Source organism: Streptomyces sp. NPDC104371 (assembly GCF_055583785.1).
On record NZ_JBVJNF010000009.1, the window covers coordinates 225,289 to 282,959 of the forward strand.

The following is a 57,671-nucleotide window of genomic DNA, read 5'->3' on the forward strand; positions in this document are numbered from 1 at the left end:
CTGTCGATCGCCCTGCGCGAGATCAACGCGGGTCTGCTCACGTCCGAGGCCATCGAGGGCCCGGCGCAGTAACAACGCGCGCGGCGTCAGCACGCGGCGAGCGACATGTCAGATCCGCGGCTTGCAACAGGCCTTCCGCAGGCCCGGCAGAGGGGCACTTCCAGCATCGGCTGGGGGAGCGACTGCCGGGCCTGCGGTGTGTCATAGACGCGTACGCCCGAGACAGGCGCGTACGCCCTGGCAAGCCGCGGTGTCACGGATTCACGAGTACGGGGAGGCCCGGTGGGCAAGCCGAAGGTCGTTCTGGGGGTCAGCGGTGGCATCGCCGCGTACAAGGCGTGCGAGCTGCTGCGCCGACTGACGGAGTCGGGCCACGACGTACAGGTCGTCCCCACCGCCTCCGCCCTGCACTTCGTCGGCGCCGCCACCTGGTCCGCGCTGTCCGGCAAGCCGGTCTCGACCGAGGTCTGGGACGACGTCCACGAGGTGCCGCACGTCCGGATCGGACAGCACGCCGACCTGGTGGTCGTGGCCCCCGCGACGGCCGACATGCTCGCCAAGGCGGCCCACGGCCTCGCCGACGACCTGCTGACGAACACGCTGCTCACGGCCCGCTGCCCGGTCGTCTTCGCCCCGGCCATGCACACCGAGATGTGGGAGCACCCGGCCACCCAGGAGAACGTGGCGACGCTGCGGCGCCGCGGCGCCGTGGTGATCGAGCCCGCGGTGGGCCGGCTGACCGGCGTCGACACGGGCAAGGGCCGGCTGCCCGACCCCACCGAGATCTTCGAGGTCTGCCGACGCGTGCTCGCGCGAGGCGTCCGTGAGCCGGACCTCGCGGGCCGCCATGTCGTCGTCAGCGCGGGCGGCACCCGCGAGCCCCTCGACCCCGTCCGCTTCCTCGGCAACCGCTCCTCCGGCAAGCAGGGCTACGCCCTCGCGCGCACGGCGGCGGCCCGCGGCGCCCGGGTCACCCTGATCGCCGCGAACACCGGCCTGCCCGACCCGGCGGGCGTGGACGTCATACCGGTGGGCACCGCGGTCCAACTGCGCGAGGCGGCCCTGAAGGCCGCCGCCGACGCGGACGTCGTCGTGATGGCGGCGGCGGTCGCGGACTTCCGGCCCGCCGTGTACGCGCCGGGGAAGATCAAGAAGAAGGACGGGCAGGAGCCGGAGCCGATCGCCCTGGTCAGGAATCCGGACATTCTCGCGGAGCTGTCCGCCGACCGCGCCCGGCCGGGCCAGGTGGTCGTCGGCTTCGCCGCGGAGACCGACGACGTGCTGGTCAACGGCCGCGCGAAGCTGGCCCGCAAGGGCTGTGACCTGCTCGTGGTGAACGAGGTAGGGGAGGCCAAGACCTTCGGCACCGAGGAGAACGAGGCGGTCGTGCTGGGCGCCGACGGCAGTGAGACTCCTGTGCCGTACGGGCCCAAGGAGGCGCTGGCCGAGACGGTCTGGGACCTTGTGGTCCGCCGCCTGGCCTGAATGATTCATTTCACTTCGCGGCTCGGCTTCCCTGGCACATTCAGGCGTGGCGACCCTGGTAAACAGCGTGTGGCATTGGGCAGAATGCCCGTGCCGCAGGTCACAGGGTTCCCGAGAGGCGAGACAGGTGGGCCGGTGGCCGAGCGCGACCGATAAACTGTCCCTCGGACGAACGCCTGGGCGCAGCCCCTGTACGTCCGGTCAATGATCAGCCAGCAGCCGCTGCAACCACAGGGAGCGTTGTGTCCCGTCGCCTGTTCACCTCGGAGTCCGTGACCGAGGGCCACCCCGACAAGATCGCTGACCAGATCAGCGACGCCATTCTCGACGCGCTTCTGCGGGAGGACCCGACGTCCCGGGTCGCCGTGGAGACGCTGATCACGACCGGCCTGGTGCATGTGGCCGGTGAGGTCACGACCAAGGCCTACGCGGACATCGCGACGCTGGTCCGCAACACGATCCTCGGAATCGGCTACGACTCCTCGAAGAAGGGCTTCGACGGCGCCTCCTGTGGTGTCTCGGTGTCGATCGGCGCGCAGTCCCCGGACATCGCGCAGGGTGTGGACACGGCGTACGAGACCCGTGTCGAGGGCGACGAGGACGAGCTGGACCGGCAGGGCGCGGGCGACCAGGGCCTGATGTTCGGCTACGCGTCGGACGAGACCCCGACGCTGATGCCGCTGCCGATCTTCCTGGCGCACCGCCTGTCCAAGCGCCTGTCCGACGTCCGCAAGAACGGCACGATCCCCTACCTGCGCCCGGACGGCAAGACCCAGGTCACCATCGAGTACGACGGCGACAAGGCGGTCCGCCTGGACACGGTGGTCATCTCCTCGCAGCACGCGAGCGACATCGACCTGGAGTCCCTGCTCGCCCCCGACATCCGCGAGTTCGTCGTGGAGCCCGAGCTGAAGGCGCTCCTGGACGAGGGCATCAAGCTGGAGACGGACGGCTACCGGCTGCTCGTCAACCCCACCGGCCGCTTCGAGATCGGCGGCCCGATGGGCGACGCCGGTCTGACCGGCCGCAAGATCATCATCGACACCTACGGCGGTATGGCCCGCCACGGCGGCGGCGCCTTCTCCGGCAAGGACCCGTCCAAGGTCGACCGCTCGGCGGCGTACGCGATGCGCTGGGTCGCCAAGAACGTGGTCGCCGCGGGCCTGGCCTCCCGCTGCGAGGTCCAGGTCGCGTACGCGATCGGCAAGGCCGAGCCGGTGGGCCTGTTCGTCGAGACCTTCGGCACGGCCAAGGTCGACACCGACAAGATCGAGGCCGCGATCAGCGAGGTCTTCGACCTGCGCCCGGCCGCGATCATCCGCGACCTCGACCTGCTCCGCCCGATCTACGCCCAGACGGCGGCCTACGGCCACTTCGGCCGCGAGCTGCCCGACTTCACCTGGGAGCGCACCGACCGAGTGGAGGCGCTGCGCAAGGCCGCCGGTCTGTAGGACCGCACTGTCCGTCGGCGAAGCCCGGCGCCCCCGCTCGACGCGGGGCGCCGGGCTTCGGCGTGAGCGCTGTCGGCGGGCGGGCGGCGGTGTCAGTGGCGTTTGGTAAGAATGCAAGCGTGAGCAGCGGGAACGGGCAGCAGTCGGCGGGCGGGGGAGAGGCCGCGCCGCCCGAGCAGCTTGCGCTGATACGCGACGCCGTACGGAAGGCCAGGACGCCCAAGGCCAAGCCGCGGACGTGGCGCGGGGCCGCGCTCGCCAAGGACCGGCCCGTCGCGCGGGTCGTGGTCGACAAGGGCGTGCTGCATCTGGACCGGTACTTCGACTACGCGGTACCGGAGGAACTCGACGCCGTGGCGCAGCCCGGGGTGCGGGTACGGGTGCGGTTCGGGGCCGGTGGGCGCACGGTGCGCGAGGGGCGGCGCGAGGGCGGCGGGCTCATCGACGGGTTCCTCGTCGAGCGCGTGGCCGAGTCCGACTACCGCGGACCGCTCGCCGCGCTCGCCCAGGTCGTGTCGCCCGAGCCGGTGCTCTCGCCCGAACTGCTGGACCTCGCCCGCGCGGTCGCCGACCGGTACGCGGGCAGCCTCGCCGATGTGCTCCAACTCGCCGTACCGCCACGGCATGCCCGCGCCGAGGCCGCGACGACGGGGCCGCCGCCCGCGCCGCCCGTGGCGCCCGCCCCCGGCTCCTGGGTGCGGTACGGGCGCGGGGCGGACTTCCTGCGGTCGCTGGCGCAGGGCGGCGCACCGCGCGCGGTATGGACCGCCCTGCCCGGACCCGAGTGGGCCGAGGAGATCGCGCGGGCCGTGCAGGCCACGCTCGCCTCCGGCCGGGGTGCGCTGGTCGTCCTGCCCGCGGGGCGGCCCGCCGCCCGGGTCGACGCCGCGCTGCGGGAGCTGATCGGGGAGGGGCACCATGCCCTGCTGACGGCCGACGCCGGTCAGGAGCGGCGCTACCGGGAGTGGCTCGCCGTGCGGCGCGGGGCCGTACGGGCCGTCGTCGGGACCCGGGCCGCCATGTTCGCGCCGGTCCGCGATCTGGGGCTCGTCGTCGTCTGGGACGACGGGGACGCGGGGCACAGCGCCGACAACGCCCCGTACCCCCATGTCCGCGAGGTGCTGGAACTGCGGGCCACGCGCGACAAGTGCGCCTTCCTGCTGGGGAGTCGGAGCTGCACCGTCGAGGCCGCCCAGCTCGTGGCGAGCGGCTGGGCCGCGCCGCTCGTCGCCGACCGCGAGCGGGTACGGGCCGCGGCGCCCCTCGTACGGACCGTGGGGGACGAGGACCTCGCGCGGGACGAGGCGGCGCGGGCGGCACGGCTGCCGTCGCTCGCCTGGCAGGTGGCGCGGGAGGGGCTGCGGCACGGTCCCGTGCTGGTGCAGGTGCCCCGGCGCGGCTATGTGCCCAAGCTGGCCTGTGCGCGCTGCCGGGCGCCCGCGCGGTGCCGCCACTGCGCCGGGCCGCTGGCCGCGCAGGACGCGGGGGAGCTGCGCTGCGGCTGGTGCGGGCGGGAGGAGGCCTCCTGGCACTGCCCGGAGTGCGGCGGGTTCCGGCTGCGGGCGCAGATCGTGGGAGCGCGGCGCACGGCCGAGGAACTGGGGCGCGCGTTCCCGGCCGTCCCCGTGCGGACGTCGGGGCGCGAGCAGGTGCTGGACACGGTGCCCGCGGCGCCCGCGCTCGTGGTGAGCACTCCGGGCGCCGAGCCCGTCGCCGAGGGCGGCTACGCGGCGGCGCTGCTTCTCGACGGCTGGGCCATGCTCGGGCGGCCCGACCTCAGGGCGGGCGAGGAGGCGCTGCGGCGGTGGATCGGCGCGAGCGCGCTCGTCCGGCCGCAGTCGGCGGGGGGCACGGTCGTGATCGTCGCCGAGGCGACGCTGCGGCCCGTGCAGGCGCTGGTCCGCTGGGATCCCGTCGGGCACGCGGTGCGGGAACTGTCCGAGCGGGCCGAGCTGGGGTTCCCACCGGTGTCGCGCATGGCCGCCGTGACCGGACCGTCCGAAGCACTGGCGAGCTTCCTCAGCGCTGCCGAACTGCCGCCGGACGCCGAGGTGTTGGGCCCGATCCCAGCACCGCCGAGCGAGGCCGGGCGCCCACGAAAGCCCGGTGGGCCACCCCCGGGCGAACCCTGGGAGCGAGCGCTCGTCCGAGTACCACCCGGCAGCGGCTCGGCACTGGCCGCAGCCCTGAAGACGACACTCGCGACCCGAACGGCACGCGGCGGCAGCGGGGGCGGGGAGACGGTACGGATCCGGATCGATCCGCCGGACATTGGGTGAGGCGGGGGCGGGCAGGCGACCGCCTCCCGGCCCGGCACCATCCGGTCAGCCGTTGCATGGGCCTAGGAAGGCCGTTGGCCTCGGCTCGTTGTGTAGGGCGGGGTGATGGTGTGGATCCGGGGCGATCCGCCGAAGTGGGCTCTGGGGCGGGCAGGCGGCCGCCTCCCGGTCCGGTGCCCGGGAGGCGGGGAGGGCGGTTGGTCAGCCGTTTCGCGGGCCGGGGAAGGCCGTTGGCCTTGGGTCGTCGTGCAGGGCTGGGGTGCTTGCTGTCGGCTGGGTCGGCATCGAGCGGGCCGTGGGGACTGCGGAGATGCCCGCGCCCACGTTGAGCGTGCGGGTACCCGACGGCTCCGGTGTGCGCTCGGCCTCGGCGGCGGCCTGGGTCGTGGCCCGGCGGGCGCCGTAACGGCGGTGCACGGCCTGCTTGGTGACGCCCAGCGCGGAGCCGACGGCGTCCCACGAGAAGCCGAGCGAGCGGTCGAAGTCCACGGCGGCCGTCACCAGGGTCTCGACGCTGTCCCGCAACTCCTGGGCGAGACGGACGGTCGGGGCGGGCGCGCGCCCGTAGACGACGAACCCCGTCGACGGGCCGGAGCGGCGCGGACGGTAGACGTTGCCCAACTGGGCGGTGAGCGTGCGCAGTGCGTCCACCTGCCGGCGGACCCGCTCGATGTCCCGCACCAGCAAGTGCAGGCTGGCCCGAGCCTGGGCGTCGTGGGTTGCGTGGTCGGCCATGAACAAGCCTCTCGAACCGGCGTTGCAAGGGACCGGGCCGTGGTCACGGCCCGTTTAGGTCAACTCTCTCTTGACAACGCGTTTCCGGGCTTGTGGTCACGGTGCGGGGGCGCAAGGGCATATGCCTACGCCCCTGAGCGGCGATGCGCGCCGCGCGGCACACGATCCGCTGGGCCGGGACGGCCCTCGCACCGCCGGGCTGCCCGCCCCCATAGACTGGTGCGCTGCCCGTACGCCTTCGCGCAGCCGCAGGCGTGAGGGCCCGTCACACTCCCGCCCGAGAGGCCGTCCTTCACCCATGAGGCTTGTGTTCGCAGGTACCCCCGAGGTCGCCGTTCCCGCACTGGACGCGCTGATCGCGTCCGAGCGGCACGAGGTGGTGGCCGTCGTCACCCGGCCCGACGCACCGGCCGGGCGCGGCCGCAGGCTCGTCGCCAGCCCCGTGGCCCAGCGCGCGGAGGAGGCCGGGATCGAGATCCTCAAGCCCGAGCGGCCCCGCGACGAGGACTTCCTCGCCCGGCTGCGCGAGATCGCGCCCGACTGCTGCCCCGTCGTCGCCTACGGTGCGCTCCTGCCGCGCGTCGCCCTCGACATCCCCGTGCACGGCTGGGTCAACCTGCACTTCTCCCTGCTCCCCGCCTGGCGCGGCGCCGCCCCCGTGCAGCACTCCCTGCTGGCGGGCGACGAGATCACCGGCGCCACCACCTTCCTCATCGAGGAGGGGCTCGACTCCGGGCCCGTCTACGGCACCGTGACCGAGGAGATCCGCCGCACCGACACCAGCGGCGATCTGCTCACCCGGCTCGCCTTCGCCGGTTCCGGACTGCTCGCCGCCACCGTGGACGGGATCGAGGACGGCACCCTCAAGGCCGTGCCGCAGCCCGCCGAGGGCATCACGCTCGCACCGAAGATCACCGTCGAGGACGCGCACGTCGACTGGTCCGTCCCCGCGCTCCGCGCCGACCGCGTGGTGCGCGCCTGCACGCCCGCGCCCGGCGCCTGGACCACCTTCCGCGGCGAGCGCCTCAAGCTGATCCAGGTCACCCCCGTGCCCGAGCGGACGGACCTCGCCCCGGGGCAGCTCGCCGTCGGCAAGAACAGCGTGCACGTGGGCACGGGTTCGTACGCCGTCGAGCTGCTGTGGGTGCAGGCCCAGGGCAAGAAGCCGATGCGGGCCGCGGACTGGGCGCGCGGGGCGCGGATCGCCGACACGGAGACGCTCGGCGGCTGACCCTCCGCCCGCGCGACCCCCGTCGACCCTCCCGGCCTTCCCGCCCCCCGGCGGACGTAGGCTGGGAGCCGTATCCCACCCCACATCCGGAGCACCTTTTCGTGAGCGACCAGTCCCGTCGTCCCCGCAAGCCGGGCAAGCCCTACCGCCGGCCCCAGAAGGACCCCGTCCGCATCCTCGCCTTCGACGCGCTCAGGGCCGTCGACGAGCGGGACGCGTACGCGAACCTCGTCCTGCCGCCGCTGCTGCGCAAGGCGCGCGAGAAGGACGGCTTCGACGGCCGGGACGCGGCGCTGGCCACCGAGCTGGTGTACGGGACGCTGCGTCGCCAGGGGACGTACGACGCGATCATCGCGGCCTGCGTGGACCGGCCGCTGCGCGAGGTCGACCCGCCCGTGCTCGACGTGCTGAGCCTCGGGGTGCATCAACTGCTCGGGACGCGCATCCCCAGCCACGCCGCCGTGTCCGCCACGGTCGAGCTGGCCCGGGTCGTGCTCGGCGACGGACGGGCCAAGTTCGTCAACGCCGTGCTGCGCAAGGTCACCCAGCACGACCTCGACGGCTGGCTGGAACAGGTCGCCCCGCCGTACGACGAGGACCCCGAGGACCACCTCGCCGTCGTGCACTCCCACCCCCGCTGGATCGTCTCCGCCCTGTGGGACTCCCTCGGCGGACCGCGCGCCGGGATCGAGGATCTGCTGGAGGCCGACAACGAGCGGCCCGAGGTCACGCTCGTCGCCCGTCCGGGGCGCTCCACCCCCGACGAGCTGCTGCGCGAGGAGGCCGCGGTGCCGGGCCGCTGGTCGCCGTACGCCGTCCGGCTCACCGAGGGCGGCGAGCCCGGTGCCGTCGAGGCGGTACGCGAAGGCCGCGCGGGCGTGCAGGACGAGGGCAGCCAGCTCGTCGCGCTCGCCTTCGCGAACGCCCCCCTCGACGGACCCGACCGCGCCTGGCTCGACGGCTGCGCGGGCCCCGGCGGCAAGGCCGCCCTGCTCGCCGCCCTGGCCGCCGAGCGCGGAGCCGTCCTGCTCGCCTCCGAGAAGCAGCCGCACCGCGCCGGACTCGTGGCCAAGGCGCTCGCCGGGAACCCCGGCCCGTACCAGGTCATCGCCGCCGACGGGACCCGGCCGCCGTGGCGCCCCGGCTCCTTCGACCGCGTCCTGATGGACGTGCCCTGCACCGGACTCGGCGCCCTGCGCCGCCGTCCCGAGGCCCGCTGGCGGCGCAGGCCGGAGGATCTCGACGGGTTCGCGCCGCTCCAGCGCGGCCTGCTGCGCACGGCTCTCGAGTCCGTACGCGTGGGAGGCGTCGTCGGCTACGCGACCTGCTCGCCCCATCTCGCCGAGACCCGCGCCGTCGTCGACGACGTGCTGCGGCAGTACGGGGACGCCGAGCTGATCGACGCCCGGCCGCTGCTGCCCGGCGTACCGGCCCTCGGCGACGGCCCCGACGTCCAGTTGTGGCCGCATCTGCACGGCACCGACGCGATGTACCTGGCGATCATCCGGCGCACGGGCTGACACCGCTCGACAGCCCCCGGGGACGCTCGTGACGGCCCCCGGGGACCGGCCCGGTCCAAAGCGGCCGGATCCCGCCGGGACCGGCGCGAGCGACGCGTCCTGGGCATGGCAGGCTTGGGTCATGGCCGTGCAGATCAACCCCAGCATCCTGTCCGCCGACTTCGCGCGCCTCGCCGAGGAGGCGAAGGCCGTCGACGGCGCCGACTGGCTCCACGTCGATGTCATGGACAACCACTTCGTCCCTAACCTGACGCTCGGCGTGCCGATCGTGGAGTCCCTGGCCCGCGCCACGGACACCCCGCTGGACTGCCATCTGATGATCGAGGACGCCGACCGGTGGGCGCCGCAGTACGTCGAGGCGGGCGCCGGTTCGGTCACCTTCCACGCGGAGGCCGCCGCCGCGCCGGTCCGGCTCGCCCGCGAGATCCGCGCCAAGGGCGCCCGCGCCTCCATGGCCCTCAAGCCCGCGACCCCGATCGAGCCGTACGAGGACCTGCTGCCCGAGCTGGACATGCTGCTCATCATGACGGTGGAGCCCGGCTTCGGCGGGCAGGCGTTCCTCGACATCATGCTCCCGAAGATCCGCCGTACCCGTGAGCTGATCAGCAAGCACGGCCTTGAACTCTGGCTCCAGGTAGACGGCGGAGTCTCGGCTTCCACCATCGAGCGGTGCGCCGAGGCGGGCGCGGATGTCTTCGTCGCCGGTTCCGCGGTGTACGGCGCGGCCGACCCCTCCGCGGCGGTCCACGCCCTGCGTGACCAGGCACAGCGGGCCACGGCCCAGGCCTCCTGGGCATGCGACCACTGAGCCAACAGAACCTGAACGCCGAACGTCCGGGCAGATCGGCCCCGCCGAATCTGCAAGGATGAACAGCGTATGCACAGTGTGAAGAGCAGTGAGGAGATGGCTGTGTCGGGTATGACGGCGGGCCGGTCAGCCATGCGGATGGGACCCGCTGAGCTGGTGCAGGCGGCGGCCATGGCCCGTCGCTTCTACCTCGAGGGCAAATCCAAGATCCAGATCGCGGAGGAGTTCGGCGTCAGCCGCTTCAAGGTGGCCCGGGTCCTGGAGACCGCCCTCGAACGGGATCTCGTACGGATCGAGATCCGGGTGCCGGCCGAACTGGACGCCGAGCGCTCCGACGCCCTGCGCGCCCGTTACGGCCTCAGGCACGCGGTGGTGGTCGAGTCCCCGGCCGAGGCCGAGGAGTCGCCCGACCCCGAGAACCTCGGTGAGGTCGCCGCCGATCTGCTCGGCGAACTGGTGACCGAGGGCGATGTGCTGGGACTGGCCTGGGGCCGCTCCACCATCAACATGGCAGCCGCCCTGAACCGGCTGCCCCCGTGCACGGTGGTGCAGCTCACGGGCGTGTACGACGCCGGGACCGCCGAGCGCGGGTCGGTGGAGGCCGTCCGCCGTGCCGCGCAGGTCTCGGGCGGGGACGCCCACCCCATCTACGCGCCGATGCTGCTGCCGGACGAGGCGACCGCGGCGGCGCTGCGCAACCAGACGGGGATCGCCCGCGCCTACGAGTACTTCGACAAGGTGACGGTCGCCTGCGTCTCCATCGGCTCCTGGGCGCCGGGCATCTCGACGGTGCACGACATGCTCAGCGAGGAGGAGCGCGCGCACTACGCCTCGCTCGGTGTCGCCGCCGAGATGTCCGCGCACCTCTTCGACGCCGAGGGGCGCCGGATCGGGCGGGACCTGGGGGAGCGGTGCATCACCGTCAAGGCGGACCAGCTCCGCCGTGTCCCCGAGGTCGTCGCGATCGCGGGCGGCCAGCGCAAGGCGGCGGCCATCGACGCGGTGCTGCGGTCCGGGCTCGTCACCAGCCTGGTCACGGACACGGCGGCGGCCGACTATCTGATGACGGCGGGGCAGCCGCCGAAGCCCGCCCTGAACCGCGCGGATCCCGACGGTTCCTGAGAACGGGGCGGCCGCGGTGGCATCGACACATGCCGCCGCGGCCGTCCCCGTTCTGCCGTAGGGCGTTCTGCCGTACGGCGTTCTGCTGCACGGCCGAAACCCGTCCCCCGCGACGCGACCGGGACACCGGGTCCACGATCCTTGAGCCATGCGTGCCGCCCGCCTGCTCCGCATGGCGCTCCTCGTCCAGTCGAGCCCCGGCCTGACCGCCGAGGCCCTCGCCCGTGCGCTGGACATCTCCCGGCGCACGGTGATCCGTGACGCCCAGGCGCTCCAGGAGGCGGGCGTGCCCATCCGGGCCGAGCGCGGCCGGGCGGGCGGCTACCACCTGGCGCCCGGCCACCGCACCCGGCTCACCACCCTGCATCCCACCGAGGCCGAGACGCTCTACCTCTCCGGACTGCCGACCGCCCTGCGGGACCTGGGGCTCTCGGACGCGGCGGACACGGCCCGGCTGAAGCTGTCGGCCACCCTGCTCCCCTCGCTGCGCGCGGCGGCCGAGTCGTCGGTGCGGCGCTTCCACCTCGACGCCCCGGCCTGGTTCCGCGAGCCGTCGGCCCCGGAGCTGCTGCCGGACCTGGCCCGCGCCGTATGGTCCGACCGCACCGTCGAGCTGTCCTACGCGCGACCGGGCCGGGACGGCGCGCCGCACCGCGTGGTGAGCCGGGTCCTGGAGCCGTACGGGCTCGTGCTGAAGGCGGGCGTGTGGTACCTCGTGGGCCGCGTCCCGAGGGAGCCGACGGGCCGTCTCCCGGGGGAGCCCACGGGCCGGGACGCCTGGCGCACCTACCGCGTCGACCGCGTCACGGCCCTTGCCCCCGCGCCCGGCGCCGAGGACCCCTTCGTCCGCGACCCGTCCTTCGACCTGGCCGCGCACTGGCGGGACCGGGCCGACGCGTTCGCGCGGGCGCTGCTGCGGACGACGGTCACCGTGCGCCTGACGGAGCGCGGCCTGCGCCGCCTGCCCGACGTGGTGGAGTCCGCCAGTGTCAGCGGCGCGACCCCGGCCGCCACGACCACGCCGGACGCCACCGGGCAGATCACGCTCGACCTGCCGGTGGAGTCGGAGGACATCGCCTTCGCCCAGTTGACCGGGCTGGGCGCGGACGTGGAGGTGCTGGCCCCGGCGGGCCTGCGCGCCCGCTTCCGCGCGCACGCGCGGGCCCTGGCCGCCCTGTACGGCGCGGAGCCGGAGCGTCAGCGGTAGTCGTCCACCGAGCAGTCCTTCCCGGCGTACCGGGCGTCCTCGATGTACGCGAGCGAGTCCGGCCTGCTGCCGTCCACGTCCCGTACGTCGTAGGCCCTGGCGAGATCCGCGCTGGAGGCCGACCTGCCGTTCCACCGCGCGGCCCGGTCCGGGTCGGCGGCGAGCGCGGCGACCCCGCGGGCGAGGTAGTACGGCGACTCGGCGATGGCGAAGTACGGCTCCTGGGCGATCGCGTCGCGCCAGTTCTCCTCCGTCACGCCGAAATGGGTGAGCATCTGCTCCGAGCGCAGGAAGCCCGGAGTGACGGCGACGGCCGTGCCCCCGTACTCCGCCAGCTCCTCGCCCAGCCCGAAGGCCATCCGGATCGGCGCGTTCTTCGCGAGGTCGTAGTAGAGGTTCTCGCGGTAGCGGCGGTTGAACGACGCCGTGCCGTCGGTGACTTCCACGTGCAGCGGCGCGTCCGAGCGGATGAGGAGCGGCAGGGCAAGCGCCGCGGTGATGACGTGCGAGCGCACCCCGAGGTCCAGGATGCGCAGGCCCGCCGCGAGCGGCGTCTGCCAGCTCTTCTTGCCGAAGACGGAGTCGACGAGCAACTGCTCGCCGCCCCAGAGGTCGTTGACGAGGATGTCGAGCCGCCCCCGCTCGCGGTCGATCCGCTCGACCAGGGCGGTCACCCGGTCCGGGTCCAGGTGGTCGGTCGGGACGGCGACGCCGGTGCCGCCCGCCGCCGTGACCAGCTCCGCCGTCTCCTCGATGGTCTCCGTGGCCCGGCCGACCTCGCTGGTGTGCGTACGGGTGGTGCGGCCGGTGACGTAGACGGTGGCGCCCGAGCGGCCGAGTTCGACGGCGAGGGCGCGCCCGGCGCCGCGGGTGGCCCCGGCGACGAGCGCGATCCGGCCGGTGAGCGGGGCCTCCTGGGCGGGGGAGGGGGCGCGGGTGTCGGTGAAGTCGTCCATGCCCCTCACGGTGCACGCCAAAGGTGACAGTTCACGTCACCGTTTCCGCGCGGCCTGTTCCCGCCCTCTTGGAGGATCCCCCGAAGACCCCGCTGACCTGCCTGGACGATCCGTCCGGGCATCGCCCGCCCCCCGCCATGGGAGAATGAAGTACGTGCTTTTCCCCCTGGCTGACCCGTCAGGGGGCCACCTCTGATCGACCGGGATGTGCAGCACGTGCGTTTCCTCAATGACATCCAGCCCGCGTACGACCTGACGTACGACGACGTCTTCATGGTGCCGAGCCGCTCCTCGGTGGGCTCCCGCCACGGTGTGGACCTCTCCTCCCCGGACGGCTCGGGGACGACGATCCCGCTGGTCGTCGCCAACATGACCGCGATCGCCGGCCGCCGTATGGCCGAGACGGTCGCCCGCCGCGGCGGACTCGTCGTGATCCCCCAGGACATCCCGATCGACGTGGTCGCCGAGGTCGTCTCCTGGGTCAAGGAACGTCATCTGGTCCTCGACACCCCGATCGTGCTCGCCCCGCACCAGACGGTCGCCGACGCGCTCGTGCTGCTGCCGAAGCGCGCGCACAACGCCGGTGTCGTCGTGGACGCCGAGCACCGGCCGATCGGTGTCGTCACCGAGGCCGACCTGTCCGGCGTGGACCGCTTCACCCAGCTCGAAGTGGTGATGTCGAAGGACCTGCTGCTGCTCGACGCCGCCATCGACCCGCGCGAGGCCTTCAACGTCCTCGACGGCGCCAACCGCCGCTACGCCCCGGCCGTGGACGAGGACGGCAGGCTCGCCGGCATCCTCACCCGCAAGGGCGCGCTGCGCGCCACGCTCTACACGCCCGCCACCGACGCCGACGGCAAGCTGCGGATCGCCGCGGCCGTCGGCATCAACGGCGACGTCGCGGGCAAGGCCAAGCAACTGCTCGAAGCGGGCGTCGACACGCTCGTCGTCGACACCGCGCACGGCCACCAGGAGTCGATGATCAGCGCCGTCCGCACCGTGCGCGCGCTCGACCCCCAGGTGCCGATCGTGGCCGGCAACGTGGTCGCCGCGCAGGGCGTGCGCGACCTGATCGAGGCGGGCGCGGACATCGTCAAGGTCGGCGTGGGCCCCGGCGCCATGTGCACCACGCGCATGATGACCGGCGTCGGCCGCCCGCAGTTCTCGGCGGTCCTGGAGTGCGCCGCCGAGGCGAAGAAGTACGGCAAGCACGTGTGGGCCGACGGCGGTGTCCGCCACCCGCGCGATGTCGCGATGGCGCTGGCGGCCGGCGCGTCCAACGTGATGGTCGGCTCGTGGTTCGCGGGCACGTACGAGTCCCCGGGCGACCTCCAGCAGGACGCGGAGGGCCGCTTCTACAAGGAGTCGTTCGGCATGGCGTCCGCGCGCGCGGTCCTCAACCGCACGTCGGAGGAGTCGTCGTACGACCGCGCCCGCAAGGCCCTGTTCGAGGAGGGCATCTCGACCTCCCGCATGTTCCTCGACATGGCCCGTCCGGGCGTCGAGGACCTGATCGACTCGATCATCGCGGGCGTCCGCTCGTCCTGCACCTACGCGGGCGCCGACTCGCTCGAGGAGTTCGCCGAGCGGGCCGTCGTGGGCATCCAGAGTGCCGCGGGCTACGCGGAGGGCAAGCCGCTGCACGCCAGTTGGAGCTGAGCCAGGCCCCCCGCTCGTACGACTGGCCCCCTCTCCGCACCGACGGGAGGGGGCCGTCGTACGAGGTGAGGCGGTGGCCGGAGGGGGAGGGCCGCGGGGCAGGTGTTCTACTTCTGTGGGCCACCGGCGTTCCCGGTCGGCCGCCGTCGCGTCCGCCGTCGTGGACCGTACGGCACCGCATGTCATACGCAGAGAAGTGAACCACCCGCCTTGCTGAACGATCTCGACGAACGCATCGTGCACGCCCTTGCCGAGGACGCCCGCCGCTCCTACGCGGACATCGGCCAACAGGTCGGCCTGTCCGCACCCGCCGTGAAGCGGCGCGTGGACCGGCTGCGCGCCACCGGCGCCATCACCGGCTTCACCGTCCGCCTCGACCCTGGAGCGCTCGGCTGGCAGACCGAGGGATACGTCGAGATCTACTGCCGCCGCAACACCTCGCCCGAGACCATCCAGCGGGGCCTGGAGCGCTACCAGGAGGTCGTGGCGGCCTCCACCGTCACCGGTGAGGCGGACGCGATCGTCCAGGTCTTCGCCTCCGACATGCGCCACTTCGAGCGCGTACTGGAACGGATCGCCGGGGAGCCGTTCGTGGAGCGCACCAAGTCCGTGCTGGTCCTCTCCCCGCTGCTGCGCCGGTTCTCGTAGCACCCGGCCGGGCGGCGCGCAACGAATCGCCGCCGGGCCGCGTACGGACGCAACGAACAGCGCGTCGGCGCGCAACGGGTCCTGCTTGTCCGGCCCGGCGCGCCGACCGTAGCGTCTTCTTCACCTCCCGAATCCCTTCCTTTGGTGGAGAACACGCATGCGCACCGCCCTGCTCCAGAGCTCCGGCACGCCCGGTTCCGTCGCCGAGAACCTCGCGGTGCTCGACGAGGCCGCGGGCCGTGCCGCCGCCCGCGGCGCCGGGCTGCTGATCGCGCCGGAGATGTTCCTCACCGGGTACGCGATCGGTGCCGAGGTCGGTCGGCTCGCTGAGGCGGCCGACGGCGAACAGGCCGACGCGGTCGCCGAGATCGCCGCGCGGCGGGGGCTCGCGATCGCCTACGGCTACCCGGAGCGGGACGGCGAACGCGTCTTCAATTCCGCCCAGTTGATCTCCACCGACGGCACCCGCCTCCTCGGCTACCGCAAGACCCATCTGTACGGCGGCTTCGAACGCGACCACTTCACCCCGGGTGAACAGCCGGTCGCCCAGGCCGAGTTGGGCGGTCTGCGGGTCGGGCTGATGATCTGCTACGACGTCGAGTTCCCGGAGAACGCCCGCGCCCACGCCCTGGCCGGGACCGACCTCCTCGTGGTCCCGACAGCCCTGATGCACCCGTACCAGTTCGTCGCCGAGTCCGTCGTCCCGGTGCGCGCCTTCGAGAACCAGATGTACGTCGCGTACGCCAACCGGGTCGGCCGTGAAGGGGAGTTCGAGTTCACCGGGCTGTCCGCCCTCGCCGGGCCCGACGGGGTCGTCCGGGCGCGCGCGGGCCGCGCCGAGGAACTCGTCGTCGCCGACGTCGACCCCGGCCGTCTCGCCGCCTCCCGCGCGGCGAACCCGTATCTGGCGGACCGCCGCCCCGGCCTCTACACGTCCCTCGTCTGACCCCGCGCCCGACCCTCGTTCGACCTCTCGGCTCGCCCCAAGAGCCGGTTCCCCGCAAGGAGTTCGCACCGCCATGACCTCCACGGTGCCCACCGCCGTCCCGCACACCGACGGGCAGCAGCCGCCGATCACCATGTTCGGGCCGGACTTCCCCTACGCGTACGACGACTACCTCGCCCACCCGGCGGGCCTCGGGCAGATACCCGCGACCGCGCACGGCAGCGAGGTCGCGGTCATCGGCGGCGGCCTGTCCGGCATCGTCGCCGCGTACGAGCTGATGAAGATGGGCCTGAAGCCCGTCGTGTACGAGGCCGACCAGATCGGCGGCCGACTGCGGACCGTCGGCTTCGAGGGCTGCGACCCCTCGCTGACCGCCGAGATGGGCGCCATGCGCTTCCCGCCGTCCTCCACGGCGCTCCAGCACTACATCGACCTGGTGGGCCTGGAGACCAGGCCGTTCCCCAACCCGCTGGCCGAGGCGACCCCGTCGACCGTCGTCGACCTCAAGGGCGAGACCCACTACGCCGAGACCCTGGACGATCTGCCGCAGGTCTACCGCGATGTGGCCGCCGCCTGGAACGCCTGCCTGGAGGAGGGCGCCGACTTCTCCGCGATGAACCGCGCCCTGCGCGAGCGGGACGTCCCGAGCATCCGCGCGATCTGGTCGAGGCTGGTCGAGAAGCTCGACAACCAGACGTTCTACGGCTTCCTCTGCGACTCCGAGGCCTTCCGGTCCTTCCGGCACCGCGAGATCTTCGGCCAGGTCGGCTTCGGCACCGGCGGCTGGGACACCGACTTCCCGAACTCCATCCTGGAGATCCTGCGCGTCGTCTACACCGAGGCCGACGACCACCACCGCGGCATCGTGGGCGGCTCCCAGCAACTGCCCCTGCGGCTGTGGGAGCGGGAGCCGGAGAAGCTCGTGCACTGGGCGTACGGCACCTCGCTGAAGTCCCTGCACGCGCACGGTGAACCGCGCCCCGCGGTGACCCGGCTGCACCGCACCGCGGGCAACCGGATCACCGTCACCGACGCGAGCGGCGACATCCGTACGTACGGGGCGGCCGTCTTCACCGCCCAGTCCTGGATGCTGCTCTCCAAGATCGCCTGCGATGACGCGCTCTTCCCGATCGACCACTGGACGGCGATCGAGCGCACGCACTACATGGAGTCGAGCAAGCTCTTCGTGCCCGTGGACCGGCCGTTCTGGCGGGACAAGGACGAGCGCACGGGCCGCGACGTCATGTCGATGACGCTCACCGACCGGATGACCCGCGGCACCTATCTGCTGGACGACGGCCCGGACAGGCCCGCCGTGATCTGTCTGTCGTACACCTGGTGCGACGACAGTCTGAAGTGGCTGCCGCTGTCCGCGAACGAGCGGATGGAGGTCATGCTGACCTCGCTCGGCGAGATCTACCCGGACGTCGACATCAGGAAGCACATCATCGGCAGCCCGGTGACGGTCTCCTGGGAGAACGAGCCCTGCTTCATGGGCGCGTTCAAGGCGAACCTGCCCGGCCACTACCGCTACCAGCGGCGCCTGTTCACCCACTTCATGCAGGACCGGCTGCCCGCCGACCAGCGAGGGATCTTCCTCGCGGGCGACGACATCTCCTGGACGGCGGGCTGGGCCGAGGGCGCCGTGCAGACCGCGCTCAACGCGGTGTGGGGCGTCATGCACCACTTCGGCGGCACGACCGACCCGACCAACCCCGGCCCCGGCGACCTCTACGACGAGCTCGCACCGGTCGAGCTGCCCGAGGACTGAGCCCGGCTGCGCGGGCGGATCAGACTCCGGCCGCCCGCGCCTTCTCGTACAGTTCCGTGGCGATGTCCGTCAGCTCCGCGGCGTTCCGCGCGCTCGACTGGAGGTCCACGCAGATCTCCTCCATGCCGATCTCCGCGTGGGCGAGCAGGTCCTCGACGAGCTGGTCGGTGCTGCCGTGGAACGCGGCCCGGCCGGTGCCCTCGACCGGCTTCGCCGTGAGCCGGGCGTTGGCCCGCAGCACCGTCCGGATCGGCTCCGTACGGCCGCGTTCGGCGGCCAGCTCCCGCAGCGTCCGCCACTGGCTCGCGATCTGCTCCACCCCCGCGCCGACCGGCAGCCAGCCGTCGGCACGGTCGACCAGTCGCTCCTGTGCCCGGCGCGAGGCGGCGGCCAGCATGATCGGGATCGGCCGGGCCGGTTTGGGACCGACCACGGCCGAGTCGATCGTGGTGATCCGCCCGGTGTAGCGCACCGGGTCCGGTCCCCACACGGCCCGGCAGACGTCGATCACCTCGTCCAGGACCCGGCCGCGCTCCTTGATCGGCCGCACGCCGGTGGCCGCGTACTCGTCCAGCGACCAGCCCGTGCCGAAGCCCGCGATGACCCGCCCGCCACTGGCGGCGTCCAGCGACGCGAGGGCCTTGGCGAGCTGGAAGGGAAGGTGCAGCGGCGCCACGAGCACGCTGCTGCCCAGTTCGGCCCGTTCCGTGGCCGTCGCCGCCAGGGTGAGCGTCACCAGCGGGTCCGCGACATGGCGGTAGGAGTCGGGCCAGGGCAGTCCCTCGATGCCGTACAGCCCCTGCGTGGCCGGTTCGGGGAACAGGGCCCGCTCGAACACCCACAGGCTGTCGTAGCCGACGCGTTCCAGGTCGCGTGCCACGTCGGGCACGTCCTTGCCGAGGTCGTACTGCCGCATCTGCGGGAGGCCGAGTCCCAGACGGATCGTCATGGTGCTGCTCCTTCGTGATCGCGGGTCGGCGGTCAACCTACCGTGACGGCAGGGCAGTTCCGAGGACCTCGGGCGATCGTGGCGGATTCCGCGCGTACGGTGTCCGGCGTGGCACCGGGGCACCGGGGAAGGGGCGTGAGCAGCAGCCGGCTCGCGAAGCCGACGGTCAGGTCCAGGCGCCGGGTGAACTCCTCGGCGATCTCCGGCAGTTCCCTGAGCGCCCACAGGGCACGTGCCGCGGCCCAGGCGGCCTCGCGCGCCCGCTCCAGGTTCCACGCGCTGATCAGATGAGTGAGCGGATCGGCGACATGGAGCAGCTCGGGGGAGGGCGCCAACTCGTCGTGGACGCGCTCCTCCAGCGCGTCGAGGATGTCGCCCACGGCGTCGAACTCGTCCTTCAGATCGGCCGGTCCACAGCCCAGGGAGCGACAGGCGGCCACGACGGCCAGCGCGAGATCGTGCCCGACGTGCGCGTTGACAGCGGCGAGCGCGAACTGCACCGGGAGGACGCCGGGATGGTGCCGTGACCGGAACAACGGGCGCCAGCAGGCGGGCGGTTCGCCCTGCTCGGCCGCCGTCAGATACCGCTCGGCGAACCGCACGTCCAGCGTGGTCGCGGCCCGCCGGTCCGGGAAGCGCCCGGCGTCCGGAGCGCGCCCGGCCTCCTCGGTGACGGTGAGGTACACGCGGTTGAAGACCGCGACACCGTCACCGGGCGGCCATGCGGCGTCGAGCGCGCGCATCCGTGAGACGACCGTGCCCACTCCGGTGGTGAACCGCTCCACCTGCTCCACCTGCTCCGACCGCGCCATGCGGGAAGGGTGGCAGCCCTGGGCCGAGCGGGAGGGCTCCAGGCCGCAGGCTTCCCCGGAACGGGGGAACGCGGCGCCGGTCCGGGCGGGGGAGCGTCAGCCCTCGGATCTCAGCCCTCAGACCTCGGATCTCAGATCTCAGGTCTCAGGCGGACGCTCCCCGCAGGGCACCGCCTACGAGTCGGCGCGCCGGTCCGTGTCGCGAGCGCCGTCCGCGCCCTCGCCGTCCTCGTTGTACGAGGACGTGCCCGAGTCCAGCAGCGGCTCCTGCGCCTTCAGATGCGCGGGGGCCATCGCCCGCAGCGCGTGGTACCCGGTGATGACGACCAGCGTGCCCAGCGCGATACCGCTCAGGGTGAAGGTGTCGGTGAACTTCATCGTGACGTTGCCGACGCCGATGATGATGCCCGCCGCGGCCGGCACCAGGTTCAGCGGATTGCGCAGATCCACCTTGGACTTGATCCAGATCTGCGCGCCGAGCAGACCGATCATGCCGTACAGGATGACGGTGATACCGCCGAGCACACCGCCGGGGATCGCGGCCACGATCGCGCCGAACTTCGGGCAGATGCCGAAGAGAAGCGCGAAGCCGGCCGCCGCCCAGTACGCGGCGGTCGAGTAGACACGGGTGGCGGCCATCACGCCGATGTTCTCGGAGTACGTCGTGTTGGGCGGGCCGCCGACCGCGGTCGAGAGCATGGAGGCGACACCGTCCGCGGAGATCGCCGTGCCCAGCTTGTCGTCCAGGGTGGCGCCGGTCATCTCACCGACCGCCTTGACATGTCCCGCGTTCTCCGCGACCAGCGCGATCACCACGGGCAGCGCGACCAGGATCGCGGACCACTGGAAGGACGGGCCGTGGAAGGAGGGCAGACCGATCCAGTCCGCGTGGCCGACGCCCGAGAGGTCCAGCCGCCAGTGGTCGGTGACCTTGCCGCTGCCGTCCACCGAGTGGATCTTGCCGAAGATCCGGTCGAACGCCCAGGAGATCCCGTAGCCGAAGATCAGCCCCAGGAAGATCGCGACCCTGGACCAGAAGCCGCGCAGACACACCACGGCCAGCCCCGTGAAGAGCATGACCAGCAGGGCGGTCCACTGGTCCTGCGGCCAGTAGGTGGACGCGGTCACGGGCGCGAGGTTGAAACCGATCAGCATCACGACCGCGCCGGTCACGATCGGCGGCATCGCCGCGTGGATGATCCGCGCCCCGAACCGCTGGACCGCGAGGCCCACGAGGAACAGCACCACACCCACGACGAACACCGCGCCGGTCACCGTGGCGCTGGTGCCGCCCTGCGCCCGGATCACCGCGGCGACGCCCACGAAGGAGAGCGAGCAGCCGAGATAGCTGGGTACCCGGCCGCGGGTCGCCAGCAGGAAGATCACGGTCGCGACACCGGACATCATGATCGCGAGGTTGGGGTCGAGCCCCATCAGCACGGGAGCCACGAAGCTCGCCCCGAACATGGCCACCACGTGCTGGGCGCCGAGTCCTACCGTGCGGGGCCAGGAGAGCCGTTCATCGGGGCGGACGACCGCCCCCGGCGCGGGCGTGCGCCCGTCACCGTGCAGCTTCCAGCGCACGCCGAGGTCCATGGTGAGGCTTCGCTTTCTCTTACCCGAACAACTGTCCCAACCATTGTCACGGTCACCAGGGGGTCCTCCGCACCCAAGACCCCTCGTGAGCTGGGTCTCAGCGGGGACGAAGCGTCGAAAGGCGCCCGCCCGCGCCCGGTTACCGCCGCTCGTCTGTGACCATGTTCACGTCCAGTTCGCCTCAGGTTCGCGGATCGGGCACCCCAGCGCTCGGCGGAGCGACCTTCGCACGGTCGCCCGCGCGCAGCACTCCCGCGAACACCGCGAGCCCGCACGTCAGCACCGTCACCAGACCGAACGACACCGTCAGATCAGTCAGCTGGGCCAGCCCACCGACCGCGCTCGGCGCGATCAGCCCCGAGGTGTACGTGATTGTCGCGACGCCCGCGATGGCCTGGCTGGGGTCGGTGCCGCTGTGCCCCGCCGCCGCGAAGCACAGCGGTACGACGACGGCGAGACCGAGCCCCATCAGGGCGAATCCGCCGATGGCCACCGCCGGGACGCCCGCGACGACGACGAGCAGGCCGCCGAGCGCGGCGAGCACCCCGCCCACGCGGACGGTACGGACGGCGCCGTAGCGGTCGACCACCCGGTCGCCCGCGAGCCGTACGACCGCCATGGTGAGCGTGAAGCCCGTGGTGCACGCGGCGGCGAGACCGGCCGAACTGCCCACCCGGTCCCGCAGATAGACCGCCGACCAGTCCAGACTCGCGCCCTCCGCGAACACCGCGCAGAAGCCGACCGCACCGATGAGCAGCGCGGACCTCGGCGGCAGCGCGAACCGGGGCGGCGGCTCCGCGTCGTCGGTGGACCGCAGGTCGAGCACCCAGGCGCAGGCCACGAGGCCGAGCAGGGTCAGGGCCCCGGCCGCCAGCGCGTGGTGCAGCCGGGCGTCCGAGCCCAGGTGGGCGGCGAGCGTGCCTGCCGCCGAGCCCACCACCGCGCCCGTGCTCCACAGACCGTGCAGCCCGGACATGATCGACCGGCCCAGCCGGTTCTCGATCTCCACGCCCAGCGCGTTCATCGCCACGTCCGACATGCCGGACGCGGCGCCGTACGCGAACAGCGCCACACACAGCGTCGGCAGGTTCGGCGAGAGGGACGGCAGGACCAGGGACAGCGTCCACAGCGAGAGCAGGAGGCGCAGCGCCGTGCGCGTGCCGAGGCGGTGGCTGATCCGGCCCGCGAGCGGCATGGCGAGGGACGCGCCGAACGCGGGGAAGGCGAGGGCGATGCCCAACTGCCCGGCGCCGAGCTGTGCGTGGTCCTGGATCCACGGGACGCGGGTCGCGAACGAGCCGGTGACGGAGCCGTGCACGGCGAACACCGCGGCCACGGCGTACCGGGCGCGCCTCACCTCCCGCGCCCCGCGCCCCTGTGTGCCCCTCTCGCTCATCCTCGGGCTCCTCCCCTCGGTGTCCACCCCGCTCCGCGCACGCAGACTACGGCGCGGTGCCGGAGAGGGGAGGACCGTCGCCGGTCGTGTTCCACACGCACCCGGACCAGGTGTCATATGCCCTGCGCGGAGCGGGAGTCGGGCGCGCCGACGAGAGGTGCTGCACAGATGAGGCCGGTGATGTCCAGTGCCCGTACGCGTGAGGTACGCCACACCCCCTCACCCGCATGGCCGTCTGGCGGCGTGGCACACTGACCGTGTACCAGAAGCAGCGCACTCCGGGGTCGGTGAAAGTCCGAACCGGCGGTTACAGTCCGCGACCCGGTCGCCTCCAGCGACCGGTTGACCAGGTGAAATTCCTGGACCGACGGTTAAAGTCCGGATGGGAGGCAGTGCGCGGCGGGCGGGCATTCGTGCGCGCCGCCGTATCAGCCCGTCCGTTCGGACGGGCTCTGTTCGGCGTCGCCTGGTGTCCTCGCTTGCTCTGATCTGTCGTCATCGACAGGCCCCGGAGTCGTGCCCTAAGAGGCAGGAGGACCCGGGAAGTGTTCACCGGAATCGTCGAAGAGCTGGGTGAGATCACCGCCGCCGAGAACCTCGGCGACTCCTTCCGCTTCCGACTCCGCGGACCCGTCGTCACCGAAGGCGCCCGCCACGGTGACTCCATCGCCGTCAACGGCGTGTGTCTCACGGTCGTGGAGCACGAGGGCGACGAGTTCACCGCCGACGTCATGGCGGAGACCTTGAACCGCTCCAGCCTCGGCGCCCTCGCCGTCGGCTCCCGGGTCAACCTCGAACGTCCCACGGCCGTCGGCGCGCGCCTCGGCGGGCACATCGTGCAGGGTCATGTCGACGGCACCGGCACGATCCTCGCGCGCGAGCCCTCCGAGCACTGGGACCTGGTCACCGTCTCGCTCCCCGCGGACCTCTCGCGCTATGTGGTCGAGAAGGGCTCCATCACCGTCGACGGCGTCAGCCTCACGGTCGTGGAAGCCGCGGCCGACCGCTTCACCATCAGCCTCATCCCCACGACCCTCGCGCTGACCACACTCGGCGTCAAACAGCCCGGCGACCCGGTCAACCTCGAGGTCGACATCATCGCCAAGTACGTCGAGCGGCTGCTGACCAGCGAGGGAGCCACCCGGTGAGCTGGCTCAACTCCGAAGCCTTCACTCTGTTCGGCCAGCACATCAAGTGGTCGGACATGATCGGCAACATCATCGGTCTGGCCGGCCTCGCGTTCGGCTGGCGCCGCTCCCTGTGGAGCTGGCCCGTACAGTTCCTGTCCGGTGTCATCCTCTTCACCGCCTTCGCGTCGGCCCACCTCTCCGGCAGCGCGGGCAAGCAGATCGTCGTCATGGGCGTGGCCGTCTACGGCTGGTGGCGGTGGAGCCGCGGCACGGGGCGCACGAAGGACGGCCAGATCACCGTACGGTTCGCCACCTGGCGCGAGCGCGGCATCCTCGTGGGCGCCGCGGCCCTCGGCACGCTCGCCGTCGCGGGCCTGTTCACCGCGATCCCCACCCTGTCCTGGGACCCCTGGCCCGACGCCTACATATTCGTCGGCACCATCGTCGCGATGTACGCCCAGGCGCGCGGCATGGTCGAGTTCTGGTTCGCCTGGCTCCTGGTCGACGCCGTCGGCGTCCCCCTCAACTTCGCCAACGGCTTCGCCTTCTCCGGCTTCGTCTACATCCTCTACGGCGCACTCGTCCTGTGGGGCATGCGCGACTGGTGGCTGCGCTCGCGCACGGCAGAGCAGCGGCCCGCCCTGGAAGGAGTCCCGGCATGACCACAGCGCCGGTTCTGTACCGCACCGACCCCCTCGAGGAGTACACGCTCGACCCCGTCGAGCAGGCCATCGCCGACATCGCGGCCGGGCGACCGGTCGTGGTCGTCGACGACGAGGACCGCGAGAACGAGGGCGACCTCGTCATCGCCGCCGAGAAGGCGACCCCCGAGATCGTCGCCTTCATGATGAGCGAGTGCCGCGGCCTGATCTGCGCCCCCATGGAAGGCGACGAACTCGACCGCCTCCGGCTTCCGCAGATGGTCGAGCACAACACCGAGTCGATGCGCACCGCGTTCACCGTGTCCGTCGACGCGACCGGCGCCCACGGCGTGAGCACCGGTATCTCCGCGGCCGACCGCGCCACCACCCTGCGGCTGCTCGCCGGAGGGACCGCGGGCCCCGGCGACTTCGTCCGCCCCGGCCACATCTTCCCGCTGCGCGCCCGGCCCGGCGGCGTCCTCGTCCGCGACGGCCACACCGAGGCCGCCGTCGACCTCGCGCGGCTCGCCGGACTGCGCCCGGCCGGAGCGATCGTGGAGATCGCCGGTGCCGACGGCCGCATGCTGCGCCTGCCCGAGCTGATCCCGTTCGCCCGCGAGCACGGCCTGACGATCATCTCCATCGCGGACCTGATCGCCCACCGCCGGGCCACCGAGCCTCCGGTGCGCCGCGAGGCCGAGGTCCGACTTCCCACCGCCTTCGGCGAGTTCACGGCGTACGGCTATCGCTCCACCCGCGACGGCGTCGAGCACATCGCCCTCGTCCACGGCGAGATCGGCGACGGCGAGGACCTCCTGGTCCGCGTCCACTCCGAATGCCTCACCGGCGATGTCTTCCACTCCCTGCGCTGCGACTGCGGCCCCCAGTTGGAGGCCTCCCTGCGGCGGATCCAGGCCGAGGGCCGGGGCGCGGTCGTCTATCTGCGTGGCCACGAGGGCCGCGGCATCGGGCTGCTGTCCAAGCTGCGCGCGTACGAACTCCAGGAACGCGGCCACGACACGCTGGACGCCAACCTGGCGCTCGGTCTGCCCGCCGACGCCCGCGACTACGCGGCCGGTGCCCTGATCCTCCGCGATCTCGGCGTACGCGGGGTGCGGCTGCTGACCAACAACCCCGACAAGACCGACGCCCTGCACCGGCACGGCCTCAAGATCACCGGCCGGGAGCCCATGCCCGTACAGGCGGGCGAACACAACCTCCGCTACCTGCGCACCAAGCGGGACCGGATGGGCCACGACCTGCCCTGGCTGGACGCGACCGCCGGGTCCGCCCGCGCCGACCAGTAGCTGTTCGGCGAGCCGACGCCGACCAGCAGACGACCGCCGACCGACAACAGAACGCGACCGGCGAGACAACGCCGACCAGCAAGACAACGCCGACCGGCAAGAGAACACGGAGGAGACACGTGAGCGGCAAGGGTGCACCGGAGCTGTCCGTCCACAACGCGAGCGACCTGAGGGTCGCCGTCGTCGCGGCGCAGTGGCACGAGAAGGTGATGGACGGCCTGGTCGACGGAGCCCTGCGCGCCCTCGGCGAACTGGGCATCGACGAGCCGACCCTGCTGCGGGTCCCCGGCAGCTTCGAACTCCCGGTCGCCGCCAAGGTCCTCGCGGCCCGCGGCTACCACGCGATCGTCGCCCTCGGGGTCGTCATCCGCGGCGGCACCCCCCACTTCGACTACGTCTGCCAGGGCGTCACCCAGGGGCTGACCCAGGTGTCCGTCGAGTCCGGCGTCCCCGTCGGCTTCGGCGTGCTCACCTGCGACACGGAGGAGCAGGCGCTGGACCGCGCGGGTCTTCCGGGATCGTCCGAGGACAAGGGACACGAGGCGGTCACCGCGGCCGTGGCGACCGCCGCCACGCTCCGCTCGGTATCCGAACCCTGGCACTGAGGCGAGGACGAGAGCGCGTAGGGTTAGACCACCATGTCGAAGAAGACGTTCGAGGAGCTGTTCACCGAGCTCCAGCACAAGGCCGTCCACGGCGATCCCGCCACTTCCCGCACCGCAGAGCTGGTCGGCAAGGGCGTCCATGCCATCGGCAAGAAGATCGTCGAGGAGGCCGCCGAGGTGTGGATGGCCGCCGAGCACGAGGGCGAGGACGCCGCCGCGGAGGAGATCTCCCAGCTCCTGTACCACGTTCAGGTGATGATGGTCGCCCGAGGGATCTCCCTGGACGACGTCTACGCCCATCTCTGAGCCGCACCACGCCCCCTCAACCCAGCACGCACCGACACGAAGGAAGCCCCCCTCATGCTGCGCATCGCGGTCCCCAACAAGGGTTCACTGTCCGGCCCTGCGGCGGAGATGCTGCATGAGGCGGGCTACCAGCAGCGCCGGGAGTCCAAGGAACTGCGGATCGTCGACCCGGTCAACGAGGTCGAGTTCTTCTACCTCCGCCCCCGCGACATCGCGATCTACGTCTCCTCCGGCCGCCTCGACATCGGCATCACCGGCCGCGACCTGCTGATCGACTCCGGCGCCGGCGCCGAGGAGATCCTCTCGCTCGGCTTCGCCCGCTCCACCTTCCGCTTCGCCACCAAGCCCGGCACGGCGCAGGGCATCGAGGACCTCGCGGGCAAGACGGTCGCGACGTCCTACGAGGGCATCGTCGCCAAGCACCTCGCCGACCAGGGCATCGACGCCTCCGTCGTCCACCTCGACGGCGCCGTGGAGACGGCGATCGAGCTGGGGGTCGCCGAGATCATCGCGGACGTCGTGGAGACCGGCACCTCGCTGCGCAACGCGGGCCTCGAGGTCTTCGGCGAGCCGATCATGAAGTCCGAGGCCATCGTCGTCCGCCGTACCGGCGCCGACACCGAGGACCCCAAGGTGCAGCAGTTCCTGCGCCGCCTCCAGGGCGTCCTGGTGGCCCGTACGTACGTGATGATGGACTACGACTGCCGGGTCGAGCAGTTGGAGAAGGCCGTCGGGCTCACCCCGGGCCTGGAGTCCCCGACCGTCTCGCCGCTGCACAACGAGGGCTGGGTCGCCGTCCGGGCGATGGTCCCCGCCCGGGAAGCCCAGCGGATCATGGACGACCTGTACGAGATCGGCGCGCGAGCCATCCTGACCACGGCCATCCACGCCTGCCGCCTCTGAGAGCTCCCGAGAGACCGTACCGATGCCCGATCTGCCCAGCCTCCCCGTCACCTTCCGGCCGGGACGCACCCGCGCCGTGCTCCTCACCGTCGGCCTGGCGACGTTCGTGTCCATCACGACCATCGCGATGCTGCTGGAGGGGCTCAGCGCCGGAGAACGCCTCAGCTTCGTCTTCACGGCGGGCCTCTTCGCCGGTGTGCTGTTCCTGTTGGCCCGGCCCAAGGTCGTCGCCGACGAGAGCGGGATCACCGTGGTGAATATCACCAGCCACCGCCGTCTGGCCTGGGCGGAGATCATCCAGGTGAACCTGCGTCCGGGTGACCCCTGGGTGTTCCTCAACCTCAGCGACGGCACCAGCCTGCCCGCCCTGGGCATCCAGCCGGGCATCGCCAAGCAGCGCGCCATACAGGACGCCCGCGCGCTCCGAGACCTGGCCGAGGCCCGCTCCACGGCCGAGCCCGAGCGGCATCAGGGATGACTCAGGGCCGTCCACCCTGCCGCACATCCCGATGTCTTGATTAATCTGGAGAAGGAGGCACCTCCGTTGGGCCTCCACCCCTGCTGTTCCGCCCGGTGCTCAGGGGTTCCTGCTACCCGAGGAGTGACTCCCTCCGGCGATGGACGGATCGTCCTGTAGTACCTGCGCCGCCCCCTGCCGACATACCGCGGACCCGCTGCCCTCACCGGCAACGGTCCGCGATCACGCGGAGGCGGCGGCATCATGACCACCCCCTTGCTGCTCCTCGGAGCGGCGTTCCTGCTGATCCTGGCCAACGGCTTCTTCGTCGCGGCCGAGTTCGGACTCATCACGGTCGAGCGGGCCGACGCCGAGAAGGCGGCCGCCGCGGGCGACCGACGGGCCCGTACGGTCGTCGCCTCGCTCAAGGAGCTGTCCTTCCAGCTCTCCGGCACCCAGCTCGGCATCACCATCACCTCACTAGTCGTCGGCATGCTCGCCGAACCGGCCCTCGAGGGCCTGCTGCGCGAGCCCTTCCTCGCGATCGGCATCCCCGAGGGCGCCGTCTCGGGCATCGCCGTCGTCGTCGGCATGCTGTTCGCGTCGGCCGCCCAGATGGTGATCGGCGAACTCGTGCCCAAGAACTGGGCGGTGTCCCGGCCCCTCCAGGTGGCCCGCTTCGTCGCGGGGCCGCAGCACCTGTTCGCGCGGCTGTTCCGGCCCGTGATCGCGGCGCTCAACGCGGTCGCCGACCGGCTGGTGCGCGCCCTGGGCGTGGAGCCCGCCGAGGAACTCGCCTCCGCCCGTACCCCCGGCGAGCTGGTCTCGCTCGCCCGGCACTCGGCGCGGGCCGGAGCGCTGGAGCAGGACACGGCCGACCTGTTCGTCCGCACCCTGTCCCTGGCCGAGCTGACCGCCCAGCATGTGATGACCCCGCGCGTGAAGGTGAGCGCGCTCCAGTCCTCCGCCACCGCGGAGGACGTGGTCAACCTCACCCGCGCCACCGGTCTGTCCCGCTTCCCCGTCTACCGGGAGAAGATCGACGAAGTGATCGGCATGGTGTACCTCAAGAACGCCCTCGCGGTGCCCTCGCAGGAACGCCTGCGCACCCCCGTCGTCCGGATCGCCCAGGCACCGCTGCTCGTCCCGGAGACCCTGCCCGTGCAGCCCTTGCTGGAGCGGCTGCGCAGCGAGCAGCCCATCGCCGTCGTCGTCGACGAGTACGGCGGCACCGCGGGCGTCGTCACCCTGGAGGACATCGTCGAGGAACTGGTGGGCGAGGTGCGCGACGAGCACGACGGTCTCGACCTGCCCGAACTCGCCGTCGCGCCGCCCGAGGACGGGCGGCCCGCGTGGGACGCCGACGGCAGTTGCCGGGTCGACATCCTGCGCCGGATAGGCCTGGACGTCCCGGAAGGCCCGTACGAGACCGTGGCCGGACTCGTCGCCGATCTGCTCGGCCGGATCCCCGCCCGTGGGGACCGCGCCGAACTGCCGGGCTGGCGCCTCACGGTGCACGAGGTCGGGCACTACCGCGCCGAGCGGGTCAGGCTCGTCAAGCTCGCGGAGATCACCGTGCCGGCCGTGGAGGCGGCCCGATGAGCCTCCTGCAACTCCTGCTCGCCGCGCTGCTGGTGCTCGTCAACGGGTTCTTCGTCGGCGCCGAGTTCGCGCTCGTGTCCGTACGCCGCAGCCAGATCGAGCCCCTCAGGACCGCGCGAGCGCGGCAGGTGCTCTACGGTCTGGAGCGGCTGCCGCAGATGATGGCCGCGGCCCAGTTCGGCATCACCGTGTGCTCCCTGACGCTGGGCGCGGTCGCCGAGCCGACCGTGGCGCGCCTGCTGGAGCCGCTGTTCGCCGCCGTGCGCGTCCCCGACAAGATGGTTCACCCGCTCGGGTACGTGATCGCGCTCGCCGCGGTCGTGTTCTTCCATCTGGTCATCGGCGAGATGGTGCCGAAGAACCTGGCGATGGCGGCGCCGGAGAAGGTCTCCCTGTGGCTGAGTCCGGGCCTGGTGGCGTTCGCGCGACTGTGCCGGCCGGTGACGGTCGCGCTGAGCGCCTGCGCCCGGGTGATCCTCAAGCTGTTCCGGGTGGAGCCGAAGGACGAGGTCGAGGCGGTCTTCACCAGCGAACAGCTCAACCGGCTGGTGGAGGACTCCGGCCAGGCGGGGCTGCTCGACCCCGAGGAGCAGGAGCGGCTGGAGGACGCGCTGGAACTGGGCTCGCGCCCGGTGACGGACGTCCTGCTGGACCGGGACCTGCTGGTGACGGTGGAGCCCACGGTGACCCCCGCCCAGGTGGTGGCGCTCACCGCGCGCACCGGGTACTCCCGGTTCCCCGTGGTCGCCCCGGACGGAGCCTTCAAGGGCTACCTCCATGTGAAGGACGTCCTCGACATGGAGGACTCCGAGCGGGCGGTGCCGCCGCAGTTGTGGTGGCCGATGGCCACGCTCTCCGCGGACCTTCCGGCGGACGACGCGCTGACCGTGATGCGCCGCGCGGCCACGCATCTGGCGCAGGTCGCGGACGCCTCCGGGCGGGTGCTCGGCCTGGTCGCCCTGGAGGACGTACTGGAACTCCTGGTCGGCGAGGTCAGCGACCCGGCCCACCGGGAGGCCCCGCCACAGCCGCGCATGCCGGAGCAGCCGGAGCAACTGCGACAGCCCGAGCAGCAGGAACCGAAGGAAGCACCGGTACCGAGCTGACCGGCTGATCGATCGATCGGTTGACCGACCGGGGTCCTCCGTGCCGCACCGCGGGCACGGGGGACCCCGCGGCGTCTTACGGGCTGCTCACCAGCCCGGCGGATCCTGCGGCCCCCGCCCCGAGAGCACCTCGCCGTACGCCTGCATCAGATCGGGCAGCCGCAGCGTCGACAGGTCGTCCCGGGACGGTATGTGGGGATACCCCGTCAGCCGCAGATCCCGGTACGCGCAGCTCTTCTCGTACAGCGTCCGCAGGAACCGCCCGTTGCCCAGCTCGTCGATCCAGCCCTGGTCCACCACATGCCCGGCGATCGAGCGCAGCTCCTCCAGGGCCTCCTCGTCCCAGACGTCCCCGTTCTCCGCCGCCAGCACCTCGCCGATCGAGGTCAGTTCCAGTGGGCGGTACGAGGGGAAGTCGACCCGGGTGGTGAAGCGCGAGGACAGCCCGGGGTTGGCGGCCAGCAGCCGGTCCATCCCCTCGGGGTAGCCCGCGAGGATCACCACCAGATGGTCGCGGTTGTCCTCCGCCCGCTTCAGCAGCACCTGGAGGGCCTCGTCGCCGTACGCGTCGCCCTTGCCGTAGCCGGAGTTGGACAGCGAGTAGGCCTCGTCCACGAACAGCACACCGCCGATCGCCGAGTCGATCAGCTCGTTGGCCTTCACCGCGGTCTGCCCCAGGTACTCGCCGACCAGATCGGCCCGTTGGGCCTCCACGAGATGGTCGCCGCCGAGCAGGCCGAGCGCGTAGAAGACCCGGCCCAGAATGCGCGCCACGGTGGTCTTGCCGGTGCCCGAGGGGCCCGAGAAGACGAAGTGGCGCTTGGGCGGCTGCACGGGCAGGCCCTGCTCCGCCCGCAGCCGTGCCATGTTCAACTGGGCCGACAGCGCCCTGACTTGGCGTTTCACCGGCTCCAGGCCGACCATGCGCTCCAGCTCGGCCAGCGCCTCCTCCAGCAGGGCCGCGTCGGTCGGCCCGGCGGGCAGCGGCTGCGCCGGCGGTACGTCCTTCGCGCGCACGGCGTCGCTCTGCGCGGGCAGCGCGCCCGGCGGCGGTGGCTCGGGTTCGGGCTCGGAGAGCTTCACCTCCCGCCCCTCGGCGCCGAAGAGCGGATCGAGACCGTCGGGCCCGTCCAGGACGTCCCCGCCCCCGGCGAACGCCATCGCCGTGAGGTCGGTGGACTCGTCGTACCCGTCGCCCTCGGCGATCGCCGCGAGCCGTGCGGAGGTGTCCATGAACGCCGGGTCGACGCGGTGCACCGCGCGGTAGAGGGGCAGGGCGGCGGCCGAGCGGCCCGTGCCCTCGTGGGCCCGCGCCAACCAGTAGCGCAGTTCCTTGCGTTGGGGCTGTTCGCTGCGGCAGCGCATCAGGGCGGCGGAGAGCAGCGGCTCGGCCTGCCCGTACATCTCGAGGCGGACCCGGGCCATCCCGCCGAACAGCCCGACCTCGATGCCCAGCAGGGTGTCGTCGATCAGCGGATCGGTGTGCCGGACCAACTGCTCCCAGTCCTTGACCAGATAGGCCCGGCAGGCGTGCAGGAAGCGGACCTGGGGGTCGGTGTCCACGGGCGGCAGCCCGGCGAGCGCCCGGTCCAGTTCGGGGACATGGCGGCCGTCCAGCCAGTGCGAGGCGTGGGCGAGCAGCAGATCGCGCGGGCTCTCCAGCACCGGCTGCACCCACCAGCCCAGCCAGTACCAGGAGTTGAAGGCGCGCCGATGGCGGGCGCGCTGCTCCCCGAAGCGGTCGCGGTGGCGGAACATCCGCAGCAGCGCGGTCGTCGTGTCGACGCGCAGCGCGTGCAGCCCGAGCCAGCCGTCGGCCATCCCGGGATCCAGCCGGACCGCCGTGCGGAACTCCTCCTCCGCCTGCGGATAGGCGCCCATCGTGTAGGCGTCGACGCCTCGCAGCCAGGCGAGGTCGGCCGGGGCCTCGGGGCCCTGCGTGCCGAAGTCCATCACGTCCCCCACAAACCGTGACTCCGTTGGTTCACCGCCGGGTCCTCACCCGCCGACCGGAATGTTCGAACCGCCGTGCCGTGGAACGGAGTTGCTACGGTGCGCAGAGCAGTCGTCCGAAGGCCGCACCGAGAGGCATCGTACCTGCGGGAGAGGGGCGCGCCGTAGGGTGCGGCACGGGCTGATCGGCGAGAGCGGGGCGGGCGGCGCGCGCCGCGTGTGGTGACCGAGGGTGAACGAATCCGGCCGATCGGCGCCCGTGGAAGGCGACTTGGGCAGAACGAAGCCCCCGATCACGGGGGAACAACCGGGGGCTTCGTGTCTGTGGGCGGCTTCAGAAACCGCACATTGAGAACGTAAGTCCTGTACGGCCCCTGGGTCAAGCGGAGTTGAAGTACTCAAGGAAGTTCCCCCGCAAGGGTCTTCACACGTTCAGCACACCGCCGATGATCCGTCACGGTGAGTGAAATCGTGGTTCGGATCAACCGTCCCACCCGGCCCCGGCAGCACCTCGTACCCCATGGGTCCCTGGCGTACCAGAAGGTCGGCGAAGGGCCGGGACGGATCCTCGGCGAAGTGCGCGCGTTCCGCCGCGACCCAGCCGTCCCAGAAGGCGCGTTGCTCCTCGCCGTCGCGGTCCCGGCCGCGCCGCCAGGCCTCCTCGCACGGCAGATCCATCCACAACAGCCGTGCCAGATAGGGCCGCAGGGCCCGGCGGCCGGCGCCGACCCCCTCGATCAGGAGCACGGGAGCGGGCGCGAGCGCGCGGGCGGTGCCGAAGCGCCGGGTGCGCCAGTCGTAGGGGCGGTAGTGCGCGGTCTCGCCGCGCCCGAGGGGCTCGATCACCTCGCGCAGCAGCCGCTCCGTCCAGGCGAACAGCTCCTCGTGGGTGGCGATGTCGTCGAGCCGCAGCACGGGCGCGCCGCCGAGCGCCGTCGCCAACCGCCCGGCGAACGTGGACTTCCCGGACCCGGCGTGCCCGTCGACCCCGACGAGGCGGACCGGGCCGCACGACGGGGGCAGATGCCGCAGACGGGAAGCGAGGTCGTGAATGGTGTCGTCCTGAGGGAGGGAAGGGGGCGGGTGTCTCTCGAAGGAATCCTACGTGCTGGGTACCTCTGTACGGTCAGTGGTCGAGACCAATATTGGTGGACGCGCCGGGCGACGAAGTGCTGGCAGAAGTCCCGGGGCAGCGGCCATAGTTGGCGCACACTGTGACGTCTGAGCCGCCGCTTCCGGATACCTGGGGGTCACCACCGATGACCAGAGCTTCAGAGCCGTCCCGCAGAACCATCCTCGCCGCGGCGGTCGCCGTGGCCACCGTGGCCGGTGCCGCGGGCCCGGCCGCCGCGGCCTCCTCGGCCGCCCGGCCGACGAAAGCAGCCCCGAGCCTCGTGGACAACCGCGCCTGGACCTCGTACCCCGACTGGCGCTCCGGCACCGCGCATGGTGTCCGCGCCGTGCCCGGCCGCCGCCCCGGCGTGGTGATCGCCACCCCCGTCGGCCGTGTCGACTACACCGATCCGCACACCGGCAAGTCCGCCACCTGGGAGTACGCCACCTGGACGGCCCCGGCGCACCGGCTCGCCGTCCCCGCCACCGAGGTCATCGCGTCCTGGAACGCCGACACCCCGGCGGGCACCTGGATCCAGGTGGAGCTGAAGGGCACGTACTCCGACGGAACGGACACGCCCTGGTATGTGATGGGCCGCTGGGCGGCCGGTGACCAGGACATCCGGCGGACGTCGGTCGACGGTCAGTCCGACGGCAAGAGCAATGTCTGGACCGACACGTTCGCCATCGCCGACGCCGCCTCGGGCCTGCGCCTGGTCTCGTACCGCCTGCGCCTGACCCTCTACCGCAAGCCCGGCACCGAGCGCACGCCGACCGTGTGGCGGCTCGGCGCCATGGGCTCCGCCGTCCCCGACCGCTTCACCGTCCCGGCCTCCACCCCCGGCCTCGCCCGCGAGCTGACCGTCCCGCGCTACTCGCAGGAGATCCACAAGGGCCAGTACCCGGAGTACGACAACGGCGGCGAGGCCTGGTGCAGCCCCACCTCCTCGCAGATGATCGTCGAGTACTGGGGCCGGAAGCTCACCCCCGAGCAACTGTCCTGGGTCGACTCCTCGTACGCCGACCCGCAGGTCTGCCACGCGGCCCGCTTCACCTACGACTACCAGTACGAGGGCTGTGGCAACTGGCCGTTCAACGCGGCCTACGCGGCGACCTTCGAGGACCTCCAGGGCGTGGTCACGCGGCTGTCCTCGCTCGCCGACCTGGAGACGCTGATCGCGGCGGGCATCCCGGCCATAACGTCCCAGTCGTTCCTGAAGGAGGAGCTGACGGGCGCCGGGTACGGCACCTCGGGCCATCTGATGACCGTGATCGGCTTCACCCCCGAGGGTGATGTGATCGCCAACGACCCCGCCTCGCCCGGCGACGAGGCGGTGCGCCGTGTGTACCGGCGGCGCGAGTGGGAGAACATCTGGCTGCGCACCAAGCGGTACAACGCCTCCGGCGCGGTCGTCTCCGGCACGGGCGGCGTCTGCTACCTCTACTTCCCGGCTCAGCTCAGCGGGAGGCAGCGCAAGGCGCTGGCGGCGGTGGGCGTCCGCTGACGCCGTAGGTAGCGACCACATGCCGAGACCCCCGGGAGACCGGGGGTCTCGGCATGTCGGGGTACCCGCCTGGTCGCTGCCCCGTTCGGGCTAATGGTTCAGACCATTCAGGCGAGCGGGAATCTTCTGAAAGTAAGCGCTCGTTAACTGGTGACTCGCTGCCTCTGATCGGGCATACTCCAACCGCACAGCCGCTGGTCAGCCGCGTCCGAGACCCGGAGTGGGGAGCGTCGGCTGGGCCAGTGAGACCCGGCGGAGCCGCCCCACCGAAGCGCGAGTCCGCCGATGTGCCCGAGAGGGAGGAGAGCGTTGCCATGCCCGACCGCGCCCCGCAGCCGGTTGACCGACAACTGCCCACGGACGAGGCCCGAGAGCTGATCTCACTCGTCCGAGACATCGCGCAGCGCGAGATCGCCCCGAAGGCGGCCGAGGAGGAGGACGCCGGGATCTTCCCGCGCGAGGTCTTCCGCCTGCTCTCCGAGTCCGGCCTGCTCGGCCTGCCGTACGACTCCGAGTACGGCGGCGGGGACCAGCCCTACGAGGTCTACCTCCAGGTCCTCGAAGAGCTGGCCGCCGCCCGGCTCACCGTGGGCCTCGGCGTCAGCGTCCACACCCTGGCCTGTCACGGTCTGGCGTACTACGGCACCAAGGAGCAGCGGGCCGAGCATCTGCCCGCGATGCTCGGGGGCGGTCTGCTGGGCGCGTACTGCCTGTCCGAGGCCGCCTCCGGGTCGGACGCGGCGTCGCTGCGGACCCGAGCCGTCCGGGGCGACGACGGGCGCTGGACGCTCGACGGCAGCAAGTCCTGGATCACGCACGGCGGGATCGCGGACTTCTACACCCTGATGGCGCGCACCGGCCCCGAGGGCCCGCGCGGCATCACCGCGTTCCTGGTGCCCGGCGACATCGAGGGGCTCAGCAGCGCGGCGCCGGAGAAGAAGATGGGCATGAAGGGGTCGCCCACCGCGCAGGTCCACTTCGACGGCGTACGTCTCGGTGACGACCGCCGTCTCGGGGAGGAGGGGCAGGGCTTCGCGATCGCCCTGTCCGCGCTCGACTCCGGGCGCCTCGGTATCGCGGCGTGCGCCATCGGCGTGGCCCAGGCGGCGCTCGACGAGGCGGTCGCCTACGCCACCGGGCGGCAGCAGTTCGGGCGGCCGATCTCCGACTTCCAGGGGCTGCGCTTCATGCTCGCCGACATGGCGACCCAGATCGAGGCCGGGCGGGCGCTGTATCTGGCGGCGGCGCGGCTGCGTGACGCCGGTCTGCCGTTCGCCAAGCAGGCGGCCATGGCCAAGCTGCACTGCACCGACACGGTGATGCGGGTGACCACGGACGCCGTCCAGGTGCTCGGTGGGTACGGCTACACGGCGGACTTCCCGGTCGAGCGCTATATGCGCGAGGCCAAGGTCCTGCAGATCGTCGAGGGCACGAATCAGATCCAGCGCATGGTCATCGCCCGTCACCTCGCAGGACCCGAGACGCGCTGAACGGATCCAGGCCCGCCGTGAGCAGGCCCTGGCCGAACGGGGGCGCCATGAGCCGTACCCACTCCGGGTCGTGGCGCCCCGGCAGCGTACGTCCGCGATCGGCCCAGACCCGCATCAGCGCACGGTAGATGGGCGGGTCCTGATGCTGCGGCGGCGGAAGCGATACGGCCGGCGTCGGAACGAGCATCCAGCGTCGACGCCCGCTGTCTGTGGCGGTCATGCATGAACAACGCCGGGGCGCGGGCACAGGTCACCGCCGCCGGTCGTCGAGCGTGAGTTCCCGTTCCCACGGGCCGCGGAGGGAAGTGCGTACGGAGACGTACGCACGGAAGACGTACCGAAGGGGGCCTCAGGCGGCCAGACGCCGCATCGGGCGCGAACCCGGCCCGCCGACGTGCGAGAACGGCTGGGTCCGCCAGTTGAGCCCCTGAGGGAGCGTCAACAGCAGGGCCGTGCCCTGTTCCTGGGGCTTCGTGGACTCGTCCGCGGGCCGGGTGTCGGCCGCCGCGCGGCCCGTACCGGGGCAGACCGTGAGACCGAACGGGTTCCACGGCGAGGCGCACAGCGCGTGCTCGGGCAGGATGTCCTCGTCCGCCAGAAGAGCGATGGGCTGCGCGCAGTCCGGGCAGATCACCCGGTACATCTCGAAGGTGTCGTACGCGCCGAACTCGTCGTCGGCTTCGACGTCGTCCGGCTCGGGCTCGACAGCGGGCTGGAGCCGCTTGGGCGCGCCACGACCACGGCGCTTCAGACTCTGCATGGGATTCTCCCCCTCGGGCTGGGTCGAACAAGCCGCTTCGGCGTCGACCACAGCAAGCACTTCCCGTCCGGTCTCGGCGGTAATCACGAGTGCATCACGAAGCCGGTCCGGACGGTGTGGCGTTCATCACATACGGCTTGCGCATGTCCGCCCCGGTGGGTTTGTCCCGCACGCGGCATCCGCCGGGAACGGCCGCCCTGTAGGTTCTAGCGCCATGGAGGAGCTGGACCGACAGATCGTGGAGCTGCTCGTCACGGACGGGCGGATGAGCTACACCGACCTGGGCAAGGCTACGGGCCTGTCCACGTCGGCGGTGCACCAGCGGGTGCGTCGGCTGGAGCAGCGCGGCGTCATCCGCGGGTACGCCGCGGTCGTCGACGCGGAGGCCGTGGGGCTGTCGCTGACCGCGTTCATCTCGGTGAAGCCGTTCGATCCCAGCGCCCCCGACGACATCGCCGAACGCCTCGCCGGCGTCCCGGAGATCGAGGCGTGCCACAGCGTGGCGGGCGACGAGAACTACATCCTCAAGGTCCGCGTGGCCACCCCGCACGAGCTGGAGGAACTCCTGGCCCGGGTGCGCTCGCTCGCGGGCGTCTCGACCCGCACCACGGTGGTCCTGTCGACCCCGTACGAGGCGAGACCGCCCAAGATCTGACGCGCCTGGGCCCGGTGTCCGGGATCTTCGAGGAGGCCCTCGGTGCGGGACGGGCCGGGCGAGGCGCGAGACTGGTCTCATGAATGAGCGCACCACCCCGCCGCGGACCGTTCTGCTGCGCCGAGGAGAAGTCCACAGCCCCGTCGACCCCTTCGCCACCGCCATGGTGGTCGAGCGCGGTCAGGTCGCCTGGGTCGGCTCCGAAGGCGCCGCCGACGCCTTCGCGGACGGCGTGGACGAGGTCGTCGACCTGGACGGCGCCCTCGTCACCCCGGCGTTCACCGACGCGCACGTCCACACCACCTCCACCGGGCTCGCGCTCACCGGTCTCGACCTGTCGAGCGCGCCGTCCCTGGCCGCCGCCCTCGCCCGCGTCCGCGACTTCGCCGCCGCGCACCCGGACGACCGGGTGCTGCTGGGCCACGGCTGGGACGCGGCCTGCTGGCCCGAAGGCCGGGCGCCCCGGCAGGACGAGCTGGACGAGGTGACCGGGGGCCGACCGCTCTATCTGAGCCGTATCGACGTCCACTCGGCCGTCGCCACCACCGCCCTGCTCGACCTGGCACCGGGCGTACGGGACAAGGCCGGCTTCGTGGCCGGGGAGCCGCTCACCCGCGACGCCCACCACGCCGTGCGCGCCGCCGCGTTCGCGGCCGTCACCCCCGCCCAGCGCACCGAGGCCCAGCGCGCCGCCCTCGCCCACGCCGCCTCCCTCGGTATCGGTTCGGTCCATGAGTGCGCGGGCCCGGACATCTCCTCCGAGGACGACTTCACGGGACTGCTGAGCCTGGCCGCGCGGGAGTCGGGCCCCCGGGTCGTCGGCTACTGGGCCGAGCGCGATGTCGACAAGGCGCGGGAGCTGGGCGCGCTCGGTGCCGCCGGTGACCTGTTCGTCGACGGTTCGCTCGGCTCGCACTCCGCCTGCCTGCACGAGCCGTACGCCGACGCGGCCCACCGCGGCACCGCGAACCTCGACGCGGCCGACATCGCCACCCATGTCGTCGCCTGCACCGAGGCCGGGCTCCAGGCGGGCTTCCACGCGATCGGGGACGCGGCCGTGACCGCGGTGATCGAGGGGATGCGCGCCGCCGCCGAGAAGCTCGGCCTCGCCCGCGTGCGCGCCGCCCGCCATCGCGTCGAGCACGCGGAGATGCTCACCCCCGAGACCATCGCGGCCTTCGCCGAACTCGGCCTGACCGCCTCCGTGCAGCCCGCCTTCGACGCGCTGTGGGGCGGCGAGGAGGGCATGTACGCCCAGCGCCTCGGCGTGGCGCGGGCCCGCACGCTGAACCCCTTCGCGGCCCTGCTGCGCACCGGCGTCCCGCTCGCCTTCGGCTCCGACAGCCCCGTCACCCCGCTCGATCCCTGGGGCACGGTCCGCGCCGCGGCCTTCCACCGCACCCCCGAGCACCGGGTCTCCGTACGGGCCGCGTTCACCGCGCACACACGCGGCGGCTGGCGGGCGGTCGGACGGGACGACGCGGGCGTCCTGGCGCCGGGCGCGCCCGCGGACTACGCGGTGTGGCGCACCGACGAGCTGGTGGTCCAGGCCCCCGACGACCGGGTCGCCCGCTGGTCCACGGACCCCCGTTCGGGCACCCCCGGACTGCCGGATCTGACCCCGGGCCGCGACCTGCCCGTCTGTCTGCGCACCGTCGTGGGCGGCCGGACGGTGTTCGTACGGCCGGGCGAGTGATCTCCAGGAGCGGTGCGGCGGCGATCACCCGCCGAACCTTCGTCGCGCGACCTGTACGTTCTCTGCCCTGACCAGGGCGGCGAGCGAAGAAGCGCAGGTCGCACGGCTATTGACAGTGGGGAGCCGCGGGCCGGTAGGTTCTGCCGGGTCCACCACCGGACGTCCGACCGGGGAACCTCCACGCCGTCGCCGGAGCGCCGCTGGGTCGGGGATGTGCCGCACCGGCACATCGCCACTGGGAGCCAGGCCCAGCGCCCCTGCCACGGCGAGGGAGCGTTCCGGCCGGTCGGCAGGGTGTGACCCGGGTGGGGGCCCGGTCGTTCAGTAGACAACGGCTTTCGGTCGGCCCGCAGCCAGCGGGTCCCAGGTCGGCCCGAAGGGCGCCGGGCCCCGATCCCCGCACCGAACGGGCAAAATCAGCTTCTTACCCGACTCTTGTGGAAACGACACCCCCGTGCGCACCTGCCGCTCCATCGGCCCATGTCGGAGGCCACTATGGTGGACCCCTGCGTACGGAACGAAGGGGCAGCAGTGAACGACGGCGACGGGACCCGCGCGGCGGACGGCCAGGGAAGGCAATTCGGTCCGCTCGGTACCGCCCTGGTGATCATTCCGACCTACAACGAGGCGGAGAACATCAAGGCGATCGTCGGCCGGGTACGGTCGGCCGTGCCCGAGGCGCACATCCTGGTGGCCGACGACAACAGCCCTGACGGCACGGGCAAGCTCGCGGACGAGCTGGCGGCCGAGGACGAGCAGGTGCATGTCCTGCACCGCAAGGGCAAGGAAGGGCTCGGCGCCGCCTATATCGCGGGCTTCCGCTGGGGCCTGGAGCACGACTACGGCGTCCTGATCGAGATGGACGCGGACGGCTCCCACCAGCCCGAGGAGCTGCCGCGGCTGCTGACCGCGCTCTCGGGCGCCGACCTGGTGCTCGGCTCGCGCTGGGTGCCGGGCGGCCGGACGGTGAACTGGCCGAGGTCCCGCCAGGTCATCTCCCGCGGCGGCAGCCTCTACTCGCGGCTGGCCCTCGGCCTGCCGCTGCGCGACATCACGGGCGGCTACCGCGCCTTCCGCCGCGAGACCCTGGAGGGCCTCGGCCTGGCCGAGGTCGCCTCGCAGGGGTACTGCTTCCAGGTCGACCTGGCCCGCCGCGCGGTCAAGGCGGGCTACCACGTGGTCGAGGTGCCCATCACCTTCGTCGAGCGCGAGTTGGGCGACTCCAAGATGAGCCGCGACATCGTCGTGGAGGCGCTGTGGCGCGTCACGGCGTGGGGCGTGGGGGAGCGCGTCGCCAAGGTCACGGGCCGCACCAAGTCGTCCTGAGCCTCCGGTGCTGAGCGGGCGGCCGGACGGATGCACACTGGGAACATGACCACTGGCACATCGACTTCCCCCCGCTCCTTTCGGCCGCGGCGATCCCGGCTGCTCACCCTCCTGCCCTTGGGTGTCGCCGCCTGGCTTGTGCTGGAGATCTGGCTGCTCCTGCTGGTCGCGAACGCGGCCGGCGGGTTCACGGTGTTCCTGCTGCTGGCCATCGGTGTCGTCCTGGGCGCCGTGATCGTCAAGACGGCAGGTCGCCGCGCCTTCCAGAACCTCGGCGAGACCCTGCGCCCCGGCAGGAGCGGCGCGGCACCCTCGGCAGGCGGCAACGGCCTGATGATGCTCGGCGGCGTGCTCCTGATGCTGCCCGGCATGATCTCCGACGTGGTGGGGCTGCTGCTCCTCGTGCCGCCGGTCCAGCGGCTGGTGGGCCGCACCGCGGAGCGCACGATCGACCGCACGCTGCGCAGGACGCCGTTCGGCAGCGTCGGTGGGGCCTTCCAGCGGGCGCGGATGCACCGCCACGACGGCAAGGTCGTCCAGGGCGAGGTCGTCGACGACGAGCGGGGTACGGACTCGACGCCGCCGGGCCCGCGTCCGCCGCTCGGCCGCTGAGCCCACAGACACCCTGAGCACACCGAACAGCGGGCGCCCTACGTCGAGATGACGTAGGGCGCCCGCTGTTCACTGGCGTGTTGTGCCCCGCCCAACCCCCGGAGGGACTACGCGGATTTGCGGCTGTCTCGCGGATGGACCGCGATGTTCATCGCACCGGAGCGGAGAACGGCCAGGCGCTCCTCGAGGACCTCTTCGAGCTCCTCACGGGTACGCCGCTCCATCAGCATGTCCCAATGCGTACGCGCGGGCTTGCCCTTCTTCTCTTCCGGGCCGTCGCCGTCCACCAGGAGTGCCTGGGCCCCGCAGACCTTGCACTCCCACTCCGGCGGGATCTCCGCCTCGACCGAGAAGGGCATCTCAAAACGATGCCCCTTCTCACATGCGTACTCCACGGCCTGGCGCGGGGCCAGGTCGATGCCGCGGTCCGTCTCGTAGCTGGTCACCACGAGGCGCGTGCCGCGAAGAGCTCGCTCACTCATGAATCGTGCCTCCCGGGCTTGTCGCCCACAGGACAGGTGTCGCTGTCGTCGTCATCCGGTCAACGTCCGGTCGGCGGTAAAGATTCCCGTTCCGGGCCATGCGTCGCCGTCGTAGCCGCCCCTTGTTGTACCCACCGGCGCCCGGTTTGTCACATCTGCTCACAGATGTCACCCAGCGTTTCGTCTTCATCGACGCGCAGTAACGGTACGCCTGGTAAGCCAACCGCGTACATTACAGGCCTTTCCGGCCAGGTGTTAAATCCTTTCGGGAACGGGATTGCCCGCGTCGCGTATCGCCTGCCGCAGCGGCACCCGCGCGAGCAGCACGAACCCGATCGCGAAGAACGCCACCAGCGAGATGATCGCGTCCCGATAGCTGCCGGTGAGCTGGTAGGTGAGGCCGAACAGCAGGGGCCCCAGCCAGCTCATCCCGCGGTCGCTCATCTCGTACGCCGAGAAGTACTCGGCCTCCTTGCCGGGAGGGACCAGATGCGAGAACAGCGAGCGGGACAGCGCCTGGCTGCCGCCGAGGACCAGCCCGATGCCGATCGCCAGAACGAAGAACCCGGCCGGTACGCCCGCCGGGAGGAAGTAGGCGGCGGCCAGCGTCACCGTCCACGCGATCAGCGAGCCGAGGATCGTGCGCTTGGCGCCGTACGCGCGGGCCAGCCGCCCCATGCCCAGCGCGCCGCCCACCGCCAGCACCTGCACCAGGAGCACGGAGACGATCAGCGTGGACTGGCTCAGGCCCAGCTCCTCCGAGCCGTACACCGACGCCTGCGAGATCACCGTCTGGATGCCGTCGTTGTAGACGAGGTAGGCCAGCAGGAAGGCGAGGGTGAGCGGCTTGTCGCGCATGCCCCGGACCGTGGCCGCCAACTGCCGCCAGCCGTGCACCGAAGGGGTGGTGGCCGCCGTCGGCGGCGTACGGCGGTCGCGCAGACGGCGCAGCGGTACGAGCGTGAAGGCGCCCCACCAGACCCCCGCCGAGGCCAGACAGATCCGGACGGACGTCGATTCGGAGACACCGAAGGAGTCATGGGCCGTGAACAGGACCAGGTTCGCGATCAGGACCAGCGCACCGGCCGCGTAGCCGAAGGCCCACCCGCGCGAGGAGACGGCGTCGCGCTCCTCGGGCGTCGCGATCTGCGGCAGATAGGAGTTGTAGACGACCATCGAGACGCCCACCGACGCGTTCGCGACGATCAGCAGGAGGCCCCCGAGCAGATAGCGGTCGCCGTCCAGGAAGAACATCCCGGTGGTGGCCGCGGCGCCCAGATACGCGCTCACGGCGAGCAGCGGCTTCTTGCGGCCGCCGCGATCGGCCGCGGCGCCCGCGAGCGGCATGACGACGATCGCCACGACGATGGAGGCCGAGACGCAGTACGCGAAGAACGATCCCGCGCGCACCGGCAGCCCCAGCGGGTGCACATATCCGTCCGCGTCCGCCGCGGACTTGGCCACCGAGGTGAGATAGGGGCCGAGGAACACGGTCAGCACGCTCGTCGAATAGACCGAGCACGCCCAGTCGTAGAAGTACCAGCCGTGTTGTTCCCGCCGCCGCTCACCGGCCTCGTCGGTCACCGTCGCCACCACGGTGTCGTTGCCCACCCCAGCCCCTCGCTTCCCCGTGAACGTGCTTGTGCGCGGGGCGTTCAGGCCCAGGTACCCCGGTCCTCGAGAACCGTGCGCAGTGTGTCGATGTGATCGGTCATGATGCCATCGACCCCGAGGTCCAGGAGCCGGTGCATCCGATCCGGTTCGTTGATCGTCCACACATGGACCTGCAGCCCGAGCGCGTGCGCGGTGCGGACGAAGCGGTGGTCGACGACGGGGACGCCGGACCGGGACTCCGGGACCTGGGCGGCGATCGCCGAGCGGCGCAGGGCCACGGGCACGCCCCAGGAGCGCAGCCGCAGGCCCAGCACGCCACGGATGCCGTACGACGTCGCCAGGCGCGGCCCGGCCAGCCGCTGGGCGCGGGCCACGCGCGCCTCGGAGAACGAGCCGACACAGACCCGGTCCCAGGCGTTCATGCGTTCGATCAGGGTGAGCAGGGGGCGCAGGGCGGGCTCCGCCTTCATGTCCACGTTCCAACGGACCTCGGGGAACTCCGCCAGCAGGTCCTCGAAGAGGGGCACCGGTTCGCTGCCCGCTACGCGCGCGTGCCGTACGGCCTCCCAGGGCAGGTCGGCGATCCGACCCGTCCCGTCCGTCACCCGGTCCAGCGTCGCGTCGTGGAACGCCACCAGCTTCCCGTCGGCGGTGGTGTGGACGTCCGTCTCGATGTAGCGGTACCCCGCCGCCACCGCGCGCCGGAACTGGGCCGCGGTGTTCTCCAGGCCGTCCGCCGCCCCGCCCCGGTGGGCGAAGGCGATCGGGCCGGGGTGGTCGAGATAGGGGTGGCGTATGAGGGTGGTCACCGGGGCAGTATGGCCTCCTCCCGCTGCCCGGTGGCAACGACCGTGCTGCGGGCCGGTGCCGAGAGGGCGGCGAACAGGCGGAGGAAGAACTGGGCGAGCGGGCCGATGGCCAGCGCGTACAGGACGGTGCCGATCCCGACGGTGCCGCCGAGGGCGAAACCGGTCACGACGACAGCGAGTTCCACGGCGGTGCGCAGCAGACGGATCGAGCGGCCGGTGCGCTGGTGCAGCCCGGTCATCAGGCCGTCGCGTGCAGCCCGGTCATCAGGCCGTCGCGCGGGCCGGGACCGAAGTTCGCGGATATGTAGAGGCCGGTCGCCACGCCGTTGAGGACGACACCCGCGAGCAGCAGGGGGACCCGTACGGCCAGCCGGTGGGCGTCGGGGAGGGCGGCCAGGGTGGCGTCCATGGCGAAGCCGATCACGAGGACGTTGGAGATGGTGCCGAGGCCGGGGCGCTGACGCAGCGGGATCCACAGCAGCAGGACCCCGGCGCCCACGATCGTCAGCACCACGCCCATGCTGAGCCCGGTCAGCTCCGACAGGCCCTGGTGCAGGACGTTCCACGGCTCCAGACCGAGCCCGGCCTCGACGAGAAGGGCGGAACTCGCGCCGTACAGCACGAGCCCCGCGTAGAGCTGGACCAGGCGTCGCCCGAGACGACGCCGGGTGGATGGTTCGGTGGCCGGTTCTGTGGACAAGAGATACCCCCTGTGGTGGCGGTGGACCGATGCATGTCACTCTGTGGCTTGGAAACAGAAGCCATCCATGGCCAATTCGGGGAAGGTGGACTGGGAATCGTGGCGCAGTGGACCTCAGCCGTGGGGGCTGCACAGCTCGCGCGGCTGCTCAACTCCCAGCAGGACCGACCCGCGGGCCCCGGCAGCCGCCGCCCGCCCGCCTATCGCGCGCTCGCCGACGGCATCCGGCTGCTCGTCCTGGAAGGCCGCGTGCCGGTCGCGGCCCGGCTGCCCGCCGAGCGGGAACTGGCCCTCGCGCTGTCCGTGAGCCGTACGACGGTCGCCGCCGCCTACGAGGCGCTGCGCACCGAGGGGTTCCTCGGCTCCCGCCGCGGCGCCGGTAGCTGGACGGCCGTCCCGGCCGGCAACCCGCTGCCCGCGCGCGGTCTGGAGCCGCTGCCGCCGGAGGCGCTCGGCTCGATGATCGACCTCGGCTGCGCGGCGCTTCCCGCGCCGGAGCCCTGGCTCACCCGCGCCACCCAGGGCGCCCTGGAGGAACTGCCGCCCTACGCGCACACCCACGGCGACTACCCGGCGGGCCTGCCCGCCCTGCGCGCGATGCTCGCCGAGCGCTACACCGCACGCGGCGTCCCGACCATGCCCGAGCAGATCATGGTGACCACGGGCGCCATGGGCGCGATCGACGCGATCTGCCATCTCTTCGCCGGGCGCGGCGAGCGCATCGCGGTGGAGTCGCCGTCCTACGCCAACATCCTTCAGTTGATGCGGGAGGCGGGAGCCCGGCTGGTCCCCGTCGCCATGTCCGAGGGGCTCGGCGGCTGGGACCTGGACCGCTGGCGCCAGGTGCTGCGCGAGGCCGCGCCGCGGCTCGCCTACGTGGTCGCGGACTTCCACAACCCGACCGGCGCGCTGGCCGACGAGGACCAGCGGCGCCGGCTCGTGGACACCGCCCGCTCGGCCGGGACGGTCCTGATCGTCGACGAGACGATGAGCGAGCTGTACCTGGAGGACGGCATGGAGATGCCGCGCCGGGTCTGCGCGTTCGACCCCGCCGGGTCCACGGTCATCACGGTCGGCTCGGCGAGCAAGGCGTTCTGGGCGGGGCTGCGCATCGGCTGGGTGCGGGCGGCTCCCGATGTGATCCGCAGCCTGGTCGCGGCCCGCGCGTACGCCGACCTCGGCACCCCCGTACTGGAGCAGTTGGCCGTGAACTGGCTGCTGAGCACGGGCGGTTGGGAGCAGGCGGTGGAGCTGCGGCGCGCCCAGGCCCGGGAGAACCGGGACGCCCTCGTCGCCGCCGTGCGCAGGGAGCTGCCGTCGTGGGAGTTCTCGGTGCCCAAGGGCGGTCTGACGCTGTGGGTGCGGACGGGCGGTCTGTCGGGGTCCCGGCTCGCCGTGGCCGGTGAGCGGGTCGGCGTCCGGGTGCCGTCGGGGCCGCGCTTCGGTGTGGACGGCGCCTTCGAGGGGTATGTGCGGCTGCCGTTCACGGTCAGCGGGGCGGTGGCCGAGGAGGCGGCGGTGCGTCTGGCGGCGGCGGCGCACCTGGTGGAGACGGGCGTGCCGGGACCTGTGGAGGATCCGCGCACCTTCGTCGCCTGACCGGAAGTCATCCGACGGACGTCACCCGACGGACGTCACCCGGCCGGAAGGCGAGTCTCATCTCTCCGCGGCGACCGCCTCCACCGGCCGCTCCGGGGCCTTCTCCACGGCCGGTGCCTCCACCGGTACGGGCTTCACGGTCACCGTCCGCACCGTCATGGTCTCGACTGCCTCGGCGGGCTCGCTCCGCTGCGGCAGCAGCTCCAGCACCGCCTGCCGGTGGTTCTCGCTGGTCGCGTCGTCGTACGGGTCCGGGGTGACCGGTACCTGGAGGCGGTGGACGGGGCCCGAGCCCAGGCGGGCGTAGCCGCGGCCGGGCGGGACCTCCCTGACCTGCGTGGTGTGCGGCGACGCGCCGAGGACCGCCGCGAGGTCGTCGGGGGCCGCCGGGCCGAGCACCACACGCGCGCGCGTGTGCTGCCGTACCGCGTCGGACAGGCCGTCCACACCGTCGAACTGCTCGGCGACCACGACCGTCACGTTCGCCGCGCGACCGTGCCGCAGCGGCACCTGGAGCAGCGCCTGGGGGTCGCGATGCCCCTCGGCCGCGGCGAGGTGTCCGAGGACGCTCGGGCGGTCCAGCAGGATCCACAGGGGCCGCTTGACGTCCTCCGGCGGCGGATGCCCGGCCTGCCGCGCGCGGTTCGCCGCGATCAGCCTGCGCTCCGTCTCATGGGTCGCCCACTCCAGGCTGGCCATCGCCCCCGCGAGCCCCGACTCCACGGCCATGACGCCCTCGCGGCCCGCCAGGCACGCGTACTCGCCGGTGCCGCCGCCCTCGACGATCAGGATGTCGCCGCGTTGGAGCGCTTGCAGCGCGATGGAGCGCATCAGTGTCGTCGTACCGCTGCCGGGGCCGCCGACGACCAGGAGATGCGGTTCGGTGGAGCGCGCGCCCGTGCGCCACACCACCGGGGGCACGTCGCGCTGCTGCTCGCCGTGGGTGAGCGGGAGGGTGCGCTGGACCCCGGTCGAGTCGGTGAAGCCGAGGACCACCTCGCCGGGCGCGGTCACGAACCGCTGGGCGGTGATGTCGGTGGGCAGCGGCGGCAGCGCGGTCACGGTCAGTTCGTTGCCCTCCTCGTCCCACGCGAAGTGGTACTCGCGGCCCCGGCCCGCCTTGGCGTGCAGCAGATGCTCGATGCGGGCCCTGGAGTCGGCCTCGCCGTCGGTGAAGTAGGCCGGGTAGCGGATGAGCAGCCGCGAGATGCGCCCACTCTCCTCGAACTCGTAGGACGAGAACGCCCGCGTCCATTCGCCGCCGTGCGTGTACAGGGGCGCCGGGTCCTCGGCCGTCGAGAAGTACGGCACCAGCGCCTCGTACAGCGACCGCAGCCGCTTGCTCTGCGCGGGGTCGGGGCCCGTTTGCTGCGGTGTCCGGCGTTCGCGGCCCTTCCAGCCGGCCGCCGCCATCAGGGTGATGGCGGCGAGCATCGGCCCGTACGGCACCAGGGCCACGACCAGGATCACTGTCGCGACCAGGAAGAGGAGCGGCCCCCGCCGGTCTTTGGGTGTGTCCGCCCAGGTGCGGTGCGCGGCTGCGGCGAGTCGGCGCAGTCCACGGGTGATGGTGATCAGCGGATGGAGGATGTCGGTGGCGCCGTCGGCGGCCGTCCGGGCCAGCTCCCGGCTGCGGGCGATCGGTGCGCTGCCGTGGGTCAGGATGCGGGGGAGGGGGCGGCGGGCCACGTCGTTCTCCTGGAAGTCGCGAGCGGACGGGGGCGGGTCAGAAGTTGATCCCGCCGATGAGGTTCGCGAGGCTCGAACCGCCGGCCTTGATGCTCGGGGCGATGGCGGTACTCGAGAGATAGAACCCGAAGAGCCCGCTGATCAGCGCGTGCGATCCCTTGAGCCCGTCCTTGCGGCAGTAGAGGAAGACGATGACGCCGAGCAGTACGACGCCTGACATGTTCAGAATCATTGCGCTCTCCTGGGTCATGGGGTGAAGTCACCATGAGTACTTCCAGGCTCACAGGATGTATCTGTACGACAAAAGGTGCAACTGAGTGGAAACCCCTCGAATTGCCCCACTTGGCAGCGTCGGGCCGCTCTCCCGGGCCGGACTGCCGTGCTCACGCGGTGCTGCCACGCCCGCGCGAGCGCGAGAGCGGGCAGGGGGCGCGTAAGCCAGTACGCTGGCGATTCACCCGTACGGCGTCACCGCTCGACGTCGCACGGCCCCGCGTACGGCCGCCCCGCTCGCTGCCGTATGCTCCCGCAGTCCCCAGAGTCGTAGCAGTTCGTAGTTGAGAGGCGGTCCGGCGATGAGTGAAGCCCCCGACCCCGAGGTCGTGGAGCTGGCGACCAAGATCTTCGATCTGGCGCGCCGAGGCGAGACCAAGACGCTCGCGGCGTACGTCGACGCGGGTGTCCCGGCCGACCTCACCAACGACCGCGGTGACTCCCTCGTGATGCTGGCCGCCTACCACGGCCACGCCGACGCCGTCCGCGCTCTGCTGGAGCGCGGCGCCGACGTCGACCGCGTCAACGACCGGGGTCAGACCCCGCTCGCGGGTGCGGTTTTCAAGGGTGAGACGGAGGTCGTCCGGGCCCTGCTGGAGCGCGGCGCCGACCCGGCCGCGGGCACGCCCTCGGCGATCGACACCGCGCGGATGTTCGGCAAGGCGGAGCTGCTCGAACTGTTCGGCGCATCCTGATCCGACCGTTCTGACCAGCGAGAACGCGGACAATGGGGGAGGTAGTACGGGGCCGCCCGAAATAAGGTCGCGGCAGGCGAAGACAGCGGGTCATCATGACGTCGTGATTCACGGACGCGATGACTGGGCACGAGTTGCTGCACCGCGCGGACCGTGAAGCGGTCCGTATGGGCCACCGACGAGAGGCAGAGGAAATGGTCTACAGCAAGCAAGAGACGGCGGGCACCCCGACGTGTTGGCGCGCGGCCAGGTAGTGGGTGATACCCGGTTGCGTCGACGCTTGATATGAGGCTGTTTCCCATGTTCGAACCGGTCATAGCGCCCAGCGGAACCCTGCTCGGCCTCCTCCAGAGGGGCCGCGGCGACGGGACGCTGCACGCGCTCACCGCACCGCGAGCCGAAGCGCTCGCCGCCCTCGACCACTGTGTGCTGCGCGACCCCCGCCACGACTGGCAGGTGGAGAACCGCTCCCTGTACTACGCCCGCCTCTACCTCGACCTGCACGGCGAGCTGGACGCGATCGAGGCGCACCTCTTCGGCGCCGAGGACGTCCTGGACACCGACGAGTGCCGCACCGGGCTCGCCCTGGCGGTCCTCGGCCACCTCGCCTCGTACGGCAGACAGGACGCGCTCGCGCTCCTGCGCAGATACGCGGCCTCGGGCGCCAACTGGGCCTGGGCCCTGGACGAACTCGCGCTGCGTGACGACGACGCGGGCCTGCGCGCCCTCTCCGTACCCGTCCTGGCCCGCTTCCCGGCCGACGCCGAGGGCGAGGCCGACCTCACCGCCGCGGTACGCGACGCCTTCGAACCGCGCCCCTGGCGGCTGTGGGCGGAGGACCCCCGCCCCGCCGTCGGCGCGCGCGTGCGCGCCGCTCAGGAAGCGGGCAGCTTCGACCGGTGGCAGCGGCAGATGCGGCCCCAGGGGCCCCGCCCGGGATGGAGCGTGCAGGCCGTCTTCGACTGGGCCCAGCAGGGCCTGGAACGCGGCGCCGTGCTCCATGTGCCGGCCGCGCGCTGTCTCACCGCCGTCGCGGGCCCCGAGAACCGGCACGAGATCGTCGAGGCCGCCCGCGCGGGCGGTGACGGGGCGCGCTGCACCGCCCTGCGCTATCTCGCCGACAGCGACGACCCCGACGCCCTCGACCTGGTCGAGGCCGCCGTGTCGACCGGTTCCGCGCTGGTCGTCGACGCGGCGGTCGACGCCTTCGAACGCATGCGCAGCGTCGCCGCCGTCGACCGCGCGCGCGGCTGGGCCCGCAGGCCGGACGCCCTCGGGGCCGCCGCCGGGCGCGTCCTCGCCTGCCGGGGCGGGGCACAGGACCGCGACCTGGTCCTCGCCGCGCTGCGGGAGGCGGTCCGGGGCGAAGGCCCCGACGCGCAGACCCTGTGGACGCTCGTCGACGGGGCCGGACGGCTCGGTATCGCCTGCGCGGCCCCCGTGCTGCGCCATGTCTACCGCGAGACCGCCTCGTCGCATCTGCGGGGCCGCGCCGCCCGCGCGCTGGCCGCCACGGACCCCTCCTTCGCCGCCGGGTTCGCCGTCGAATGCCTGTGGGACTGCGAGGAGTCGACCCGCGAGATCGCCGCGCGGCACGCCGAGACCGGGGACACGCGCGTCGTGGACCAACTGCGCCGACTTGCCGCTGATCCGGCCGAGGAGGCCGAGGTCCAGACGGCCGTACGCAGCCGGATCGGGCCCGATATGCCCGCGGTGTGAGCCCTGGGCGCCCTGGCGGGACACAAGCGCACGCCAGGGCGCCTCCGCACCGTTTGGGTCCTTGTCGGACCGAGGACCTAATCTGTGCACGTGACTTCGCCTGCACCGACGGATCCTGTTCCGCCCCAGCTCAGCGCGGGGCCGCGCCCCGCCGCGGGCCCGGCCGCCGACGAAGGGCTGGCGCGGCGGCTGCGCGCGCTCGCCTGCACCGCGCCGATCCACGACCTGGACGCGCGCAAGGCGAACCTCGCGGGTGAGTACTCGGTGTACGGGATGGCGGAGGTCGCCCTCGCCGCCATCGACCTCGTCACGCTGAACATGGACTTCGACACCGGCGCGGACCACGAGCAGATCGTCGCCCGCCTCGTCCCGCGCGTCGCCGCCCAGGCCCCCGGCCGCCCGGCCCCCGAGCACGAGCGGGTGGCCCGCTGGGTGCTGGAGAACCTGATCAACGTCGGCAGCGCCGACCGCGGCTTCCGGGCCGTGTACGGTACGTTCGCCTCCGACGGCACCTACGTCCGCCGCGATTACGACTTCAAGCTGATCGAAGAGGTGCCGGGCTACGGCGGCCTCGTCTACCTCCGTACGACCGACGAGGCGGTCAACGTCCTCGTCGGCGCCCTCGACACGGATGTCACCAGCGCCCAGATCGCCGCCGAGGTCAAGCTGGACGTGCTGATCAGCCGCGGGCGCCTTGCCGACGCCCAACTCGCCGCCGAGCAGGCGCGCTACCGCACCGTGCAGTACTCCGAGTCGCTGCGCCGGGCCCTGGAGGCGACCCGGCGCAACGTCCGCGCGGTGGACTGGCTGAAGGCGGTCCCGGACATGATCGCCGAGGCCCTCGAGCACGTCGCCGACCGCTACCGCCATGAGAACGCGATCCTCACCAACATCCGCAAGGCCCGCGACGAGTCGGAGGACCCCGAGCAGAAGCGGCGCGCCGCCGAGCTCGTCGACATCGTCAAGGACTGCATCCGCCGCCACACCCAGCTCCAGTCGCGGCTCCTGGAGGCGGGCCCGCTCTTCCGCGCCGAACAGGACCGGCAGGCGTTCGCCACCCCGATGACGACCTCGGGCACGGACCTCTACGGGCATCTCGTCGCGCCCGTCCTGCCGCTGCCGCTGGAACAGGCGATACGTGTCACGGACGCCTTCTTCGCGCACGGGACGGGGCTGCGCACGCCCGTGTCCGTACGCGTGGGCGACCTGGTCGACCTGCTGCTGACGCCGCCCGTGGAGCGCGAGCACCTCGGCGCCGAGATGCCCGAGCCGGATCTGATCGCCACGCCGGACGACAGCCGGTTCAGCGAGGAGCAACTCGCCGCCGCGACGCAGTTGCTGGACCTCCCGGCGGACGCGCCCCGGCGGCTGTCCGGACTGCTGGCCGAGGCCCGCAAAACGGACCCCGAGCTGCCGTATCTGGTGGCGCTGCTGGCCGTGCACGCGGCCAGCCCCCCGGTCGGCACGGCCTACCGGCAGGGCGAGGAGAAGCTCCTGTTCGCCGTGGACGACGGCACCGAGCTGGACGACCCCGAGTTCGGCGGCGCGGACCTCGTCGTCGGGACGGCCCTGCTGGACGCGGCGGGCATGGCCGCGGCCCGGACGGAAGCCACATGAGCGAGACGGCCCGGACAGAAGCCACTTGAGCATGCCGGGCCCGGACGCAGCCCACTTGAGCACGACGGGCCCGGACGCAGCCCACATGAGCCGAGAACGAGTACCAGCGCACCAAGGAGCCCCCACCGTGACCGAGCACGTCGACCCGAGCGAGCCGGAGACCGCCGCGCCGGCCAGTGCCGCCGTCACCCCCGCCGACACCGCCGACGCGGCGCGGCTCGTCGCCTTCGGGCTCCAGCCGAAGCTCCAGCCCGCGCGCGACCAGGAGTACGCCGACCTGCTGCGCCGCTACCGCGAGGACCCGCCGTTCGCGCGGCTCGTCGACGCCGTCGCCACCGGGCTCGGCCTGATCGTCCTCGAGGTGTCCCCGCGCGCCGGTATGGCCGTGACCGCGGCCGAGGACTCCGTGTTCGCCGTCCGCATGGGCGACTACGCGCGTCGTACCGCGGCCGACTCCGCGGACCGCTTCCTGCACGGACTGGCCCATCTCGCCGTCGCCGCCCTGGCGTTCCCGCGCCCCGAGGACCTCGCCGACGACGGCTACATCGGGCGTGTCACGGTCAACGGCGTCGACGCCTTCGTACGCCAGGCCTGCCGCCGCCTGGAGGAGCGGGCCGGGGAACAGGGCGAGAACACCGACCCGGTGAGCGACGCGCCCGGCCTGGAGGCCGCCTGGCGGATCTGGGCCCGGCGCACCGCGACCGGGGCCACCAAGGACGCGCGCCGACTGGCGGGTTCGACCACCGGCATCGTCGGCAAGGCCGTCGCCTTCCTCACCGACTCCGGGTTCCTGCAGCGCACGGGCGACGACCACGGCGGCACCTACCGCACGACCGCCCGCTACCAGCTTCAGGTACGCGACATGGCGGCCGGCGCCGCCATGACCGAGCTGCTCGACCTCGGCGTCGTCCCGGTCACCGACGGCACGGCGACCCTGCTGCCCGCCGAGGACACCGACGACCTGGAACTGGTGGCCGACGCCGGACTGCCGTTCCACTCCTGACGTCCCCGACGTTCCCGGAGCCCCAACGGTCGCGGACAGCCGCGACCATCCGTGAACGTCCCCTGACGTCCCCGCCTGCCCTTACGTTTGCCCACCCCAGCACGAATCACGACGAGAGTCCGCCGCCATGTACGAGTTGTCCCGGGTCCGCCTCTACTCCATCGGCCCGGCCGGTGCGCGCTATGCCGACACCGTGCTGGACCTGCGGGGTGTGGGTGATCCGGTGCCCGACCCCGCGCCCGTCCAGGCGGAGTTCTTCGAGCAGGAGCCCGCCGGGCCGCCCCGCCGCCCCGCGCCCGCCGGTGTGCTCTTCCTGGAGAACGGCGGCGGCAAGTCCGTCCTGCTCAAGCTGATCTTCTCGGTGATGCTGCCCGGCCACCGCAACACGCTCGGCGGCGCCAGCTCCGGTGTGCTGCGCAAGTTCCTGCTCGCCGACGACTGCGGGCATGTGGCGCTGGAGTGGCAGCACACCCTGACCGGCGAGTGCGTCGTCGTCGGCAAGGCCAGCGAGTGGCGCGGACGCCAGGTCTCCAACGACCCGCGGAAGTTCGCCGAGGCCTGGTACTCCTTCCGGCCGGGCCCCGGCCTCAGCCTCGACAACCTCCCGGTCGCCGAGTCCACCGCCGTACGGCCGCCCGTCGAGGGCGCGTCCGGGGCGCAGGGCAGGCGCCGCACGATGAAGGGCTTCCGGGACGCCCTCACGGAGGCGGGCCGGACGTACCCGCATCTGGAGGTGCACTGGGAGGAGATCCACGACCGCTGGAACGAGCATCTGACGGACCTCGGCCTCGACCCCGAACTCTTCCGCTACCAGCGGGAGATGAACGCCGACGAGGGTGAGGCCGCGGGCCTCTTCGCGGTCAAGAAGGACTCCGACTTCACCGACCTGCTGCTGCGCGCCGTCACCGACACCCGCGACACCGACGGACTCGCCGACCTGGTCAGCGGGTTCGGCAACAAGCTGGGGCGGCGCGCCGAGCTGATGGCCGAACGCGACTTCACCGCGGGCTCGGTGGACCTGCTCGGCCGCATCGTCGAGGCCGCCGAGACGCGGTCGCGGGCCCGGGACGTCCACGCGGGCGCCGAACGGCGCACCCGCACCCTGGCCCGGCGGCTGTCCGCGCGGGGCGTGCGGGAGCGGGTACGGGCCGCCGACCTGGCCCAGCGCGTGACCGCCGCCGCGTACGCCGTCACCCACGCCGAGGGCGCCCGCGCGCGCAGCGCCCTGGTCGCCGCCGAACTCGCCTACCGGCACGCCTCGTTGGCGCTCACCGGCGCGGAGAAGGCCGCCACCGCGCAGAAGCGTGAACTGGCCGACGCCCGCCAGTTGTTCAGCGCGTGGCAGGCGGCGGAGGCTGTGCTGCGCCACCGTGCCGCCGCCGACCGCTCCGCGCGCGTGGCCGCCGCGATCCGCGAGGCCGAGCGGGACGCCGCGCCCGCGCTCGCCGCTCGCGCCAAGGCCGCCGTTGATCTCGTACGGGCGCTGCACACGGCCGCCGAGAGCGCCGAGACGCTCGCCAACGAGGAGGAGGAGCGCTCCGCCGCGCTCCAGGAGGTCGGCGAGGGCGCCTACCGGGACTCGACCGCCGCCGCCACCCAGGCACAGCGCGCGCGCAGCGAGGCCGGGCATCTGCGCCAGCGCCTGAGCGAGGTCGAGCAGGAGACCGCCGAGGCCGTACGGGCGGGCTGGCTGGACGACAGCGCGCCCGACGCCGACCCGGCACGGGCCGCGCTCGCCGCGAGCGACGCCGAGAAGACGGCCGTCGCCGCCTGGGACACCGCGCGCGAGGCGTCCCGCCGGGCGACCGAGCACGCGCGCGAGGCGGCGTCCACCGAGGCCCGCGCGGAGCTGACCGCGGCCCGCGCGGCCGACGCGGCCACGGCCGCCGAGCGGTCGTACGAGGCGGAACGCCGCACGGCGCAGGCGCTCGCGGCCGAGGAGCGGCTGGCCGAACTGCTGGGCCTGTCCGCCGCGGCGGGCGAGGGCCCGCTCGGCGCGGAGCAACTGGACGGCTTCGCCGACGAGTTGCGCGAACTGCTCGACACCTCCGTCTCCTCCGCCGAACGGCAGCTCTTCGAGCTGCGGACCGCCGCCGCCGACGACGCGCGCATCCTGGGCGCCCTCGGCGACGGCGGGCTGCTGCCGCCGGGTCCGGACGTCCTGGCGACCGTCGAGTTCCTCGGCGAGCACGGCATCCCGGCGCTGCCCGGCTGGCGCTACCTCGCACAGTCCGTCGACCCCGTCGACCACGCGCGCGTGCTGGCCGCCCGGCCCGAGCTGGTCGACGGCGTGATCATCACGGACCCGGACTCGCACGCCCGCGCCCGCGAGGCGCTCGGCGACGCCGCGCTGCTGCCGCGCTCCGCCGTCGCCGTCGGTACGGCCGCCGCGCTGCTCGCCCCCACCCCGGCCCGGGACGAGGACAGCGGCGTCTTCCTCGTACCGCCGAACCCGGCCATGCACGACGAACTCGCCGCCGACGAGGAACGCCAGACGCTGCGCGCGCGGGCCACCGACCGGGACGAGGAGATCCGCACGCTCGCGGCCCGGCTCGGCAAGGACCGCGAACTCGCGGCCCGGCTGGCGTCCTGGCGCACCGGTTGCCCGGCCGGCCGGCTCACCGAACTCGCCACGGCCGCCGAGGAAGCGCGCGCCTTCGCCGAGGAGACCGAGGCCGAACTGGCCGAGGCACGCGGCCTCCGGGCCGAGGCCGAGGAAGCCGCCGCCGAGGCCGCGCAGCTCCGCGACGAGCGCCAGGAGGCCGCGCAGAAGGCCCGGCGCGCCGCCGACGCGCTCTCCGGACTCGCCTTCCGGCTGCGGGAACGCGCGGGCTGGCAGGTCACGGTGCGCGAACTCGCCGACGAGGCGGTCGAGGCGGAGGCCCGCGCCCAGACCTGCCTCGAGCGCGCACGCGTCGCCGACGAGGACCGGCGCGCCGCCCAGCGCGCCGCCGACGACGCGCGCCGCACGGCCCGCTCGCTGCGCGCCGAACGCGCCGAGATCGCGGGCGCCCCGGACGACGTACCCGAGGACGGCGCCCACGCGTCGAAGGCGTCCCTGCCCGCCCTTCGCGAGGCCTACCGGGCCGCCTCCCAGGTGTACGAGAAGGTCGGCGTCGGCGCCGATCTGCGGGCCGAACAGGCGCGGGCCGAGAGCGACGAGTCCGCCGCGCTCGCCGAACTGGACCGGCTCAGCAACAAGGTCCGTACGCGCGCCGAGCAGCTCCTGACCTCCCCGGACGGCTCCGACGGCCCCTCCCGGCAGGCCGCCGCCGCACGCGCCGAGGAGTTGGTGCAGCTCCTGGAGACCCGTATGTCCACGGCGAGCGAGCAACTCGGGCGCCTGCGCGGCGAAGCCGAGCGGCACGCGCCCGAGAACGGCGAGGCGCACACCGACCTGCCCGAGGAGCTTCTCCCGCGCGACACCGAGCACGCCCAGGCGCTGCTGCGCACGGCCACCGGTGAACTGGCCACCCGCACCGAGGCGCTCGGCCGGGCTCGCGAGGCCCACGCCGAACTCCTCGCCGCCCACCGGGCCGCCGAGGACGCCGCGAGCGGCTTCGACGAGGTCGCCGCGATGCTCCGCGATCTGCTGCGCGAGCAGGCCGTGGAGGAGGAGCAGGAGGAGTCCGAGCCCTACCCCGGCACGCTCGACGAGGCCCGGCGCTCCGCCGCCGAGGCCCGCCGGTCGCTGCGCGGGTGCGCCGCCGAGCTGTCCGCCGCCGAGGGAGGC

The 57,671-nt window shown here is 72.6% G+C and carries 48 protein-coding genes, 1 pseudogene and 1 riboswitch (2 of these 50 only partly in view); of the genes and pseudogenes, 34 read left to right on the top strand and 15 right to left on the bottom strand.

Annotation, left to right across the window (positions count from 1 at the left end; genetic code table 11):
• The 4 genes from rpoZ to ACZ60T_RS26240 all read left to right on the top strand — a co-directional run.
• Positions 1 to 72, top strand: the end of a protein-coding gene (gene rpoZ, locus ACZ60T_RS26225) for a DNA-directed RNA polymerase subunit omega (RefSeq protein ID WP_003970369.1). It extends 201 nt beyond the left edge of the window; the window shows 72 of its 273 coding nt (coding positions 202-273); its start codon lies beyond the left edge, outside the window; the stop codon is at positions 70 to 72.
• 210 nt (positions 73 to 282) lie between these two features.
• Positions 283 to 1,485 carry a bifunctional phosphopantothenoylcysteine decarboxylase/phosphopantothenate--cysteine ligase CoaBC gene (gene coaBC / locus ACZ60T_RS26230; protein ID WP_469668091.1) on the top strand — a complete coding sequence of 401 codons (1,203 nt, stop codon included), beginning with the start codon at positions 283 to 285 and terminating at the stop codon, positions 1,483 to 1,485.
• 242 nt (positions 1,486 to 1,727) lie between these two features.
• On the top strand, positions 1,728 to 2,936 hold the full coding sequence (metK, locus tag ACZ60T_RS26235; protein ID WP_252423530.1) for a methionine adenosyltransferase: 1,209 nt from the start codon (positions 1,728 to 1,730) through the stop codon (positions 2,934 to 2,936).
• A gap of 119 nt (positions 2,937 to 3,055) precedes the next feature.
• Positions 3,056 to 5,215 carry a primosomal protein N' gene (locus ACZ60T_RS26240; RefSeq protein WP_469668092.1) on the top strand — a complete coding sequence of 720 codons (2,160 nt, stop codon included), beginning with the start codon at positions 3,056 to 3,058 and terminating at the stop codon, positions 5,213 to 5,215.
• A gap of 201 nt (positions 5,216 to 5,416) precedes the next feature.
• Here the strand turns inward: ACZ60T_RS26240 and ACZ60T_RS26245 are convergent, their stop codons facing one another.
• Positions 5,417 to 5,950, bottom strand: a complete 534-nt coding sequence (locus tag ACZ60T_RS26245; RefSeq protein WP_469668093.1) for a hypothetical protein — start codon at positions 5,948 to 5,950, stop codon at positions 5,417 to 5,419.
• A 298-nt stretch (positions 5,951 to 6,248) separates the two neighbouring features.
• Here ACZ60T_RS26245 and fmt point away from each other — a divergent pair, with 298 nt between their 5' ends.
• The 5 genes from fmt to ACZ60T_RS26270 all read left to right on the top strand — a co-directional run bounded on the left by fmt (position 6,249) and on the right by ACZ60T_RS26270 (position 11,838).
• Positions 6,249 to 7,181 carry a methionyl-tRNA formyltransferase gene (gene fmt / locus ACZ60T_RS26250; protein WP_469668094.1) on the top strand — a complete coding sequence of 311 codons (933 nt, stop codon included), beginning with the start codon at positions 6,249 to 6,251 and terminating at the stop codon, positions 7,179 to 7,181.
• 101 nt (positions 7,182 to 7,282) lie between these two features.
• Entirely contained in the window at positions 7,283 to 8,701 is a 1,419-nt protein-coding gene (locus ACZ60T_RS26255) for an RsmB/NOP family class I SAM-dependent RNA methyltransferase (protein ID WP_469668095.1), read from the top strand.
• A gap of 121 nt (positions 8,702 to 8,822) precedes the next feature.
• Complete coding sequence (gene rpe / locus ACZ60T_RS26260) at positions 8,823 to 9,509, top strand: ribulose-phosphate 3-epimerase (protein ID WP_252423521.1); 687 nt, start codon at positions 8,823 to 8,825, stop codon at positions 9,507 to 9,509.
• Between the two features lie 78 nt (positions 9,510 to 9,587).
• On the top strand, positions 9,588 to 10,631 hold the full coding sequence (locus ACZ60T_RS26265; RefSeq protein WP_252423860.1) for a sugar-binding transcriptional regulator: 1,044 nt from the start codon (positions 9,588 to 9,590) through the stop codon (positions 10,629 to 10,631).
• Between the two features lie 148 nt (positions 10,632 to 10,779).
• Positions 10,780 to 11,838, top strand: a complete 1,059-nt coding sequence (locus ACZ60T_RS26270; protein WP_469668097.1) for a helix-turn-helix transcriptional regulator — start codon at positions 10,780 to 10,782, stop codon at positions 11,836 to 11,838.
• Here ACZ60T_RS26270 and ACZ60T_RS26275 read toward each other — a convergent pair.
• Positions 11,829 to 12,794, bottom strand: a complete 966-nt coding sequence (locus ACZ60T_RS26275; protein WP_469668098.1) for an SDR family oxidoreductase — start codon at positions 12,792 to 12,794, stop codon at positions 11,829 to 11,831. The genes ACZ60T_RS26270 and ACZ60T_RS26275 overlap by 10 nt on opposite strands.
• A gap of 216 nt (positions 12,795 to 13,010) precedes the next feature.
• On the opposite strand from ACZ60T_RS26275, the gene ACZ60T_RS26280 reads away from it, so the two are divergent.
• The 4 genes from ACZ60T_RS26280 to ACZ60T_RS26295 all read left to right on the top strand — a co-directional run bounded on the left by ACZ60T_RS26280 (position 13,011) and on the right by ACZ60T_RS26295 (position 17,818).
• Positions 13,011 to 14,453, top strand: coding sequence for a GuaB1 family IMP dehydrogenase-related protein (locus ACZ60T_RS26280; protein WP_469668099.1), 1,443 nt, complete (start codon positions 13,011 to 13,013; stop codon positions 14,451 to 14,453).
• Positions 14,454 to 14,663: 210 nt separating this feature from the next.
• On the top strand, positions 14,664 to 15,101 hold the full coding sequence (locus ACZ60T_RS26285; protein ID WP_252423516.1) for an Lrp/AsnC family transcriptional regulator: 438 nt from the start codon (positions 14,664 to 14,666) through the stop codon (positions 15,099 to 15,101).
• Positions 15,102 to 15,258: 157 nt separating this feature from the next.
• Positions 15,259 to 16,047: a carbon-nitrogen hydrolase family protein gene (locus ACZ60T_RS26290; RefSeq protein WP_469668100.1), complete on the top strand. Its 789-nt coding sequence runs from the start codon at positions 15,259 to 15,261 to the stop codon at positions 16,045 to 16,047.
• A 73-nt stretch (positions 16,048 to 16,120) separates the two neighbouring features.
• Positions 16,121 to 17,818 carry a flavin monoamine oxidase family protein gene (locus ACZ60T_RS26295; RefSeq protein WP_469668101.1) on the top strand — a complete coding sequence of 566 codons (1,698 nt, stop codon included), beginning with the start codon at positions 16,121 to 16,123 and terminating at the stop codon, positions 17,816 to 17,818.
• Positions 17,819 to 17,837: 19 nt separating this feature from the next.
• On the opposite strand, the gene ACZ60T_RS26300 is transcribed toward ACZ60T_RS26295, so the two are convergent.
• The 4 genes from ACZ60T_RS26300 to ACZ60T_RS26315 all read right to left on the bottom strand — a co-directional run bounded on the left by ACZ60T_RS26300 (position 17,838) and on the right by ACZ60T_RS26315 (position 22,571).
• On the bottom strand, positions 17,838 to 18,767 hold the full coding sequence (locus ACZ60T_RS26300) for an LLM class F420-dependent oxidoreductase (protein ID WP_469668102.1): 930 nt from the start codon (positions 18,765 to 18,767) through the stop codon (positions 17,838 to 17,840).
• A 32-nt stretch (positions 18,768 to 18,799) separates the two neighbouring features.
• Positions 18,800 to 19,579, bottom strand: coding sequence for a DUF5995 family protein (locus tag ACZ60T_RS26305; RefSeq protein WP_469668103.1), 780 nt, complete (start codon positions 19,577 to 19,579; stop codon positions 18,800 to 18,802).
• 174 nt (positions 19,580 to 19,753) lie between these two features.
• The gene (locus ACZ60T_RS26310; RefSeq protein ID WP_365631248.1) at positions 19,754 to 21,175 is read right to left on the bottom strand and encodes a uracil-xanthine permease family protein; all 1,422 of its coding nucleotides are present in this window, start codon (positions 21,173 to 21,175) and stop codon (positions 19,754 to 19,756) included.
• Positions 21,176 to 21,356: 181 nt separating this feature from the next.
• The gene (locus ACZ60T_RS26315) at positions 21,357 to 22,571 is read right to left on the bottom strand and encodes an MFS transporter (protein WP_469668104.1); all 1,215 of its coding nucleotides are present in this window, start codon (positions 22,569 to 22,571) and stop codon (positions 21,357 to 21,359) included.
• A 269-nt stretch (positions 22,572 to 22,840) separates the two neighbouring features.
• Positions 22,841 to 22,971: riboswitch (FMN riboswitch) on the top strand.
• 145 nt (positions 22,972 to 23,116) lie between these two features.
• Here ACZ60T_RS26315 and ACZ60T_RS26320 point away from each other — a divergent pair.
• The 9 genes from ACZ60T_RS26320 (at position 23,117) to ACZ60T_RS26360 (ending at position 30,628) form a co-directional block, all read left to right on the top strand.
• Positions 23,117 to 23,719: a riboflavin synthase gene (locus ACZ60T_RS26320; RefSeq protein WP_252423502.1), complete on the top strand. Its 603-nt coding sequence runs from the start codon at positions 23,117 to 23,119 to the stop codon at positions 23,717 to 23,719.
• Positions 23,716 to 24,363: a nicotinamide mononucleotide transporter family protein gene (locus ACZ60T_RS26325; RefSeq protein ID WP_469668105.1), complete on the top strand. Its 648-nt coding sequence runs from the start codon at positions 23,716 to 23,718 to the stop codon at positions 24,361 to 24,363. Before ACZ60T_RS26320 ends, ACZ60T_RS26325 begins: the two co-directional genes overlap by 4 nt.
• The gene (locus ACZ60T_RS26330; RefSeq protein WP_469668107.1) at positions 24,360 to 25,649 is read left to right on the top strand and encodes a bifunctional 3,4-dihydroxy-2-butanone-4-phosphate synthase/GTP cyclohydrolase II; all 1,290 of its coding nucleotides are present in this window, start codon (positions 24,360 to 24,362) and stop codon (positions 25,647 to 25,649) included. The genes ACZ60T_RS26325 and ACZ60T_RS26330 overlap by 4 nt, the downstream gene beginning before the upstream one ends.
• A gap of 119 nt (positions 25,650 to 25,768) precedes the next feature.
• Entirely contained in the window at positions 25,769 to 26,254 is a 486-nt protein-coding gene (gene ribH / locus ACZ60T_RS26335; RefSeq protein WP_365631256.1) for a 6,7-dimethyl-8-ribityllumazine synthase, read from the top strand.
• Positions 26,255 to 26,287: 33 nt separating this feature from the next.
• Positions 26,288 to 26,560, top strand: a complete 273-nt coding sequence (locus ACZ60T_RS26340) for a phosphoribosyl-ATP diphosphatase (protein WP_365631258.1) — start codon at positions 26,288 to 26,290, stop codon at positions 26,558 to 26,560.
• Positions 26,561 to 26,614: 54 nt separating this feature from the next.
• Positions 26,615 to 27,463 (top strand): ATP phosphoribosyltransferase, encoded by an 849-nt coding sequence (gene hisG / locus ACZ60T_RS26345; RefSeq protein ID WP_365631260.1) that lies wholly within the window; start codon positions 26,615 to 26,617, stop codon positions 27,461 to 27,463.
• Positions 27,464 to 27,485: 22 nt separating this feature from the next.
• Positions 27,486 to 27,941: a PH domain-containing protein gene (locus ACZ60T_RS26350; protein ID WP_469668109.1), complete on the top strand. Its 456-nt coding sequence runs from the start codon at positions 27,486 to 27,488 to the stop codon at positions 27,939 to 27,941.
• A gap of 243 nt (positions 27,942 to 28,184) precedes the next feature.
• Positions 28,185 to 29,522, top strand: a complete 1,338-nt coding sequence (locus tag ACZ60T_RS26355; RefSeq protein ID WP_365631264.1) for a hemolysin family protein — start codon at positions 28,185 to 28,187, stop codon at positions 29,520 to 29,522.
• On the top strand, positions 29,519 to 30,628 hold the full coding sequence (locus ACZ60T_RS26360; RefSeq protein WP_469668111.1) for a hemolysin family protein: 1,110 nt from the start codon (positions 29,519 to 29,521) through the stop codon (positions 30,626 to 30,628). The genes ACZ60T_RS26355 and ACZ60T_RS26360 overlap by 4 nt, the downstream gene beginning before the upstream one ends.
• Before the next feature lie 87 nt (positions 30,629 to 30,715).
• On the opposite strand, the gene ACZ60T_RS26365 is transcribed toward ACZ60T_RS26360, so the two are convergent.
• Both ACZ60T_RS26365 and ACZ60T_RS26370 read right to left on the bottom strand, forming a co-directional pair.
• Positions 30,716 to 32,581: an AAA family ATPase gene (locus ACZ60T_RS26365; protein ID WP_365631363.1), complete on the bottom strand. Its 1,866-nt coding sequence runs from the start codon at positions 32,579 to 32,581 to the stop codon at positions 30,716 to 30,718.
• Positions 32,582 to 33,013: 432 nt separating this feature from the next.
• Entirely contained in the window at positions 33,014 to 33,634 is a 621-nt protein-coding gene (locus tag ACZ60T_RS26370) for a uridine kinase family protein (protein ID WP_365631365.1), read from the bottom strand.
• A gap of 206 nt (positions 33,635 to 33,840) precedes the next feature.
• On the opposite strand from ACZ60T_RS26370, the gene ACZ60T_RS26375 reads away from it, so the two are divergent.
• A complete protein-coding gene (locus tag ACZ60T_RS26375; RefSeq protein WP_469668112.1) occupies positions 33,841 to 35,199 on the top strand; it encodes a peptidase C39 family protein in 1,359 nt (452 codons plus the stop codon).
• A gap of 314 nt (positions 35,200 to 35,513) precedes the next feature.
• Complete coding sequence (locus ACZ60T_RS26380) at positions 35,514 to 36,689, top strand: acyl-CoA dehydrogenase family protein (RefSeq protein WP_469668113.1); 1,176 nt, start codon at positions 35,514 to 35,516, stop codon at positions 36,687 to 36,689.
• Positions 36,690 to 37,038: 349 nt separating this feature from the next.
• Here the strand turns inward: ACZ60T_RS26380 and ACZ60T_RS26385 are convergent, their stop codons facing one another.
• Positions 37,039 to 37,449, bottom strand: a complete 411-nt coding sequence (locus ACZ60T_RS26385; RefSeq protein ID WP_365631299.1) for a hypothetical protein — start codon at positions 37,447 to 37,449, stop codon at positions 37,039 to 37,041.
• A 214-nt stretch (positions 37,450 to 37,663) separates the two neighbouring features.
• On the opposite strand from ACZ60T_RS26385, the gene ACZ60T_RS26390 reads away from it, so the two are divergent.
• The 4 genes from ACZ60T_RS26390 (at position 37,664) to fxsA (ending at position 41,738) form a co-directional block, all read left to right on the top strand.
• Positions 37,664 to 38,104 carry an Lrp/AsnC family transcriptional regulator gene (locus tag ACZ60T_RS26390; RefSeq protein ID WP_252423294.1) on the top strand — a complete coding sequence of 147 codons (441 nt, stop codon included), beginning with the start codon at positions 37,664 to 37,666 and terminating at the stop codon, positions 38,102 to 38,104.
• A 79-nt stretch (positions 38,105 to 38,183) separates the two neighbouring features.
• Positions 38,184 to 39,800, top strand: coding sequence for an amidohydrolase (locus ACZ60T_RS26395; RefSeq protein WP_469668114.1), 1,617 nt, complete (start codon positions 38,184 to 38,186; stop codon positions 39,798 to 39,800).
• Positions 39,801 to 40,331: 531 nt separating this feature from the next.
• Positions 40,332 to 41,126 carry a polyprenol monophosphomannose synthase gene (locus ACZ60T_RS26400; RefSeq protein WP_252423291.1) on the top strand — a complete coding sequence of 265 codons (795 nt, stop codon included), beginning with the start codon at positions 40,332 to 40,334 and terminating at the stop codon, positions 41,124 to 41,126.
• Positions 41,127 to 41,171: 45 nt separating this feature from the next.
• A complete protein-coding gene (gene fxsA, locus ACZ60T_RS26405; protein WP_365631303.1) occupies positions 41,172 to 41,738 on the top strand; it encodes an FxsA family membrane protein in 567 nt (188 codons plus the stop codon).
• Positions 41,739 to 41,845: 107 nt separating this feature from the next.
• On the opposite strand, the gene ACZ60T_RS26410 is transcribed toward fxsA, so the two are convergent.
• From ACZ60T_RS26410 to yczE, 4 genes and pseudogenes are all read right to left on the bottom strand, one after another.
• Complete coding sequence (locus ACZ60T_RS26410) at positions 41,846 to 42,220, bottom strand: RNA polymerase-binding protein RbpA (protein WP_109379407.1); 375 nt, start codon at positions 42,218 to 42,220, stop codon at positions 41,846 to 41,848.
• Between the two features lie 255 nt (positions 42,221 to 42,475).
• Positions 42,476 to 43,831: an MFS transporter gene (locus tag ACZ60T_RS26415; protein ID WP_469668115.1), complete on the bottom strand. Its 1,356-nt coding sequence runs from the start codon at positions 43,829 to 43,831 to the stop codon at positions 42,476 to 42,478.
• A gap of 44 nt (positions 43,832 to 43,875) precedes the next feature.
• Positions 43,876 to 44,643 carry a glycerophosphodiester phosphodiesterase gene (locus tag ACZ60T_RS26420; protein ID WP_469668116.1) on the bottom strand — a complete coding sequence of 256 codons (768 nt, stop codon included), beginning with the start codon at positions 44,641 to 44,643 and terminating at the stop codon, positions 43,876 to 43,878.
• Positions 44,640 to 45,378, bottom strand: a pseudogene (yczE, locus tag ACZ60T_RS26425) (membrane protein YczE). The gene ACZ60T_RS26420 and the pseudogene yczE overlap by 4 nt, the downstream one beginning before the upstream one ends.
• A gap of 64 nt (positions 45,379 to 45,442) precedes the next feature.
• On the opposite strand from yczE, the gene ACZ60T_RS26430 reads away from it, so the two are divergent.
• Positions 45,443 to 46,942, top strand: a complete 1,500-nt coding sequence (locus ACZ60T_RS26430; protein WP_469668117.1) for an SCO1417 family PLP biosynthesis transcription factor — start codon at positions 45,443 to 45,445, stop codon at positions 46,940 to 46,942.
• A 57-nt stretch (positions 46,943 to 46,999) separates the two neighbouring features.
• On the opposite strand, the gene ACZ60T_RS26435 is transcribed toward ACZ60T_RS26430, so the two are convergent.
• Complete coding sequence (locus tag ACZ60T_RS26435; RefSeq protein WP_469668118.1) at positions 47,000 to 48,631, bottom strand: P-loop NTPase family protein; 1,632 nt, start codon at positions 48,629 to 48,631, stop codon at positions 47,000 to 47,002.
• A gap of 37 nt (positions 48,632 to 48,668) precedes the next feature.
• Positions 48,669 to 48,863, bottom strand: coding sequence for a hypothetical protein (locus tag ACZ60T_RS26440; RefSeq protein ID WP_252423284.1), 195 nt, complete (start codon positions 48,861 to 48,863; stop codon positions 48,669 to 48,671).
• Positions 48,864 to 49,206: 343 nt separating this feature from the next.
• On the opposite strand from ACZ60T_RS26440, the gene ACZ60T_RS26445 reads away from it, so the two are divergent.
• From ACZ60T_RS26445 to ACZ60T_RS26465, 5 genes are all read left to right on the top strand, one after another.
• The gene (locus tag ACZ60T_RS26445; protein ID WP_365631316.1) at positions 49,207 to 49,599 is read left to right on the top strand and encodes an ankyrin repeat domain-containing protein; all 393 of its coding nucleotides are present in this window, start codon (positions 49,207 to 49,209) and stop codon (positions 49,597 to 49,599) included.
• A gap of 300 nt (positions 49,600 to 49,899) precedes the next feature.
• Positions 49,900 to 51,318 carry a HEAT repeat domain-containing protein gene (locus ACZ60T_RS26450; protein WP_469668119.1) on the top strand — a complete coding sequence of 473 codons (1,419 nt, stop codon included), beginning with the start codon at positions 49,900 to 49,902 and terminating at the stop codon, positions 51,316 to 51,318.
• Between the two features lie 90 nt (positions 51,319 to 51,408).
• A complete protein-coding gene (locus ACZ60T_RS26455) occupies positions 51,409 to 52,935 on the top strand; it encodes a hypothetical protein (RefSeq protein WP_469668120.1) in 1,527 nt (508 codons plus the stop codon).
• A 127-nt stretch (positions 52,936 to 53,062) separates the two neighbouring features.
• Complete coding sequence (locus ACZ60T_RS26460) at positions 53,063 to 53,938, top strand: hypothetical protein (protein ID WP_365631322.1); 876 nt, start codon at positions 53,063 to 53,065, stop codon at positions 53,936 to 53,938.
• A gap of 127 nt (positions 53,939 to 54,065) precedes the next feature.
• Positions 54,066 to 57,671 carry the 5' portion of a coiled-coil domain-containing protein gene (locus tag ACZ60T_RS26465; RefSeq protein WP_469668121.1) on the top strand. Its footprint extends 966 nt past the window's final position, so only the first 3,606 of its 4,572 coding nucleotides appear in the window; the start codon lies at positions 54,066 to 54,068; its stop codon lies off the right edge, out of view.

Coding starts and splice junctions, on each gene's coding strand:
- ACZ60T_RS26275 (WP_469668098.1), bottom strand. CDS start 12,794: ATGGACGACTTCACCGACACCCGCGCCCCCTCCCCCGCCCAGGAGGCC.
- ACZ60T_RS26245 (WP_469668093.1), bottom strand. CDS start 5,950: ATGGCCGACCACGCAACCCACGACGCCCAGGCTCGGGCCAGCCTGCAC.
- ACZ60T_RS26300 (WP_469668102.1), bottom strand. CDS start 18,767: ATGACGATCCGTCTGGGACTCGGCCTCCCGCAGATGCGGCAGTACGAC.
- ACZ60T_RS26355 (WP_365631264.1), top strand. CDS start 28,185: ATGACCACCCCCTTGCTGCTCCTCGGAGCGGCGTTCCTGCTGATCCTG.
- ACZ60T_RS26310 (WP_365631248.1), bottom strand. CDS start 21,175: ATGGACCTCGGCGTGCGCTGGAAGCTGCACGGTGACGGGCGCACGCCC.
- ACZ60T_RS26295 (WP_469668101.1), top strand. CDS start 16,121: ATGACCTCCACGGTGCCCACCGCCGTCCCGCACACCGACGGGCAGCAG.
- ACZ60T_RS26305 (WP_469668103.1), bottom strand. CDS start 19,579: ATGGCGCGGTCGGAGCAGGTGGAGCAGGTGGAGCGGTTCACCACCGGA.
- ACZ60T_RS26390 (WP_252423294.1), top strand. CDS start 37,664: ATGGAGGAGCTGGACCGACAGATCGTGGAGCTGCTCGTCACGGACGGG.
- ACZ60T_RS26350 (WP_469668109.1), top strand. CDS start 27,486: ATGCCCGATCTGCCCAGCCTCCCCGTCACCTTCCGGCCGGGACGCACC.
- rpe (WP_252423521.1), top strand. CDS start 8,823: ATGGCCGTGCAGATCAACCCCAGCATCCTGTCCGCCGACTTCGCGCGC.
- ACZ60T_RS26290 (WP_469668100.1), top strand. CDS start 15,259: ATGCGCACCGCCCTGCTCCAGAGCTCCGGCACGCCCGGTTCCGTCGCC.
- ACZ60T_RS26410 (WP_109379407.1), bottom strand. CDS start 42,220: ATGAGTGAGCGAGCTCTTCGCGGCACGCGCCTCGTGGTGACCAGCTAC.
- ACZ60T_RS26315 (WP_469668104.1), bottom strand. CDS start 22,571: ATGAGCGAGAGGGGCACACAGGGGCGCGGGGCGCGGGAGGTGAGGCGC.
- ACZ60T_RS26380 (WP_469668113.1), top strand. CDS start 35,514: ATGCCCGACCGCGCCCCGCAGCCGGTTGACCGACAACTGCCCACGGAC.
- fxsA (WP_365631303.1), top strand. CDS start 41,172: ATGACCACTGGCACATCGACTTCCCCCCGCTCCTTTCGGCCGCGGCGA.
- ACZ60T_RS26340 (WP_365631258.1), top strand. CDS start 26,288: ATGTCGAAGAAGACGTTCGAGGAGCTGTTCACCGAGCTCCAGCACAAG.
- ACZ60T_RS26270 (WP_469668097.1), top strand. CDS start 10,780: ATGCGTGCCGCCCGCCTGCTCCGCATGGCGCTCCTCGTCCAGTCGAGC.
- ACZ60T_RS26375 (WP_469668112.1), top strand. CDS start 33,841: ATGACCAGAGCTTCAGAGCCGTCCCGCAGAACCATCCTCGCCGCGGCG.
- ACZ60T_RS26395 (WP_469668114.1), top strand. CDS start 38,184: ATGAATGAGCGCACCACCCCGCCGCGGACCGTTCTGCTGCGCCGAGGA.
- ACZ60T_RS26440 (WP_252423284.1), bottom strand. CDS start 48,863: ATGATTCTGAACATGTCAGGCGTCGTACTGCTCGGCGTCATCGTCTTC.
- ACZ60T_RS26360 (WP_469668111.1), top strand. CDS start 29,519: ATGAGCCTCCTGCAACTCCTGCTCGCCGCGCTGCTGGTGCTCGTCAAC.
- ACZ60T_RS26445 (WP_365631316.1), top strand. CDS start 49,207: ATGAGTGAAGCCCCCGACCCCGAGGTCGTGGAGCTGGCGACCAAGATC.
- ACZ60T_RS26365 (WP_365631363.1), bottom strand. CDS start 32,581: ATGGACTTCGGCACGCAGGGCCCCGAGGCCCCGGCCGACCTCGCCTGG.
- fmt (WP_469668094.1), top strand. CDS start 6,249: ATGAGGCTTGTGTTCGCAGGTACCCCCGAGGTCGCCGTTCCCGCACTG.
- hisG (WP_365631260.1), top strand. CDS start 26,615: ATGCTGCGCATCGCGGTCCCCAACAAGGGTTCACTGTCCGGCCCTGCG.
- ACZ60T_RS26450 (WP_469668119.1), top strand. CDS start 49,900: ATGTTCGAACCGGTCATAGCGCCCAGCGGAACCCTGCTCGGCCTCCTC.
- ACZ60T_RS26385 (WP_365631299.1), bottom strand. CDS start 37,449: ATGCAGAGTCTGAAGCGCCGTGGTCGTGGCGCGCCCAAGCGGCTCCAG.
- ACZ60T_RS26330 (WP_469668107.1), top strand. CDS start 24,360: ATGACCACAGCGCCGGTTCTGTACCGCACCGACCCCCTCGAGGAGTAC.